This window comes from Pseudomonas sp. CP4 (assembly GCF_047758505.1).
GTDB classification, from domain to species: domain Bacteria; phylum Pseudomonadota; class Gammaproteobacteria; order Pseudomonadales; family Pseudomonadaceae; genus Aquipseudomonas; species Aquipseudomonas fluorescens_AO.
On sequence record NZ_CP180489.1, the window covers coordinates 2,865,518 to 2,923,188 of the forward strand.

A 57,671-nucleotide genomic window follows, 5' to 3' on the forward strand; every position below is an offset into this window, starting at 1 on the left:
AGCGTGGTCCACAAACCCCACAACAGCGGTCCTGCCGCCCAATGCCGGGTCACGCCCACGACGTCGCCTTCAGCGACATCGTCGCCCTGAGCGAATTGCAGGCTGTTTTCGTCGACCGTCAGGTGCTGTTCGTCACCGGCATCGTTACGCAGCGTGACCTGGGCACTGCCGCCCTTGCGCACCAGCTCGGTGACCGTGGAAATGTCCGCGGCGCGCTGGGCCTCTTCGGCCTGATAGGCGAAGTACTGCGGCACGCGGTTCCAGCGCCACTCGTAGGACATCAGCGACGTCGCGTAATACAACGCGCCGGCCAGGCCGACCAGCACCAGCACGGTGAGGACGTGCCAGGGCCATTGGGCTTTTTTCTGTTTCATTGCAGGTTCTCGGATGATCGTTCCCACGCTCTGCGTGGGAATGCCGCTCGGGACGCTCTGCGTCCCTGCCTGTTCGTGACGCGGAGCGTCACAGGATGCGTTCCCACGCAGAGCGTGGGAACGATCAGCGGATGCGCGTTATTCCATGTCCTTGAGCCACTCGGTGCTCTTGAACCACTTGTCATGGATGCGATCGTAGGTGCCGTCTTCGTGGATCTGGTGCAGGAAGTTGTTGATGAAGTTGAGGCTGTCGAAATCGCCCTTCTTCAGACCGAAGGCCAGTGGCTCGTAGGTGAACGGCTTGTCGAGGAACACCAGTTTGCCGGCGCCGACTTTGTTCAGCGCGACAACGTTGTACGGCGCGTCGTAGATAAAGGCGTCAGCCTTGCCATTGACCACGTCGAGCACGGCTTCCTGTTCGTTGTCGTAGCCGTGGTACTTGGCTTTGGAGATCAGCTTCCTGGCAACCATTTCGCCGGTGGTGCCGAGCTTGGAGGTGATGCGGTAGTCAGCCGTGTTCAGGTCTTTGTAGGACTTGATGGTGCCTTCCAGCTCCTTGCGAATCAGCAGGGTCTGGCCGACGACGATGAACGGATCGCTGAAGTTCAGGCGCAGATTGCGCTCCTGGGTCAGGGTCATGCCGCTGCCGATCATGTCGAACTTGTCGGTCATCAGCGCCGGAATGATGCCGTCGTAACCGGTCGAGACCAGCTCGAGCTTGACGCCCATGGCCTTGGTCATGGCTTTGAGGATATCGACTTCGAAACCGATGATTTCGCCGCGTTTGTTGGTCATCTCAAACGGCATGTAGGTCGGGTCCATGCCGACTTTCAGCGAGCCGCGCTTGACCGCGTCATCGATAGCGCCGGCCTGCGCCGCATTGACTGCAACCAGTGCCGCGACGCCGACCAGCAGCATCGACAGATACTTCTTCATCTTCAAGTCCCCAAAACCATTGCGTGTGCGGCGCGAAAACGACAGAGACGGGCAAAAAAAGCCCGGGCGCGCCAATTCGGGGACGGATGCTAACGCACTCGTCCATTAGCACAAGGCTTTTTGCCGGCAATTATTGTGACGGGTCAGGCCGTACAAGCAAAAAATCGCAGACTTCGGCAGCTCCTACACAGGATCGATGTACACCCTGCAGGAGCTGCCGAAGGCTGCGATCTTTAAAAAAAAGCCCCGCATTCGCGGGGCAATTTCATCAGGCCGGCTGAGCCTGCAAACTCACCGGTCGCAGCGGCAGCAACGGCGCATGCGGATCGGCTTTCACCGACGATCGCCAGGCGTCCAGCCACTCGGCATGACCTTCGGCCCAGACCTGCTCATGCAGACGCGCCAGTGCGACAGGGTCACTGAGCAGTTGCAAGCGATCATGGTTGTTCAGCCCGGCCGGGCCGACCTTGATCGCGTGACGCACCCGCTCCTGACGCAGCCACTCGATCGGTTCGGCCTGGCCGTGACGCGAGGTCGCCAGCGAGCACGCCAGGGCGTTCTGCTGTGGATCGACCACGGCGCGGACGAAGCCGTCGTTGAGGGCGTGATAACGGTTTTCGTGGGTGTACTGGTCGGTTGCCAGCAACGCCTGCGGCGGATTGTATTCCTCGGGGATGAGGAACAGGCTCTCGTCGCGGGATTTCAGGCCCAGACCCACACGGCTGGAGATCACCGACACCGGGATCGACAGCATCAGCGAACCGACGATCGGCACCAGCCACCAGAGGAAGCTCGGGTTCAGCCAGATCACCAACAATGCCCAGAGAAAGCCCAGCAACGTCTGCGGACCGTGGCGCTTGACCGCTTCGCTCCACGGCGTCGAGTCGTCGTCACGTTGCGGCGAATTCCAGGTCGCGGCCCAGCCGAGGAACGCGGCGAGGACGAAACGGGTGTGGAAAATCATCCGCACCGGCGCCAGCAGCATGGAGAACAGCATCTCCAAGAGCATCGACAGGGTCACCTTGAACTTGCCGCCGAACTCTTTCGCGCCCTTGGCCCAGATCAGGATGATGCTCAACAGCTTCGGCAGGAACAGCAGCACGATGGTCGTCGAGAACAGCGCGATGGCCTTGTCCGGGTGCCATTGCGGCCACAGCGGATAGAGCTGACGCGGTTCGAGGAAGTACTGCGGCTCCATCAGCGTGTTCACCGCCAGCAGCGCCGTCGACAACACGAGGAAGAAGAACCATAACGGCGCCGACAGGTACGACATCACGCCGGTGAGGAACACCGCGCGGTGCACCGGGTGCATGCCCTTGACCAGGAACAGGCGGAAGTTCATCAGGTTGCCGTGGCACCAGCGACGGTCACGCTTGAGCTCGTCGAGCAGGTTAGGCGGCAACTCTTCGTAACTGCCCGGCAAGTCGTAGGCAATCCATACGCCCCAACCGGCACGGCGCATCAGCGCAGCTTCGACGAAGTCGTGGGACAGGATCGCACCGGAGAACGCGCCCTTGCCCGGCAACGGCGCCAGGGCGCAGTGGTCGATGAACGGCTTCATGCGGATGATCGCGTTGTGCCCCCAGTAGTGGGATTCACCCAGCTGCCAGAAGTGCAGGCCGGCAGTGAACAGCGGGCCGTACACGCGGGTAGCGAACTGCTGCATGCGCGCATACAGGGTGTCCATGCCCGACGCACGCGGCGCGGTCTGGATGATCCCGGCGTCCGGCGTGGCTTCCATCAGGCGCACCAGACTGGTCAGGCATTCGCCGCTCATCACCGAGTCGGCGTCGAGCACGACCATGTATTTGTAGTCACCGCCCCAACGACGGCAGAAGTCGTCGAGGTTGCCGCTCTTGCGTTTCACACGACGGCGACGACGGCGATAGAAGATCTTGCCGAAGCCCTTGGCTTCGCGGCAGACATCCAACCAAGCCTGTTGCTCGGCGACGCAGATATCGGTGTCGTTACTGTCGCTGAGGACGAAAAAGTCGAAGCGATCCAGATCACCGGTAGCGGCGACCGATTCAAACGTCGCACGCAGACCGGCGAATACACGCGGCACGTCTTCGTTGCAGATCGGCATGACCAGCGCAGTGCGCGCATCTTTCGGAATCGGCTCGTTACCGGCGCTTTTCCCGGAGATACGGTATTTGTCGTGCCCGGTAAGCAACTCGAGGAAGCCCATCAGCGCAGTCCAGAAACCGGCCGACACCCAGCAGAACAGAATCCCGAACAGAATCAGGATGCTGGTTTGCAGCGCGTACGGCAGCACTTGCGTGGCGGTTTGCAGCAGCGGCTGATGCAGGACTTCATCCAGATCGACGAACGACCAGCCCTGATACGGCATGATGCCTTTCATGTACCAGCCGGCAACGATGGTCTGGCCAAGCATCAGCAACAACAGGATATAGCGGCGGATCGAACCGACGGTGCGCCAGCGCGCGGCCGGCAGGACATTGGCGTCCTTCGGCGGCTGCGGCGGGTTGGTGCGCCCGGTCAGACGGCGCCAGCCACGCACCAGGATATTGGTGCGCCACGGCTCCGGCACAACCTTGGTACGGCGGATCGGCGGCGTCGCCTTGAGGCTGACCCGACCACTGGCGTCGAGCACCAGCATTTCCGCTTCAGCCAGTTCTTCGGCAGTGCTCAGGGTCAGACGCTTGCCCACCGAAGCCTGGGCGGCTTCGGCAGGGGCGTCGAATGTGGAGGATGACAGGCGTTCATGCAGCTCGCTGAACGACTGGCAACCCGCGAGTTCCGCGCGTTGCTCGTCGGTCATCGGCAGATGCGCCAGATACTCGGACAGAGTCTCTGGCTGTACTGGTGAATTACTCATCGGCAGGCAACTGATAGCTCCAGGTCTCGGTCAGGACTTCTTCAGTCGGCGCCGATTCCGGTGTGGCTGGGGCCGCGTCGGCAGCGACTGGCTGCTTGGCGTCTTTATTGGCCTTGTCCTTGGCGTCGGCTGCAGGCTTGGCTTCAGCCTGTTTGGCTTCGGCGGCCTTGGCTTCCTTGTCGAGTTTTTCCTGTTGCTTGGCGGCAACCTTGTCAGCCTTGGCGACCGACGAGTTGGAGGCCGGCACCGATTTGGCCAGATCTGCGGTAACCACTGGCTGAACCAGGGCGGCGCGCATTTCGGTTGCCTTGCTCGGATCCTTGATCTTCATCCGCAGGGTCAAGCGCCAGCCCTTGGTTTCCGGGTTGTAGCGCACGCTGTTCTCGACCAGTTCGGCGTTGTCGCCGACGCTGACCTGACTGCGCACGTCGGCATCCGGCGTCAGGGCCGCCAGCGACGGGCCTTCGAAGTCGACCAGATAGGCAACGCTGCCATCGGGCTGACGGATCAGGTTGGATTGCTTGACGTCACCGGTCGAACGCAGGGTCTGCGCCACCCAGGCGCTGTCCGGCGCGTGAATTGCTGCTTCGTCCATGGTCCAGTGCATACGGTAGGCGAAGTCCAGCGGCTGGCCTGGTTCCGGCATTTTTTCCGGGCTCCAGAACGCAACGATGTTGTCGTTGGTTTCGTCAGCGGTCGGAATCTCTACCAGATCGACAGTGCCCTTGCCCCACTCGCCCTTCGGCTCGATCCAGGCGCTTGGGCGCTTGTCGTAGCGGTCGTCGAGGTCTTCGTAGTGGCTGAAGTCACGGCCACGCTGCAGCAGACCGAAACCACGCGGGTTCTCGACGCTGAAGTTGCTTACGGCCAGATGTTTCGGGTTGTTCAGTGGGCGCCAGATCCACTCGCCGTTGCCGGCATGGATCGACAGACCGCTGGAGTCGTGCAGTTCACGACGGTAGTTGAGCACTTTCGACGGCTGGTTGGCGCCGAACAGGAACATGCTGGTCAGCGGCGCGATGCCCAGTTTGCCGACTTTGTCACGCAGGAACATCTGCGCCTTGACGTCGACGATAGTGTCGCTGCCCGGACGCAGGATCAAACGGTAGGCACCGGTGGCACGCGGCGAATCGAGCAGAGCGAAGATCACCAGGTGCTTGTCGCCGGGCTTGGGCTGTTGAATCCAGAACTCGCGGAAACGCGGGAATTCTTCGCCCGACGGCAGCGCGGTGTCGATCGCCAGACCACGGGCCGACAGACCATAGGTGTGGCCCTTGCCGACGACGCGGAAGTAGCTCGCGCCGAGCATGGTCATGATTTCGTCTTGCTTGTCGGCCTTATTGATCGGATACAGCACACGGAAACCGGCGTAACCCAGTTGTTCGGTGGCTTTCGGATCGAATTTCAGATCGCCGAAATCGAAGCGGCTCGGATCGTATTTGATCTCCGAGACGGTGTTCGCGGTGATTTCGTTGATTTTCACCGGCGTATCGAAATGCATACCCTGGTGATAGAAGGAGAGCTTGAACGGCGTCTTCTGATCGGCCCACTCAGCCTTTTCGGTGAGGAAGCGGATCTTCTGGTAGTCCGCGAACTTCATTTCGCGGAATTCGTTCGGCAGGTTGCTGCGCGGGGCTTCGAACTTCTGCCCGGCCAGCTCTTTGGCCTTGGCCGATACGTCGTCAAGATTGAACGCCCAAAGCTGACTGGCGCTGAGCAGGCACAGGAGCGCCGAACCCGCTACCAGAGCACTTCGCATGCGTTTGGCAGACATTTTTGCTGCATTACAGGGACTAACAATCACGAGCAACCCTCGCCGAAAACAGATCAATAAACCAACGGCCAGCTATCTTTATGCCAGGTTGGCGAGCAATGTTCCGACTCCGCCGGGGCAAAATGATTCCCCAATCGGATCCAGACAAGTCTCTACCTAAGTCAAAACGGATCAACGAATGTCGATCCCCGCAGCGCGCGATTATCTAGTAGCCCGGATGACAACGCATCAGGGGTAACAAAGTATTTATCGCGAAAACAGCCTAAAAACAGTCGAAATTTCCGAAAAAGGTGTTTCAGGCACTGTCAGGTCTGTAACAAAAAGGTCACCGGGCCATCGTTGACCAGGTGCACCTGCATATCGGCGCCGAATCTACCTGATGCCACAGTGCCATGCACCTGTTTCGCCTGGCTCAATAAATAGTCGAACAACTCAGCACCCAGCGCCGGCGGTGCGGCCGTGGAAAAGCTCGGACGCAAGCCGCTTTTAGTGTCGGCGGCGAGGGTGAACTGAGAGACCAGCAGCAACCCGCCACCCACATCTGCCAGGGACAGATTCATCTTGCCCTCGGCGTCACTGAATACCCGATAGTTAAGCAGCTTATGCAGAAGTTTGTCGGCGCTGGTACGCGTGTCGTCGGGTTCTACCGCCACCAGCACCAGCAAACCCTGATCGATCGCGCCGACTGTCTCGCCGGCGACCTCAACACGCGCACCACGTACGCGCTGTAACAGCGCCTTCATGCTTCTTCGAGCGGCAGGTCGAGCAGGCGCTGGGCCATTTTGCTCGCGGCGCGCACCAGCGCATCGGTGATGCCCGGTTCCGACGCAGCGTGGCCGGCGTCGCGGATCACCTGTAATTCGCTGTTCGGCCAGGCCTGATGCAACTCCCAGGCATTGTCGAGCGGGCAGATCACATCGTAGCGACCATGAATGATCACACCGGGCAGGTGGGCGATCTTGCCCATGTCGCGGATCAACTGGTTGGGCTCAAGGAAGGCGTTGTTGGTGAAGTAGTGGCATTCGATCCGCGCGATCGACAACGCGCGCTGCGGCTCGGAGAAACGATCGACCACCAGCGGGTTCGGCCGCAGGGTCGCGGTGCGCCCTTCCCAGGTCGACCACGCCTTCGCCGCATGCATCTGGGCGATCTGATCGTTGCCGATCAGGCGTTTGTGGAAAGCATTGAGCAGGTCGTCGCGCTCGTCCAGCGGGATCGGCGCGATGTAGTCCTGCCAGTAATCGGGGAACAGACGGCTGGCGCCGGCCTGATAGAACCATTCGATTTCCTGCGGACGGCAGAGAAAGATCCCGCGCAGAATCAGACCGTGCACCCGCTCCGGGTGGGTTTGCGCGTAGGCCAGCGCCAGGGTCGAACCCCATGAGCCGCCGAACAGCACCCATTTTTCAATGCCCAGATGCTTGCGGATGCGCTCGAGATCCTCGACCAGATCCCAGGTGGTGTTGTTTTCCAGGCTCGCATGCGGGGTGGAACGACCGCAGCCGCGCTGGTCGAAGGTGACAATGCGATACAGATTCGGATCGAAATAGCGCCGGCTCTGCGCATCGCAACCGGCGCCGGGGCCACCGTGGATGAATACCACCGGCAATCCCTCCGGCGAGCCGCTTTCATCGACGTACAGCGTATGGGTGTCATCGACAGCCAGATCGTGCCGGGCGTGGGGTTTGATCTGCGGAAACAAAGTCTGCATTGCGCGCTCCGTAAGGGGTCGAGGTCATCCCTGGGGGGACTCGTATTATTCTGCCGTTGGGCATCATAAACCCGATTTGCGTCAATGAGCATGTTCCGGGGCCTGATCGTTCCCACGCTCTGCGTGGGAACGCCTCTTGGGACGCTCCGCGTCCAGTGACGCGGAGCGTCACGGGCTGCATTCCCACTCAGAGCGTGGGAACGATCAAAGATCGCAGCCTTCGGCAGCTCAGGGGTGCATCAGGCGTTGTGGTGTTTTTCACCCCAAGCGAGCAGTCCCTGCAGCAATTCCCTGAGCACCCCCCGCGTTGGCTCGGCCAGGTCGGCGCGGTAGCGGAACGGTTCGAACTCTTCCATGTAGGTGGACTGGCACAGTTCCAATTGCACGGCGTGGATGTTCTGCGTCGGGTCGCCGTACTGGCGGGTGATGTGTCCGCCCTTAAAGCGACCGTTAAGCACATGGGTGAACTGCTCGTGCCGCGCGCAGATCGCTTCCAGTTGACTCGCCAGTTGCGGATCACAGCTGGCGCCATTGAACGTGCCGAGGTTGAAGTCTGGCAGTTTGCCGTCGAACAGGTGCGGGATGATCGAGCGGATCGAGTGCGCATCGAACAGCAGCGCGTAGCCAAATTCAGCCTTCAGCCGCGCCAGCTCTTGCTGCAAGGTGCGATGGTATGGCGTCCAGATCTGCTGCAAATAAGTCGCGCGTTCTTGCTGCGAAGGCTCCCGACCCTCCAGAAACAACGCAATGCCGTCGAACAACGTCGCCGGATACAACCCCGTGGTCGCCCCGGCATACAACGGCTTGTCGTCGGACGGCCGGTTGAGGTCGATGACGAAACGCGAATACTCAGCGGCCAAGGTGCTAGCGCCCAGCTCCTCGGCAAAATCGTAGAGCTGCGGAATATGCCAGTCGGTGTCCGGCAGGCTTCTCGCAGCGGGGATCAGCCCGGCCTCGACCGTTGGGGTCAGACGCACACCGGCGTGGGGCATGCTGATCAGCAGCGGCACGCGGCCTTGTTTGAAATTCAGAACCTTGTCCACGACAGCTCTCCTACAGATTCGATTCAAAGCCGTGACGCACGACGCGCTTGTGCAGATCGCCACCGAGCCAATAGGCCAGATCCGCCGGACGCTCGATGTCCCACGCCACGAAATCGGCGACCTTGCCAACCTCCAGCGAGCCATGGGTCTGCGCCATGCCCAACGCCTGCGCGGCATGGATGGTCGCTCCGGCCAAGGCTTCTTCCGGGGTCATGCGGAAACAGGTGCAAGCCATGTTCAGCATCAGACGCAACGACAGCGCTGGCGAGGTGCCGGGGTTGAGGTCGCTGGCGATGGCGATCTTCACCTTGTGCCTGCGCAGCGCGTCCATCGGCGGCAGCTGGGTTTCGCGCAGAAAGTAGAACGCGCCGGGCAGCAGCACGGCGACGGTGTCGGCGGCGGCCATGGCGATCGCGTCGGCCTCGTCCATGAATTCCAGGTGATCGGCGGACAAGGCTTTGTAACGTGCGGCGAGGCTGGAGCCGTGCAGCGAGGACAATTGCTCGGCATGCAGCTTTACCGGCAGTCCGAGTTGTTGCGCGGCGACGAAGACTCGCTCGACCTGCTCCGGCGAGAACGCTAGGTATTCGCAGAACGCGTCCACGGCATCGACCAGACCTTCAGCGGCAAGGGCCGGGAGCATCTGCTCGCAGATCAGATCGATGTAATCGTCGGCGCGATCCTTGTACTCCGGCGGCAAGGCGTGCGCCGCCAGGCAAGTGCTGCGAACGCTGATCGGCAGCTCTTCGGCCAGACGCCGGATGACCCGCAGCAGCTTGCGCTCGTTGGCCATATCGAGACCGTAGCCGGACTTCATTTCCACCGTGGTCACACCGTCGCGCATCAGGCTTTTCAGACGTTTGGCGGCGCTGGCGAACAACTCGTCCTCCGTGGCTTCACGGGTGGCGCGCACGGTGCTGGCGATGCCGCCGCCCTGCGCGGCGATCTCGGCATAGCTGACGCCTTGCAGACGTTTTTCGAACTCACCGCTGCGGTTGCCGCCGAACACGGTGTGGGTGTGGCAGTCGATCAGGCCGGGAGTGACCCAAGCACCCTGCAGGTCATTGACCGCCGGGTATTCGCCGGACGGCAATTGAGTGCGCGGGCCGATCCACTCGATCAGCGTGCCGAATGTCACGATCGCGGCATCCTCGATGATCGAATAGGCGCCGCTGGCCATGGTTGCGACGTGGCAGTGTTGCCAGAGGGTTTTCATCCCGGTTCCTCTTATAGTGATCGTTCCCACGCTCTGCGTGGGAATGCAGCCCGTGACGCTCCGCGTCACTGGACGCGGAACGTCCCTTGAGGCATTCCCACGCAGAGCGTGGGAACGATCAGTGGGTGGATTAGAGGCTCGGCAAAAGCTTCGCCGAAACCAGCTCGGTCAAGCACCGCGACGCCAGCAATTCAGTCGCCGCATTGATGTCCGGGGCAAAGAACCGATCCTTCTCATAAAACGGCACTTCCCTGCGCAAAATCGCCCGCGCCTGTTCGAGCTTCGGCGAGGTCTTCAGACCGTTACGCAGATCCAGGCCCTGCACCGCCGCCAGCCATTCCACGGCGAGAATGCCGCGAGTGTTCTCGGCCATTTCCCACAGACGCTTGCCGGCGGCCGGGGCCATCGACACGTGATCTTCCTGGTTGGCCGAGGTCGGCAGGCTGTCCACCGAATGTGGATGGGACAACGCCTTGTTTTCACTGGCCAACGCCGCAGCGGTGACCTGAGCGATCATGAAACCGGAGTTCACCCCGCCATTGGCCACCAGGAACGGCGGCAGTTGCGACATGTGCTTGTCCATCATCAGCGAGATGCGCCGCTCGCTCAGTGAGCCGATTTCAGCGATGGCCAATGCCATGTTGTCAGCGGCCATGGCCACCGGTTCGGCGTGGAAGTTGCCGCCGGAAATCACGTCGCCTTCAGCGGCGAAGACCAAGGGGTTATCGGAAACCGCGTTGGCTTCCACCGCCAGCACTTCAGCGGCCTGGCGGAACTGGGTCAGGCAAGCGCCCATGACTTGCGGCTGGCAACGCAGCGAGTACGGGTCCTGGACCTTGTCGCAATTCTCGTGCGAGGCGGAGACTTCGCTGCGCTCACCGAGCAGATCGCGATAAGCCGCAGCGGCATCGATCTGCCCTTTCTGCCCACGTGCGGCGTGAATGCGCGCGTCGAACGGCGAGCGCGAACCGAGCACGGCTTCAACAGTAAGACTGCCCAGCGCCAGTGCACCGGCAAACAGATCCTCGCCTTCGAACAAACCGCGCAGCGCAAACGCTGTGGAAACCTGGGTACCGTTGAGCAGCGCCAGACCTTCTTTGGCCGCTAAAGTCAGCGGCGTCAGGCAGGCGACTTTCAGTGCTTCGGTGGCTTCAAGCCATTCACCCTTGTAACGGGCCTTGCCCTCGCCGAGCAGCACCAGCGACATGTGCGCCAACGGCGCCAGATCGCCGGATGCGCCGACCGAACCTTTCAGCGGAATGTGCGGATAGACCTCGGCATTGATCAGCGCGATCAGCGCATCGATCACCTGCCGACGAATCCCGGAAAAACCCCGGCTGAGGCTATTGACCTTGAGCACCATGATCAATCGCACAAGGTCATCGCTGATCGGCTGGCCGACGCCGGCAGCGTGCGAGAGCACCAGCGAACGCTGCAGGTTTTCCAGGTCTTCACTGGCGATGCGCGTCGAGGCGAGCAGGCCGAAACCGGTGTTGATGCCGTAGGCGGTGCGGTTCTCGGCGAGGATCTGCTCGACGCAGGCGACGCTGGCCTCGATCTGCGCGCTGGCGCTGTTGTCGAGGGTCAGTGTGACCGGGTTCTGGTAGACGTCACGCAGTTGGGCCAGGCTCAATTGGCCGGGGATCAGGTTCAGCGCAGTCATTAAAATGCTCCTGTTAGGCATTGTTATTAACTACCAGTCGCTCCGGAGCATTCCGTTATCCGTCGCTTCACGTCTTGTGAACGATCCACGCCTTGGCACGCTGGTATGGGTAGTTGTCAGTGCAAGTCCGGTAGGACGTTGTGCGGCAGATTCGGGTGTTTCAATACGGTCGCAGCGGCAGCGATATCCGGCGCCAGCCAGCGATCCTCGTCGTAGGCGGGGACCGTTTCGCGCAGCAGTTTCCACGCGCGGTCAGTGCCCACGCCAAAGCGCTGTTCCTTGAGGAATTCAAACGCCTGCGCCGCCAGCAGATATTCAATCGCGAGAATCTGCGTGCAGTTTTCCAGCGCGCGGTGCAGCTTCAGCGCGGCGTTGGTGCCCATGCTCAGGTGGTCTTCCTGCAGGCCCGAGGTGATGTAGTTATCGAGCACCGCCGGTTGCGCCAATTGGCGGTTTTCCGCACACAGCGAGGCGGCGACGTATTGCACGATCATCATCCCCGAGTTGACCCCGGGATTGGCCACCAGAAACGCCGGCAAGCCGCTGACGTGCGGATTCACCAGACGATCGAGACGGCGCTCGGCGATCGAGCCGATTTCGGCCATGGCAATCGCCAGCAGATCGGCCGCCATCGCCACGGATTGACCGTGCGGGTTGGCCTGCGACATCACCCGGAAATTGTCCGGAGTGCCCAGCAGTAACGGGTTGTCGGTGCAGCCGTTGAGTTCGGCTTCCACCTGTTTGATCGCATGCTCCAGTTGATCACGGGCGGCGCCGTGGACCTGCGGGATCGAACGAATGCTCAGCGCATCCTGAGTGCGAATGCCTTTGCTCGCAGCGATCACTTCGCTGCCATCGAGCAAGGCGCGCAGGTTGTTGCCGACCTGCTGCATGCCCGGATGCGGCTTGAGCGCAATGATCTCTGCATCGAACGCATCGATCTGGCCGCGCTGGGCTTCGAAACTCATCGCACCAATGACATCGGCCCATTGCAGCAGCCGCGTCGCATCGGCAATCGCCAGGCAACTGAGGCCGGTCATGCACGGCGTGCCGTTGACCAGACACAAGCCATCCTTCGCGCCGAGCTGCACAGGTTGCAGGCCCTCCTCGGCCAGCGCCTGTTGCGCCGAAATGATCCGCCCGCGATAGCTGACATTGCCAACGCCGAGCAGCGCGATGCCGACGTGCGCCATGTGCGTCAGGTAACCCACCGAACCTTGCGACGGCACCTGCGGGGTAATGCCGCGATTGAGCAGCGCCAGCAGCCCTTCGACCACGCGCCGATGCAGCCCGGATTTGCCGTGGCTGTAGTTGTGGATCGCGGCGCAGATGATGGCGCGGGTCTGCTCATCGCTGAGCACCGGGCCGACACCGCAGGCATGGCTGAGCAAGGTGTTGCGCGAGAGTTGGCTGAGCTGTTCGTCCTGCAGCGAAACGTTCGACAGACCGCCCAGACCGGTGTTGACGCCATAGGCGCGCTCGCCGCTGGCGACAATGCGATGAACGATGGCCTGCGCGTTGTCGATGCGCGCCCAGGTCTCGCTGGACAGCTCAAGTGGCGCGCCATGCCGGGCGACAGCGACGACGTCCTGCCAACGCAGAGGGGCGCCGGTGATGATGATCTTTTCAGCCTGGGACATCTCTAACCTCATACCAATTCTGTTGATGCCGGTAACCCTGTGGTGAGGGGATTTATCCCCGTTCGGCTGCGAAGCAGTCGTAAAGCCTGCCACCGCGGTCTGTCTGACGGATTTGCGGGCATGGTTTGGGGCGGCTTCGCCACCCAACGGGGATAAATCCCCTCGCCACATAGGCCACTCAGTGTCAGACCACCGCCGCCCGCCGCTGCACGAACCGGTCGACATACTCATCGGCCGGTGAATGCAGGATCTCTCTCGGCGTGCCCACCTGGATCAACCGGCCATCCTTGAGAATCGCGATGCGATTGCCGATGCGCACGGCTTCGTCGAGGTCGTGGGTGATGAAGACGATGGTCTTGTGCAGGGTCTTCTGCAGTTCGAGCAACTGGTCCTGCATCTCGGCGCGGATCAGCGGGTCCAACGCACTGAACGCTTCGTCCATCAGGATGATGTCGGTGTCCGCCGCCAAGGCGCGGGCGAGGCCGACGCGCTGACGCATGCCGCCGGAGAGCTGGTGCGGGTATTTGTTTTCATAGCCTTTGAGACCGACGGTGTTGATCCAGTGCAGTGCGCGTTCGGCGCAGACCTGCTTGCTCTCGCCGCGCACTTTCAGACCGTAGGCGACGTTATCGAGCACGCTCTTGTGCGGCAGCAGGCCGAAGCTCTGGAACACCATGCTGATCTTGTGCCGGCGAAATTCGCGCAGGGCGTCCATGTCGTACTGCAGGATGTCCTCGCCATCGACCAGAATCGCCCCGCTGGTGGGGTCGATCAGGCGATTGAAGTGGCGCACCAGGGTGGATTTGCCGGAACCGGACAGGCCCATGATCACGAAGATTTCGCCGGTGCCGATGCTCAGCGACAAGTCATTCACGCCGACCACGCAACCGGTTTCGTTGAGCACCTGATCCTTGCTCTTGCCCTGGCCGACCATGGCCAGCGCATCCTTGGCGCGGTTGCCGAAAATCTTGAAGACGTTGCGCACTTCGATCTTGCTCACGCTTGCATTGCTCATTTGCTCACCTCATGGCGTGGCCGACCGTACGCTTGAGTGATGCGGTCGATGACCACTGCGAGAATCACGATCGCCAGCCCGGCTTCGAGACCACGGCCGACGTTGAGGGTCTGAATCCCCACCAGTACGTCTTCACCGAGGCCACGGGCGCCGATCATCGAAGCGATCACCACCATCGACAGGGCCATCATCGTGGTCTGGTTGATCCCGGCCATGATGCTCGGCAGCGCCAGCGGCAGTTGCACGCCGAACAGTTGCTGCCAGCGGTTGGCGCCGAAGGCATTGATCGCTTCCATCACTTCACCGTCAACCTGGCGAATGCCCAGATCGGTCAGGCGAATCAGCGGTGGCGCGGCGTAGATCACCGTGGCGAAAATCGCCGGCACCTTGCCCAGGCCAAAGAGCATCAGCACCGGAATCAGATAAACGAAACTCGGCATCGTCTGCATGATATCGAGCAGCGGCATCAGCACCGAACGCAGGCGGTTGCTGCGCGCCGAGAGGATCCCCAGCGGAATGCCGATCAGCACCGAAATGATCGTCGCGACCATCATCAGCGCCAGCGTTTGCATGAGCTTGTCCCACAGGCCAACGGCGCCGACGAGGAACAGCAGACCGACAATCACCGCAGTGGTGACGACTTTGCGCGTGGCGTGCCAGGCGATGACACCGACAATCGCCAGCATCAGCCACCACGGCGCCGCACGCAGCAAACCTTCGAGACTGACGATGGCCCAGAGCAGCGTGTCGGAGATATGCCGGAACACGTCGCCGTAGTTGGTCACCAGCGAATCGACCCAACCGTTGACCCAGTCGGCGATGGAAAAGGTAAAGCTTTCGGGAAACATAAGGGACTCTCAATCAAGGGGTTGCGATCAAGCGTCCGGCTGCCGTGCTGGCAGCCGGGCAAACCTGACCTACAAGGCCGCGTCGATTTTCTTGGCTGCGTCGTCGCTCACCCATGCGTGCCAGACTTCAGGATGTTCCTTGAGGAAGATTTTCGCCAGTTTTGCCGACTCGATCCGCTCCTTGGCCATGCGCCCGAGGTTCTGATTGAGCAGGTCGATCGGCAGGTTGACCTTTTCCAGCACGGCGACCAGTTCCGGGGCTTCGTCGTGGAAGGTTTTTGACAGGCCGACCTTGATGCTGATGGTCTTGTTGCCCTGCGCCTGGTCTTCAAGCCTGACCGCATCGATCTGCCCCATCAGCGGGGTCGGCGACCAGTAGTAGAAGAGGATCGGTTCGCCACGCTTGTAACTCGACAACACCGCCGCATCCAGCGCAGGGCCGGTGCCCGGGCGGAAGTTGGTGTAGCTGTTTTCGAGGCCGTAGCGCTTGAGCATTTCGCTGTTGTCGAGCTCGCAGGTCCAGCCGGCCGGGCAGTTGTAGAAGCGGCCCTTGGACGGCTCTTCGGCGTCCTTGAACACAGCGGAGTATTTGCCCAGGTCAGCGATGTTCTTCAGGTCCGGGGCTTTCGCCTCAAGCTTGCGCTTGGCGTCGCCTTCGATCACATAACGCGGCACGTACCAGCCCTCGACCGCACCCATCACCGGCGCGCCGACACCGACGACCTTGCCGGCCTTCTCGGCCTTGTTCCAGACCTCGCTGCGGCCGACCCACTCTTCGGCGAACACTTGAATATCGTTGCTGCTCAGGGCGTTTTCCATGGTGATGGAATTGCCCGGCAGGCTGTCGGTCTTGCAGCCGTAACCTTTCTCCAGCACCACTTGCAGCACGTCGGTCAGGAGCATGCCGCTTTCCCAGTTCAGGCCGGCGAATTTCACTGGTTTGCCCGATTCGCACCAGCCGGCGGCTTGGGTCGCACCGGCACTGGCCAACAGGCCCATGGACAGCAATGTGGTCAGCAGGGTCTTGTTCGATTTCATTGTCGTGACGCTCCTAATCATGAATGGGCTTACGGCAGTTCAAGAGGCATCCAGCCTGGTCCACGTCCAGATCAGGCCTGCGCCGCAGCGCGACCGGTCCCGCTGTTTTTTGCTTGTGGGGTGCTGTTCTGCTCGACCGGCAGAATCAGGCGATCGGGCACTGCGCTGTGCCATTTCTTTGCGCAGAAGTAATAGACGGCGGCCGGCAGCACCAGGCCGATGATCCAGGAAATATCCACATCACCGAGGGCCGCCACCAGCGGGCCGGTATAGAACTTGGTCGAGATGAACGGCAACTGCACCAGCACGCCGAACACGTAGACGCTGATACCGAGCAGGTTCCACCGGCCGTAGCGGCCGTTCGGATCGGCCAGCGCCGGCACGTCGTAGCGCTCGCGGGTGATGCAGTAGTAGTCGACCAGATTGATCGCGCTCCACGGTGTGAAGAAGGCGAGCAGAAACAGGATGAACGACTTGAACGCACCGAGGAACGAGTGCTGCCCGAGCAAGGCGATCAAGGTTGCCGCGCCGACGATGAACAGCACGAACACCAGCCGCTGCATACGGGAAACCGTCAGGTGCCCTTTGAAGCCACTGATGATGGTGGCGATGCACATGAAGCTGCCGTAGGAGTTCAGCGTCGAAATGGTCACTTTGCCGAACGCGATGCTGAAATACAGCAGCGCGGCGGTGGCGCCGGTACCGCCGAGGCCGACGATGTAGGCGACTTCATGACCGGCAAATTGACCGTTGGCCGAAGCGGCGGCAAACACGCCGAGGATCATCGCCACCTGCGCGCCAATCACCGAACCTGCACCAGCGGCGAAGAAGGTTTTCACCGACGAAGTGGCGCTCGGCAGGTAGCGTGAATAGTCCGCCACATACGGGCCGAAAGCGATCTGCCACGACGCCGCCAACGACACCGCCAGCAGAAAGCTGCTCCAGCTGAAATGACGAATCTGCAGAAGTGCACCAACGTCGGTCTGGCTCATCAGCCGCCAGAACAGGAACACAAAAGCGATCACGCCAATCACGCTGGCGACGCGGCCGATCCAGTGGATCACCCGATAGCCGAGCACTGTCACCAGCACGATGACACTGGCGAAAATCAGGATGCCAACACTGTCGCTGACACCGAACAACTGCCCCAGCGCTTGCCCGGACAGCACTGTACCGGTGGCGGTGAAACCCAGGTACATCAGGCACACCAGCACGATCGGAATCGCCGCGCCATAAACGCCGAATTGCACACGGCTGGAGATCATCTGCGGCAAGCCCAGTTTCGGCCCTTGCGCGGCATGCAGCGCCATCACGCCACCGCCGAGCAGTTGGCCGATCAGCAGACCGATCAACGACCAGAACACATCACCGCCAAGCACCACGGCCAGGGCCCCGGTGACGATCGCAGTGATCTGCAGGTTGGCGCCCATCCACAGGGTGAACTGGCTGAACAGACGACCGTGTCTTTCCGCTTCCGGGATGTAGTCGATCGAACGCCTTTCGATCAACGGGGTAGTGCCTGCACGTTCGTTGTTAACCGCCATGATTCAACCTCTGTGGATTGCTATTCGGGTTCACTGAGCATCGGTGGAGCTGCTTTTCTGTGGGAGCGAGCTTGCTCGCGAAAGCAATCTGTCTGCCGACACGAATGTTGACTGTGCCGGCCTCTTCGCGAGCAAGCTCGCTCCCACATGAAGCAAAAGCGTATTACTTGCCGCCGGTGATCATCGGCAGGTTCAGCCCTTGCTCTTTGGCGCAGTCGATGGCGATCGGGTAACCGGCATCGGCGTGACGCATGACCCCAGTCGCCGGGTCGTTATGCAGCACACGAGCAATGCGCTCGGCGGCCTCATCGGTACCATCGCAGACGATCACCATCCCCGAATGCTGCGAGAAGCCCATGCCGACGCCGCCGCCGTGGTGCAAGGACACCCAGGTCGCGCCGCTCGCGGTATTCAGCAAAGCATTGAGCAATGGCCAGTCGGAGACGGCGTCGGAACCGTCCTGCATGGACTCGGTTTCGCGGTTGGGACTGGCAACCGAGCCGGAGTCGAGGTGGTCGCGACCGATCACCACCGGGGCCGACAGCTCACCGCTACGGACCATTTCGTTGAAGGCCAGACCGAGCTTGGCGCGCTGGCCCAGACCGACCCAGCAGATACGCGCCGGCAGACCCTGGAAGCTGATGCGCTCACGGGCCATGTCCAGCCAGTTGTGCAGGTGTGCGTCGTCCGGGATCAGCTCTTTGACTTTGGCATCGGTTTTGTAGATGTCCTGCGGATCACCCGACAATGCCGCCCAACGGAACGGGCCGATACCACGGCAAAAGAGCGGACGGATGTAGGCCGGCACGAAGCCCGGGAAATCGAAAGCGTTTTCGACGCCTTCTTCCTGAGCCATCTGACGGATGTTGTTGCCGTAGTCGAAGGTCGGAATGCCTTGCTTCTGGAACTCCAGCATGGCTTTGACGTGCACCGCCATCGACTGCTTGGCGGCTTTGATCACAGCGGCCGGTTCGGTCTTGGCGCGGGCGCGGTATTCGTCCCAGCTCCAGCCGGCCGGCAGGTAACCGTTGAGCGGGTCGTGGGCGCTGGTCTGATCGGTGACCATGTCCGGACGCACGCCGCGTTTGACCAGCTCCGGGAGAATTTCTGCCGCGTTGCCGAGCAGCGCGATGGAGATTGCCTTGCCTTCTTTGGTGTATTTGTCGATGCGCGCCAGAGCGTCGTCGAGGTCTTTGGCTTGCTCATCGACGTAACGGCTTTTCAGGCGGAAATCGATGCTGACCTGTTGGCACTCGATGTTCAGCGAGCAGGCGCCGGCCAGAGTGGCGGCCAGCGGTTGCGCGCCGCCCATGCCACCGAGGCCTGCGGTGAGCACCCAGCGGCCCTTGAGGTCAGCGTTGTAATGCTGGCGCCCGGCTTCAACGAAGGTTTCGTAGGTGCCCTGAACGATGCCCTGGCTGCCAATGTAGATCCAGCTGCCAGCGGTCATCTGGCCGTACATGGCCAGGCCTTTGGCGTCGAGTTCGTTGAAATGCTCCCAGCTTGCCCAATGCGGCACGAGGTTGGAGTTGGCGATCAGCACGCGCGGCGCATTGGTGTGAGTCTTGAACACGCCGACCGGTTTACCCGATTGCACCAGCAGGGTTTCGTCGTCGTTCAGGTTGGTCAGGCTCTCGACGATCTTGTCGTAGCATTCCCAGTTGCGCGCGGCGCGACCGATGCCACCGTAGACCACCAGCTCTTTCGGGTTCTCGGCGACTTCCGGGTCGAGGTTGTTCATCAACATGCGCAGCGGTGCTTCGGTCAGCCAGCTCTTGGCGGTCAGCGTGTTACCGCGTGCGGCGCGAATCTGCACGTCACGAAACTTGTTGCTGTTCTGGGTATTGTCAGTCACGAAAAAGACTCCTCAGCGATCAATTCAAACCAACCCTGGCAGTGGGCAGCAGCCTGCGCGCTGTGCTGCGCGACAAGCGAATCAGTGGACGCTGCGGAGAGTCTCGGACGACTCATACGCATACGTCTTTACTTGTACATACAAGCATATGCAATCAAGCGGCCAACTTGTGGGAGGAGCGTTCAGGAAAAATCGCGAGCTAGGCTGGAGAGCGCCTGAATCGAGGGTTCTGGCGTGGACGAAATTTTCCGGTAGGGGATTCCGAGGAGATGCGGCTGGGCCAAGTGAGCGTGGTTTTGCGCCACGCTGGGGCGTTCGGTAACAAGTTGGTGCGTGGAGGGAAACAAGAGTGGGGATGGCTTGTGGCGAGGGGATTTATCCCCGATGGGCTGCGCAGCAGACCGCTTTTTTAACCAGGAATGGGGCCGCTTCGCGACCCACGGGGATAAATCCCCTCGCCACAGGGGTCAGCTTTGGAGAAGTTCGACTATGCAGCAAGCGCCATGGGTGGAGACTTCGACCAGCCCACTGTTACCGTCCAGTTGCAGACAATCATGCCGACCGAGCTGCGAAACGCCGTCGCCAACACGCACCTCCATCAGCTCACTGACACTGAACACCAGCAACGTCGATGCCGAGCTGAAAAACCGCTGCTCACCCTCCAGCCATTGCAACCGCGCGCTGTAACGTTGCGGCGCATAGATCAGATTGAAATCGCGAATCGCACCGCCGAGCAACGTGCAGGACACCTGACTTTCGCCGCTGAAGGCAAACGGGTCGAGCGGTAACAGTGGGCGGGTATCGTCACCGTCGACACACAGAGTCATGCCGTCGCCCTGCAACACGGTGATGACTCGCTGGTAACCGGCGAATGTCGAGAAACCGCCCGATTCAGCGATGTCGGCAATCGACAGGCGCCAGCCGAAACCGTCCAGGCCAGTGCCGGCATCACGAGTGATTTCCTCGGTGCTGCCGCCGCCGTTTTTCCACGGCATGCGCGGGTAGCCTTCAGCGCGTAAAACCTTCACTTGATAATTCATTTATGAAAGCGTCCTTCCAGACGATGACGCGAACCCGGGTGGATCAAACGTGCAGCGGTCACCGGTTGACGCCCAGACCAAGTACGGCGACGAATCAGCAGGCACGGCTCGCCTTTCTCGATCTGCAGCAACTTGCATTCCGACGGCTCGGCAAGAATCGCTTCGACCACGTGCTCACCCTCGGTCAGCGGCGCGACCTGATTGAGGTAGGCGTAAGGTGTTTGCAGGGTGAAGTCCTGCTTGAGGTATTCCGGCGCCACCAGTGCGTTGACGAAACGGTCTTCGATTTGCACCGGAATGTCGTTTTCGTAATGCACGATCAGAGAATGGAATACTTTCTGGCCTTCGCGCATGTCCAGCGCCAGTGCGCGCTCGGAGCCGGCAGCCTCTTCTTCAAGGGTGATGACCTGGCAGGTGTGGCGATGGCCGCGCGAAGCGATTTCGTCAGCGATGTTATGCACTTCGAACAGTGCGGACTGGCTCTTCGGCTCGGCGACAAACGTGCCCACGCCTTGCATGCGCACCAGCAGGCCGTCGGCGGTCATCTCGCGCAAGGCGCGGTTGATGGTCATGCGGCTGAAGCCGAGCTGGCTGACCAGTTCGCTTTCGGACGGCACGCGGTAGTGCGGCGGCCAGTTACCGCTGTCGATCTGCTGGGTGATCATCTGTTTAACGCGGGCGTACAAAGGCGCCGGACTGTCGCCCATGTTCGCGGCCAACGGAGAAACTGGAGGCGGAGTCGGCACGGTTGATCCCTGTTCATTGGATGAAAGTGACTAGCTTGCCGGAGTTTACCGGGCAGGCAAACGTCTGTATATGTATATACAAATAACACACGATGGGGTGCCGAACGATGTCCGCCTTCTTTGCCGAACGCGCACTGCTGCCTAACGGATGGGCCAACAATGTACGTCTCGAGGTCAGCGCCAATGGGCTGTTGACCCGAATCCAGGCCGATTCCAGCGCAGACGGCGCCGAGCGGCTGCGCGGGCCGTTGCTGCCGGGAATGCCCAATCTGCACTCTCACGCCTTCCAGCGCGCCATGGCTGGACTGGCCGAAGTGGCCGGCAACCCCAACGACAGTTTCTGGACCTGGCGCGATCTGATGTACCGCCTCGTCGGAAAGATCAGCCCCGATCAGCTCGGCATCATCGCCCGTCAGCTGTACATCGAAATGCTCAAGGCCGGTTACACCTCGGTCGCCGAATTTCACTACGTGCACCACGACAACAACGGCCAGCCGTACGCCGATCCGGCCGAACTGGCGCTACGAATCAGCCAGGCCGCGAGTGAAAGCGGTATCGGGTTGACCCTGCTGCCGGTGCTCTACAGCCATTCCGGTTTCGGCGGGCAAACACCCAATGACGGCCAGCGTCGCTTTATCAACAGCACTGAAAACTATTTGAATCTGCAAGCGCGTTTGCAGCCATTACTGGCGCAGCAGAAAGCGCAATCGTTGGGCCTGTGTTTCCACTCGTTGCGCGCGGTGACGCCGCAGCAGATCAGCGAAGTGCTCGCCGCCAGTGACAAGCAGATCCCTGTGCACATCCACATCGCCGAGCAGCAGAAAGAAGTCGACGATTGCCTGAGCTGGAGCGGTCGGCGGCCGCTGCAATGGCTGTACGAAAATACCGAAGTCGATCAGCGCTGGTGCCTGGTCCACGCCACCCACGCCAACCCGGAAGAAGTCACGCTGATGGCCAAAAGTCGCGCGATCGCCGGGCTGTGTCTGACCACTGAAGCAAATCTGGGCGACGGGATTTTCCCGGCGGTGGATTTCCTCGCCCAGGGCGGGCGCATGGGCATTGGCTCCGACAGCCATGTGTCGCTGAGCGTGGTGGAAGAGTTGCGCTGGCTGGAATATGGCCAGCGCCTGCGCGATCAGCGGCGCAATCGCTTGTACGGCGCGGACCAGCCGATGATCGGGCGCACCCTGTATGACGCGGCGCTGGACGGCGGTGCACAGGCACTGGGGCAGCCGATCGGCGCGCTGGAAGTAGGCAAGCGCGCGGACTGGATTGTGCTCGATGGCAACGATCCGTATCTGGCGACGGCTTCGGGGGACGGGATTCTCAATCGCTGGTTGTTCGCCGGCGGCGATCGCCAGGTGCGCGATGTGCTGGTCAATGGTCAGTGGGTGGTGCGCGATGGCCGGCATGCTGGCGAAGAGGACAGCGCTCGCGCATTCACCCAGGTCCTGCGCGATCTCTTGGGCTGACCCAAAACCAAACTGTGGGAGCGAGCCTGCTCGCTCCCACATTTGATTTGTAACGAGGCTTAATTGGACGTCTTGGCCATCTGCCGGTCCGACGCGCGCCAGATCAGGCGTGTGGTGTCGTAACCCTGCTGACGCGCCTTGCTCAGCAATTCTTCGCGTACCACACCGTTAACGGTTGGCGTGCGTGACAACAGCCACATGTACTTGCGACTCGGGTCGCCGACGATGGCGGTCTTGTAATCGTCGCTGACGTACAGCACCCAGTACTCGCCCTTCGCCACGCCCGGCACCAGGCGCGAGAACCAGTTATCGAATTCGACCCAGAGCTTGTCGGTCTTGCCCGGCACCTGTGGATAAGCCGTGCCTTTGGCCTCTTCCCACTGCCACTCCGGGGTCAGGCAACGGTTGAGCACGCCGACGTTACCGTCAGGCTTGAGGGTGTAGTGGGCTTCGGATTGCGCGCAGTGGCGCTGAAAGAACATCGGCAAGCGTGCCAGTTCATACCAGGTGCCCTGATAACGCTTGAGATTGACACTGTCGACGGTCTTGGGCGCCAACGGGTCGACGCCGGAAGTGGCGCAGCCAGCCAGTACCAGGCCAGCGAAAAGGATCAGCAATAACCGCTTCATTTTTTTCTCCGTGGGCGCGAAGCCCCGGTTTACTTCAGGCCTTGGCCGGAAAACATCAGCACTTTGTCACCGGCGTACTGCACGCTGATAAAGCTGTTCTTGTCGCCCCAGGTGCAGCTGGACATACCGAGCGCGCCCGAGCAATCGGTGGGCTTGCCGAGGAGGGTTTCCACTTCGGACTTGGCCATGCCGGCCGAGAGCTTGGAGTAGTTTTCCTGATTGACCTTGCTGCATGCGGCCAACAGCACGCAAAACGACAGCAGGGCGATAGATCGCAGCGACATGGTGAAACTCCTGGAACGAGGGGGGATGGCATGGTGCCAACCAGAAGCTTAGAAGAGAAAAGTGTCATCTGGTTCCGTGCCCGAACGCCTATTTATCAGCCCGCCCGTCTGGCTTTTGCCGATAAATCAAAAACTTTGTGAAGCTGTCGAGCATTTCGTCGACTTTCCCCGCAAGCGCCTAATCTTTGGCGCGGCGCGGTCGAAATAAGAGCAGCGCAACGCTGCCGAATATGGCAAATTGCCGCCCTTTCCTGACCAGCCCCTTCGCGGTAGTTCATTCGATGACCAGAAACATGAAATTCAGCCACAAGATTCTGCTGGCTGCTGCCCTTGTGGTGGCCGTTGCGTTCGCCTGTTTCATCTTCTTCAACGACTATCGCCAGCGTCAGGCCTTGAGCAGCAGCACCGAAGCGACCATGCAGGAGCTGGGCAGCCTGACCACCAGCAACATCCAGACCTGGCTGGAAAGCCGCATTCAATTGCTGCAATCTCTGTCGCAGCAGGTCGCTGTCGATGGCAACGCTCCCGCCAGCCTCAAGCGCATCATTGACCTGCCCGCCTACACCGGCAATTTCCAGCTCAGCTATTTTGGCGGTGCCGACGGCGTGATGTTCTCGGTGCCGGCCGGCAACCGTGCGCCGGACTACGATCCACGGGCGCGCGGCTGGTACAAAGCCGCCAATAGCGCACAGCAGACCATCGTCACCGAACCGTACATCGCCGCTTCGTCGGGCAAACTGGTGATCACCGTCGCAACCCCGGTGCAGCGTCAGGGCCAGATGCTCGGCGTCGCTGGTGCCGACATTGATCTGACCAGCGTCAGCGCGATCATCAACTCGCTGAACTTCGGCGGCCACGGTCATGCATTCATCGTCAGCGCCGAAGGCAAGATCCTGATCCACCCGGACAGCAAACTGGTGCTCAAGTCCCTCGCCGAGGCCTATCCGAACGGCGCGCCTCAAGTCAGTCCGGGCCTGAAAGAGGTCGAGTTCGACGGCAAGACCCAGTTGATTTCCTTCACGCGCGTCAACGGCGTGCCTTCGGCTGACTGGTACGTGGCGCTGGTGCTCGACAAAGACACCGCGTTCTCGATGCTCAGCGAATTTCGCACCTCGGCGCTGATCGCCATGGTCATCGCCGTACTGATCATCATCGGCCTGCTCGGCATGCTGATTCGCGTGCTGATGCAACCGCTGCTGACCATGGGCCGCGCGATGCATGACATCGCTGAAGGCGAAGGCGACCTGACCAAGCGCCTGGTGATTCACGGCAACGATGAATTCGGCGCGCTGGGCACTTCGTTCAACCGCTTCGTCGAACGCATCCACACGTCGATCCGCGAAGTGTCCTCGGCCACCGGCCAGGTCAACGAAGTCGCTTTGCGCGTGGTCGCGGCATCGAACTCGTCGATGTACAACTCCGACCAACAGGCCAGCCGCACCAACAGCGTCGCCGCCGCGATCAATCAGCTCGGCGCCGCCGCCCAGGAAATCGCACAAAACGCCGCCCTCGCCTCGCAACACTCCAGCGATGCGCGCAGCCTCGCGGTCGATGGCCAGCAGGTGGTGGATAAAACCATTCAGGCCATGCAGCAACTGTCGGCAAAGATCAGCGACTCCTGCGGCAACATCGAAACCCTGAACAGCAACACGGTGAACATCGGCCAGATTCTAGAGGTGATCACCAGCATCTCGCATCAGACCAACCTGCTCGCACTCAACGCGGCTATCGAAGCTGCGCGCGCCGGTGAGGCCGGTCGTGGCTTCGCCGTGGTCGCCGACGAGGTACGCAACCTCGCGCACCGCACCCAGGATTCGGCGCAGCAAGTGCAGAAGATGATCGAAGAGTTGCAGGTCGGCGCGCGCCAGGCGGTGACCATCATGACCGAGAGCCAGCGCGAGAGCGAAAGCAGCGTCGGCATCGCCAACCAGGCCGGCGAGCGTCTGGGCAGCGTGACCCAGCGCATCGGCGAAATCGACGGCATGAACCAGTCGGTAGCCACCGCGACCGAAGAACAGACCGCCGTGGTCGAGTCGATCAACGTTGATATCAACGAGATCAACACCCTTAATCAGGAAGGGGTGGAGAACTTGCAGGCGACGTTGCGCGCCTGTTCGGATCTTGAGCAGCAGGCGGCGCGGTTGAAGCATCTGGTCGGCAGCTTCAGGATTTAAGCTGCGGCCTCAGGCCTCTTCGCGAGCAGGCTCGCTCCCACAGTGGAATGCATTTCAATTGTGGGAGCGAGCCTGCTCGCGAAAGCGGCATAAGCCGCACTGAAGATTCAGAATCTTGAACCGGGCCTGGACAGAAACTCCAATTCCTCAGCCGTAGACTCCCGCCCCAACACCGCATTGCGGTGCGGAAATCTTCCAAAACGGGCAATCACCTTCCGATGCCGCTCGGCATAGTCCAGGTTATCGGCAAACACCGCCCGCTCCGATTCCGGCTGTTCAGACACCAATTCGATAAATCTGGAAACCGCCTCGTTCTGCACCGCGAGGTTTTCGCAGTGTTCGAACACCAGGTAAATGAATACGCGCTGAATCGGCTTCAATTGCCGATCAAAATCCGCCGCAACGCCTTGCGCGACGAGTTTCTGCGCGCGCAGATCACCGGAAAACGCTTTGGGGGTATTGCGATAGATCATGCGTGGCAGTTGATCGAGCAACAGCACCACCGCCAGCCAACCTTCGGGACATTGCGTCCACTCGGTCAATTCACCAGCCAGGGCCTGATCGACGAAGACCCCGAAACGCGTCTGCGCTTCGAGGTCTTGGCTGTCTCGCTTGCCGAACCACAACTTGCCCTTTTCAGCCGCTACTGCATTCGGTGATTCAGCGTGTCCGAACCACCAGTCAAGCAACGGCTGCCAGGGTGCAGTCATGTTTATTCCTTGTGGTAAGCCGTGGCGCGTGCGACTTCTTCTTTCGAGCCGAGGAACACTGCAACGCGCTGGTGCAGGCCTTCCGGCTGAATGTCGAGAATGCGCTGGTGACCATCGGTGGACGCGCCGCCGGCCTGTTCGACGAGGAACGACATCGGGTTGGCTTCATACATCAGGCGCAGCTTGCCCGGTTTCGACGGCTCACGGCTGTCGCGCGGGTACATGAACAGACCGCCACGGGTCAGGATGCGGTGTACGTCGGCAACCATCGCCGCGACCCAACGCATGTTGTAGTTCTTTTTCAGTGGACCTTCTTCACCGGCCAGCAGCTCGCCGACATAGCGCTGTACCGGGGCTTCCCAGTGACGCTGGTTGGACATGTTGATGGCGAATTCCTGAGTGGTTTCAGGAATGGTGATGTCTTCGTGGGTCAGGACGAAACTGCCCATTTCACGGTCCAGGGTGAAGCCTTTGACGCCGTCGCCCAAGGTCAGCACCAGCATGGTCTGCGGGCCGTAGATCGCGTAACCGGCGGCAACCTGTTGGGTGCCTGGCTGCAGGAAGGCTTTTTCGTTCAGCGGCTCGTTCTGGCTCAGGTATTCGTTCGGGCAACGCAGTACCGAGAAGATCGTGCCGACCGGGGCGTTGATGTCGATGTTCGAAGAGCCGTCCAGTGGGTCGAAGACCAGCAGGTACGCGCCTTTCGGATATTTGCCCGGGATCTGGTAGGCATTGTCCATTTCTTCGGACGCCATGCCGGCCAGGTGACCGCCCCATTCGTTGGCTTCGAGAAGGATTTCGTTCGACAGTACGTCGAGCTTCTTCTGCACTTCGCCTTGCACGTTCTCGGTGCCCATGCTGCCCAGAACACCACCCAGGGCGCCTTTGGATACGGCGTGGCTGATCTCCTTGCAGGCACGCGCCACCACTTCGATCAAAAAGCGCAGATCGGCAGGAGTGTTGTTGCTGCGGGTCTGCTCAATCAAATAGCGACTCAAGGTAACGCGGGACATGGACGGCTCCGGTGGAATGGGGGGCGGAAAACCCGCGCAGTTTACAGGGAGTCTGAAAACCTAGCGAGCGAAGACGCCGGCTAACGTGCGCCTGGGTGTATTTGCCTGTATGAGACGTGATTGTCGGTGCAGAGTTCAGGTGTCGGGTTGAGCGTAGTTGGAAATGGGGCGGGTGGTGGTTGAGCGATAGCGGCAGTCTGATGAACTTTTGTTGTTTGACCGGCCGCCATCGCTGGCAAGCCAGCTCCCACAGGATGTGTGGTGTACACAAAATATGTGAACGACCGCGATCACTGTGGGAGCTGGCTTGCCAGCGAATGGCGCGCGGCGCCGGCCATGTTCAGGTATTGGCTGGCGGCTTGCGCAACAGACTGAACGCCATCGCTGCGAGAAACACGACACTGAGCAGCAACACCGCCCACAGTCCAATCTTCTTCCAGTTGGTCCCGGCCACCGCCGCCGTCGTCGCCGTGGAGGTCTGCGTAGCCAGCGCTTCGCCCTGCACCGTCGCCTTGCCCAGGCTCGCCAGTTTTTCTGGCTTGAAATCCGGAATTAACGTTGCCAGCGGCAAGTTCGCCGTTTTCACTGTCGGATTACCAAGCGCTAGGCTGTACGGCCCTTCGCCCCGGGCTAGGAAAATCACCTGCGTGGCGCGCACCGCGTATTTCAGGTCCGGCGCCTGCTCCCCCAGGCCGCCGCCGCGCTCATCCACGGTCAGCTTGAGTTGCTGCACGGTCTGCCCGGACAGCGGGATTTCGTTCTGTACCACGTCCTGATTGCTCTGGCTCAGGCGATAGAGCAAACCGCTGCTCAGTGTCTGCCACGGCAAGTTGCTCTCACGCCGACCGGCCAACGTCACCGGCGCGAGACTGTTCGGCTGTTTCAGCTCAACCTGCACCCGCTCGACATTCAGCCCCATCGGCAATTGCCAGGTGTACTCCCCGGACTTGGTGCTGCTGCCGGCTACGCTTGACGACCAGACCAAAGGCAGCGGCAGGTTGCGCGGGTCGCTGCTCTTCAGTTGTGCCGAGGTGAGGATCGGCGCCGAACCCGGCGACTCCCACAGCAGGCGCACGTAACGCGCGGTCTGCCCCGGCAGGCTCACTTGGTGCTGTTCGATGCGCTCATCGGAAAAGGTCAGCCGTGCCACTTGGCCCTCGCCCCATGACTGCCAGTGCTGCAGATCGTCGCTGGCCTCGATGCTGAAACGCTGGAAACCGTCGCGCTCGCTGGTCCAGTCGAGGATCAACTGCTGCAACGGTGCCTTGATTGCACTGGCATCCAGCAGCCAGCCGCGCAGCACTTCTTCGCCCGCCTCCAGTTGCGAGGACGGTTGCACTTCGACCAGCGTGCCGTTGATGGTCGACTGCACGCGCACGTTCGGCGCACGTTCGCTGGCGTCAGCGGCGTTGTACAGCGGGAACCACTTGACCTCGTGCAGCTTGCCGTCGTCACGGGTCTGCGCCGACTCGCGAGCCAAGGCGTAGGCCTGCGCTTCGCCGGCGGCGTTGAACACACGCAAATCGCTGAGATCGGTCTGGCGCGCCTGCAATTGCGCGCTCAGCGGCAGGTCGAGGCGATACCACGGGCCATTGCCGCTCACCGACAATGGCACCTGCGTGGCGAAGTCCGCCGGTTTTTCCTGAGCACCGGCCACCATCACCACGCCCAGCGCCAACCACCCCAGATTCAGCATGCGACTCAAGATGCAACTCCTTCGGTTTCCGGCGCGGGTTTGTCCGCCGCCGGTTCAGCCTCGACGCGTTTGGGTGGCAGCGGCGCGAAGTAGCCGACCACCAGCAGCAACACGCCAACGCCGATAAACGAGACGATCCGGGCGAGGCCGCCACGGTTGCTCAGTTCGACAAAAATCAGTTTGGCCACCACCAGCGCAATCAGCGCCGCGCCGATCAGCCACACTTCGCGGCGGTGGCGCAGATGGCCGCCGATCATCAGTCCCAGCGCCATCAACGTCCAGACGATCGACAGGCCGGCCTGCACCAGCATCGACGCGAGCAGTTGATCGACCTCGAACGGGATGCCGGCCCAGTGATGCGCAGCGCGGGTGACCAGCGCGGTGCAGAACGCGAACAGCGAAACCCCGGCGATCAGTTGCGTGGCGTGGTCGGCGTAGTCCTGGCGGATCGACAACTGCGCAACGGCGCTGCGCGACCAGATGTAAACGCCGAACAGCGCAAACAGCAGACCCAACTCCAGCGGATTAAGCAGCGGCACGTAAGGCAAGGGTTCGGCATTGCCATTGCTGACGCCATTGGCCAGCCAGAACCACGCCAGCATCAGCACCGCCAGCGGTGCCGCTGCGTACAAGCGGTACTCGCGAGCAAAAGCGGCGACCGGCCACGGCCAGTTGCGAGGTGCCGCCATCAGCAGCAGATACAGGCTCGGCAGAATCGCCCAGCCCAGCCAGCGCCAGGCGTTGTATTGCTCGGACAACAACAGCAGGCCGTAACGCAACTCCAGCGCCAGCACGCCAATCAGCAGCCAGCAACCGAGCACATGGGCGGCGCTCAACGCGCGCGCCGGCAACATCGACGCCAAGCGGCGCAAGCTGAAGAAATGCACCGCGAACAGCGCCGGCCACGCCAGCCAGCCGAAGTCGGCGGCCGGGTGGTAGCGCGAATGCCAAGCGCCGAGCAAAACCAGCGCCGCCGCCGGAATCAGCAAGGTGCAGAGCAACCCCAGCGCCGGCCACTTCAGACGCAGCGACAAAATCGTCCACAGCGCCACACTGATTGCAGCGACGAACAGCAACAACGCGCCCTGCAGATCCGGCGGAGCAAACCGCAGCACTTCGCTGACCCACGCCAGCATCCACCAGGCAGCACCCCAGACCAGCAGCACCTGCGATAAGCGCTGCAAACTCAAGGCATCAAAAGCACTGGCATGGTTGCTCAGTTGCAAGCGCCACGCACCGACCAGCGCGGCCAGCCCTAGCACCAGCGGCGTCCAGAAGCCACCGTGGGCAAACGGTTTCAGCCCTTCGCTGGATAGCGGCCCGAGCCATTCGGGGCCGCCGAGCACAAACGCTGCGCCGCCGATCACCTGCAACAGCAGGCCGAAAACGAAACTCAGACGCTGTTGCAGGTACAGGCTCAGCCAGATGATAAGCAAGCCGCTGGCCGCCCAGACCGCACTCGCGGTTTGCCACGGCAGCACGAACAGCACCGCCAGATTGATCAGCACCAGCCCGGCCAGCAAGATCACCGATAAGCCACGAAGCAAGCGCACATCAGCGCGCACCATCTCATCGCGAGCCGCGAGCAGCATGCCGCCGATCAAGGCCAGCCCGATCAGCGACGCACTGAGCAAACCGCTCCAACCGGCGCTGAACACCACCGCCGATTCTTCGCCGGCACTTTGCAGGCGCAGCAGGAACAACGCGCCGCCCAGCAACTGCACGGCGAACGCGGTAAACAGGAATGTGCGCGATTGAATTCGCAAGCCAACAAACAATGTCGCCAACCCGGCCAACGCCCAACTGATCGCCGTGCCCTGGATGAACAGGAACAACGGTGCCAGCAGATACAGGAACGTCAGGCCCAGACATGCCAGCACTGGAAGCCCTTGGCGTTCCCACGGCGTTGTCTGCTCAGGCGTAGCCTTGCGCAGTTGAAGGAAACTGAACAGCAGCGCGGCGCCGAGCATCAGCGCGCCCAGCGGTGCGCCGTCGAGCAGGCTGCTCTCGCCGAGCTGCAACTGGCTGAGAAACGCCAGCGCCGAACCCAGTTGCAACAACAAGGCAAAAGCGCGGGCGAACGGCCGATGCTGACGTAAACCAAGCCAGAAAATCCCCGCGCCTTCCACCGCCCACGCTGCAGAAGTCCAGCGCGCATCGAGGCCCAGCGGAATCGCCAGGCTGGCAAAAATCACCCCTAGCGCCAGGCAGGTTTCGCCCAGCAACATCGCGCGTCCACCCATCAGCGCTTTGGCCAGCGTCATGTAGATCATGCCCAGCGCCAGCGCGCTGAAGGCCGCCGCAAATTCCAGATGCTGAACCAAGGCGAACTGCAAACCGAAGCCAATGATCGGCGGGCCGAACAACATGCTGCCGTCGACGTAATCGCCCTTGCGTGCCGACCATTGCAGCAGCGCCTCGCGATCAGCCTCAGCCGGGGCATCGGGCAGGTCGCGCAATTTGCGCCGGGCGAACAGCAGGCCGATGCCGAGGTACATGAGGAAAAACACAATCAGGAACGGCTCGGTACTCCACAGCAGTTCCGGCGTATACGAACGCAGACCCCAGGCGAACCCGATACCGAAGGTGCCGACGAAGCCGATCAGATTGAGCAGGCGCCAGGCCTTGAACCAGGCGATGGCCAGAATGCCGGCATTGAGCAAGGCGAAATAACTGAACAGCGCGACGTGATTGCCTTCGCCGGTAGAAGTCAGAATCGGCGCGGCGAAACCGCCGAGTGCCGCCGCTGCCGCCAGTCCCAGCGCGTCTTGGGTAATCGCCAGAATGGCCGAGAACACCGTCACCGCGACCAGCAAACCGAGTGCAGCGGACGGATCAAGCAACGGATGCAGACGCATCGCCGCAAACACCGTCAGGTACAACACCGCGATCCCGGTGCCTTGCAGCATCAATGCATAGTTGCTGTTGCGTCGGCGCAGCCACCAGCCCAGCGCCAGCAGGGCCAACGCCGCTGCCGCAACCCCGGCGTAACGCAACTCGATCGGCACCACCATGCCTTCGGTGGCGTAACGCAGCAAAAACGCCAGGCCGAAAAACAACAGCACTACACCGACGCGCAGAACAGTGTTGCCGCCAAACAGCCAATTGCGCGCAGCGCTGATGCCGCGTTCGATCAGGTTCGGGCCACGGGGTTCGGCAGATTTTTGTGCTGGGGCAACGGGAGCCGGTTCGGCGCGCCAGAAATCGGCGGGCAGCGGCTGGCTGGTTTCGCCGGCGACGGCGGAGATGGGTTCCAGTTCGGGCGGCAGTTCCCAGATCAGCTCAGGGCTCGGGGCAGCCTGCTCAGCCACGTCGACGGGTGCGGCGACTGGCTCGGCTTCAGGTGGCGGCGCGGGCGCATGCGAGGGCGAACCCTCCAGCACAAACAGCCGCTGAGCCACGCCTTGCAAGGCTTCGCGCACTTGCTCGAGTTGACGCTGTTGCTCCGCCGCCTGCGCGCCCAGACGCGCGATGCGCAGCATCTGGCCGATGACCAGCCCCAGCAGCGCACCCAACAGCGCACCACTGAACGACTCGTCGAGCAGTCCACCGAGCACCAGCCCGATCAACATGAACATCCATTGCATGGTCGATATCCCTAAGCAGCCCCGGGGCGGGGCGAGTCCGGCGATGGCTTCAGTCTAGGCACAAACCGTGTGGGAGCGAGCCTGCTCGCGAAGGCGGATTGTCAGCCAACATTTCTGTTTAAGTCGACGATCGCTTCGCGAGCAGGCTCGCTCCCACAGGGTACGGCGGTGACTGATGCCTTTTAACCGGCGCTCAGTATATCGATCCGGCCCAACAAACGTTGGGCCTTGCGCAAATTTGTCGCGGAAAGTTACTCCAGTGCTTTCCAGATATCCGTGGCGTACTCGCGAATCGTCCGGTCGGAAGAGAACCAGCCCATCCGCGAGGTGTTGAGCACCGCCGAACGCCACCAGTTCTGCGAATCATGCCAGTGCGCATCAACACGCTTCTGCGCTTCCCAGTAGGAGTCGAAGTCGGCGCAGACCAGGAAGCGGTCATAGTCGATCAGCGAGTCGATCAACCCGGTGTAACGCGAGGTATCGTCCGGCGAGAACACACCGCTGCGAATCGCTTGCAGCACATCGTTCAAACGATGGGAGGCGGCGATGTCGGGTACGGCACTGAACTCGTGGTTCTGCTTGCGCGCTTCAACCTGTTGCGCACTGAGACCGAAGATGAACATGTGCTCGGCACCGATGCGCTCGCACATTTCCACGTTGGCACCGTCGAGGGTGCCGATGGTCAGCGCGCCGTTGAGGCCGAACTTCATGTTGCTGGTACCCGACGCCTCGAAACCGGCAGTGGAAATCTGCTCGGACAGGTCCGCCGCCGGGATAATGCTCTCGGCCAGGCTGACGTTGTAATTGGGCAGGAACACCACCTTCAGCAGGCCGCGCACGGTCGGGTCGTTGTTCACCACCCGAGCGATGTCGTTGGTCAGCTTGATGATCAGCTTGGCCTGGTGATAACTCGCCGCCGCTTTACCGGCGAAGATCTTCACCCGTGGCACCCAGTCGACTTCCGGCTCGGCACGAATCGCTTGGTACAACGCCACGGTGTGCAGCAGGTTGAGCAACTGGCGTTTGTATTCGTGGATGCGCTTGACCTGCACGTCGAACATCGCCGCCGGGTTGACCGCAATCCCCAGGCGCTCGTGAATCAGATAGGCCAGCGCCTTCTTGCTGTGCAAACGCTGCTCGGCGAAGGCTTTGCGGAACGCAGTTTTCTCAGCGAACGGCTCGAGCTCGAGCAGGCGTTCTTCGGGATGGTCGAGCACGTCCGGGCCAAGGGCATCGACCAGCATTGAGGTCAGTTCCGGGTTGGCCTGATACAACCAGCGGCGGAAGGTGATGCCGTTGGTTTTGTTGTTGATTCGTTCCGGGTAGAGCTTGTGCAGTTCGGCGAATACGGTTTTGCGCATCAGTTGCGTATGCAGACCGGACACGCCGTTGACGCTGTGCGAACCGAGGAACGCGAGGTTGCCCATACGCACCCGGCGGCCGTTGTCTTCTTCGATCAGGGACACTGCACGTAGCACGTCGAAGTCGTGGATGCCCTTGGCCCGCAACGAGTCGATGTGCTGCGCGTTGATCAGGTAAATGATCTGCATGTGCCGGGGCAGCATGCGTTCCATCAGCCCCACCGGCCAGGTTTCCAGCGCTTCCGGCAGCAGCGTGTGGTTGGTGTACGACAACGTATCGACGGTGACTTGCCATGCCGCGTCCCATGCGACGTCGTAGACGTCGACGAGTTGGCGCATCAGTTCGGCCACGGCGATTGACGGGTGAGTGTCGTTGAGCTGGATCGCCGCGTGATCACCGAGGGTCAGCACCGAGGTGTGCATGTTGCGGTGACGGCGCAGCAGATCCTGCAGCGAGGCGGCGACAAAGAAGTATTCCTGACGCAGGCGCAGCTCTTGCCCGGCTTCGGTACTGTCTGCCGGGTAGAGGACACGGGAGATACTTTCGGCGCGGGCCACTTCCGCCACGGCGCCCAGGTGGTCACCGGCGTTGAAGCGCTCCAGGTGCAGGTCTTCCATGGCGCGGGCACGCCACAGGCGCAAAGTATTGACGCTCGCCCCGCGCCAGCCGACCACCGGCGTGTCGTAGGCAATCGCCCGCACGGTTTCCGCCGGTGACCAGACCTGACGAGTCTTGCCCGAGGCATCGGTGACGGTTTCGACGCTGCCGCCGAAGCCGATCGGGTACACCACTTCCGGCCGCTCGAATTCCCACGGGTTGCCGAAATCCAGCCAGTGCTCGGTCTGCTCCTGCTGCCAGCCATCGACAATCGCCTGACGGAACAAGCCGTGCTCATAACGAATGCCGTAGCCATGGCCGGCGATGCCGAGGGTCGACATGCTTTCCATGAAGCACGCCGCGAGACGTCCGAGGCCGCCGTTGCCGAGCGCCGCGTCGGGCTCCAGCAGGCGGATGCGCTCAAGATCCACGCCCAGTTCGGTCAACGCTTCACGGGCCACGTCGAGCAGACCGAGGTTGCTCAGGCTGTCATAGAGCAAACGGCCGATGAGAAACTCCAGCGAGAGGTAATACACCCGCTTCTGGCCTTTGCGATAGATCTGTCGGGTGTGGTCCATCCAGTGTTCGACCATGTGATCACGCGCAGCCAGGGCGATGGCTTCGAACCAGTCATGGTCGAAGGCGTGATCGGGGTCTTTGCCCACGGCGTAGGTGAGTTTGGTCAGGACGGCGTCGCGGAATGCGGCCACCTCTGCTTCGCGAACTAGTGGTTCTTGAGTCATCAACAGGACCTCGAGCGAGCGGGAATTTTCTGAGCCTAGACGGTCTGACCGGCGGTAACGGCTCTGGTTCGGCAGTATTTGCGCGGACTGTGCGCCAGTGCGACATAACCTTGGCGGATGAGCCAATGAATGCAGGGGCCGTGCCGTCCTGTCGGGCAAAATGCGGCGGCTGCGAAAATATCCGGCGAAAGGTTGTTCAAAATTCCACCGCTCCCGGTATGATCGCGCGCCCTGATGCATACACGCCTGGTAACTCCCGATGATGAAGCCCAACCTGATCGCCGCCGCCGAGATTGATCGTCTCGATACGTGGGCGAAATACTCGGCACCGATGTGCGGCTCGTGCATGTCCAGTTGTTGCACGCTGCCGGTCGAAGTGAAGATCAAGGACCTGGTGCGCATCGGTGTGGTCGACGAGTTCGAACTGGGCGATCCGCCGAAGAACATCGCCAAGCGTCTGCAGAAGGAAGGTCTGGTCGAGCGTTTCAATCAGAAGTCGGGGATCTTCACCCTCCAGCGCATGAGCAACAACGACTGCTATTACCTGGATCGTAAGAGCCGCCTGTGCACCATTTATGACAAGCGCCCGGACACCTGCCGCAACCACCCGAAAATCGGCCCGCGGCCTGGGTATTGCGCATACAAGCCAAAGGAAGTCGAGCGCGTGCAGAATTTCCGCGCGATCGAGAAGTTCTGATCGGTCTTGAGATTTTCAGCGGCTGACCGGCCGCCATCGCTGGCAAGCCAGCTCCCACAATGATTGTGGTCGAACACATATTTTATATACGACCCAAAACCCCGTGGGAGCTGGCTTGCCAGCGATGGGGCCAGCAAAAATATCGTTTAAACCCCAGACAAACAAAAACGCCCCCGGTCTCGCGACCGGGGGCGTTTTTCATTCAAGGGCTAGATTACGCCTTGGCTTTCTTGGCAGCGCGGGTACGCTCGCTTTCGTCGAGGATCTTCTTGCGAAGACGGATCGACTTAGGCGTGACTTCGCACAGCTCGTCTTCCTGGATGTATTCCAGAGCCTGTTCCAGAGTGAAGCGAACAGGTGGGACCAGAGCGATGGTCTCGTCTTTACCCGAAGCACGCATGTTGTCGAGCTTCTTGCCTTTGGTTGGGTTCACACCCAGGTCGTTGTCGCGGCTGTTCTGACCAACGATCTGACCGTTGTAGATCTCCTGGCCGTGTTCTACGAACAGCTTGCCACGAGCCTGCAGGGTTTCCAGCGAGTAGGTCAGAGCCTTGCCGGTTTCAACCGAAACCAGAACGCCGTTCTGACGGCCGGACATGTGGCCCGACTTCACTGGAGCGTAACGGTCGAAGATCGAGGTCAGGATGCCGGCACCGTTGGTCAGGGTCAGGAACTGGTTACGGAAACCGATCAGACCGCGAGCAGGGATGTTGTATTCCAGACGAACACGGCCCTTGCCATCCGGCACCATGTTGCTCAGGTCGCCCTTACGCAGACCCATCTCTTCCATGACCTTGCCCTGCGATTCTTCAGGGATGTCGATGGTGACGTTTTCGAACGGTTCCTGCTTCACGCCGTCAACTTCACGGATGATCACTTCAGGACGGCCCAGGGCCAGCTCGAAGCCTTCGCGACGCATGGTCTCGATCAGTACCGAGAGGTGCAGCTCACCACGGCCGGAAACCTTGAACTTGTCAGCCGAGTCGCCTTCTTCAACGCGCAGTGCAACGTTGTACAGCAGCTCTTTGTCCAGACGATCCTTGATGTTACGGGAGGTCACGAACTTGCCTTCTTTACCGCAGAATGGCGAGTCGTTGACCTGGAAGGTCATGGAAACAGTTGGCTCGTCAACGGTCAGCGGCTTCATCGCCTCGACGTTGTTGATATCGCACAGCGTGTCGGAGATGAACAGCTCGTCGAAGCCGCTGATGCAGACGATGTCGCCGGCTGCTGCTTCTTCAACGTCGATGCGGTGCAGACCGTGGTGGCCCATCAGCTTCAGGATACGACCGTTGCGACGCTTGCCATCGGCGCTGATAGCGACAACCGGGGTGTTCGGCTTGACGCGACCGCGAGCGATACGGCCAACACCGATAACACCCAGGAAGCTGTTGTAGTCCAGAGCGGAGATCTGCATCTGGAACGGACCGTCACGGTCAACGGCCGGAGGCGGAACGTGGTCGACTACTGCCTGGTACAGCGGAGTCATGTCTTCCGCCATGGCGGTGTGGTCCAGACCGGCAATGCCGTTCAGGGCCGAAGCGTAAACAACCTGGAAGTCCAGTTGTTCTTCGGTCGCACCGAGGTTGTCGAACAGGTCGAAGATCTGGTCCAGAACCCAGTCCGGACGCGCGCCTGGACGGTCAACCTTGTTGATCACCACGATTGGACGCAGGCCGGCTTCGAAAGCCTTCTTGGTCACGAAACGGGTTTGCGGCATAGGGCCGTCTTGAGCGTCAACCAGCAGCAGAACGGAGTCGACCATCGACATTACGCGTTCAACTTCGCCGCCGAAGTCGGCGTGGCCCGGGGTGTCCACAATGTTGATGTGGTAGCCGTTCCAGTTGATAGCGGTGTTTTTCGCCAGAATGGTAATACCGCGCTCTTTTTCCTGGTCGTTGGAGTCCATCACGCGCTCGTCGTTGAGCTCGTTGCGCTCCAGGGTGCCGGATTGACGCAGGAGTTTGTCTACCAGGGTGGTTTTACCGTGGTCAACGTGGGCAATGATGGCGATGTTGCGTAGATTTTCGATCACTTGTGTATCTCGATCAGAGGATTCGGTTTGCTGACAAGTCATGGCAGCGATTAGCAGTAGTGTCCGGCATGGCCGTTACAGCTTGACGGCGGTGTCGGGGGGCCGGTGACGCAGGCCACAGGCAAACAGCCCCGGGCACTTAGCTCGGTCGATAAACGCGCACATTGGCATGCCCCTCACTGAGCAAATGGTGGGCATGCAGGCGACTCATCACGCCTTTGTCGCAATACAGCAGGTACTGGCGAGTAGGGTCCAGTTCCTTGAAACGAGCGTTCACTGCATAGAACGGCATCGTCTGTACTTCCACGCCAGCGAGTTCCAACGGCTCATCCTCGGCGGCATCCGGGTGACGGATGTCGATCACGATCTGGCCGGCCAGTGCCTCGCTGACTTCTTCAATCTGTACGTCCTGGCCCAATTCATCGATCACCCGATCGATTGGCACCAGTTTGGCGTTGGCGAGCGCACGCTCGAGCACCGCCATGTCGAATTCTTTCTCTTCGTGCTCAACCCGGCCACGCTTGGCTGCGGTCTTGGGGTTGACCGAAATCACACCGCAATATTCCGGCATGTGCCGGGCGAAATCGGCGGTACCGATCTCGTTGGCGGTGTCGATGATGTCCTGCTTGTGCGCGACGATCAGCGGGCGCAGCACCAGTTTGTCGGTCACGCAGTCGATCACCGACAGGTTCGGCAGCGTCTGGCTCGACACCTGGGAGATCGCTTCGCCGGTGACCAGCGCATCAATGTGCAGGCGTTCGGCGATCTCGGACGAGGCGCGCAACATCATACGCTTCAAAACCACGCCCATATGACTGTTATCGACTTTGCCGAGAATTTCGCCCAGCACTTCCTCGAACGGCACACTGACAAATAGCACGCGTTGCGAGCTGCCGTACTTCTTCCAGATGAAGTGCGCGACTTCCATCACGCCCAATTCGTGGGCACGCCCGCCGAGATTGAAGAAGCAGAAGTGCGCCATCAGGCCGCGACGCATGATCTGATAAGCCGCCACGGTCGAATCGAAGCCGCCGGACATCAATACCAGCGTCTGCTCCAGCGCACCCAGCGGGTAGCCGCCGATGCCGTTGTGCTGGCTGTGAATCACGAACAACCGTTTGTCGCGAACTTCGATACGGACTTCGATTTGCGGCGCTTTAAGGTCGATTCCGGCCGCACCGCACTCGCGACGCAGCTTGCTGCCGACGTATTTTTCCACGTCCATCGAGCTGAAGGCATGCTTGCCTGCACGCTTGCAGCGCACCGAGAAAATCTTCCCGGCCAGCGCATCGCCGTAGTGCTGTTTGCACTTCTCGGTGATGTCGTCGAAGTCGCCCAGCGGGTACTCGTCGATTTGCAAAAAGTGCGCGATGCCCGGCATGCAGGTCAGGCGCTCGCCCATCTCTTTCAAGGCTTTGGGGTCGGTAACACGGGTTTCCAGCTCGAGATTGTCCCACACGCCGTTCACCACCACGGCCGGGTCCAGGTCACGGAGCACGGCGCGGATGTTCTTGGCCAACTGGCGGATGAATTTCGTCCGGACAGGTCGGCTTTTGATGGTGATCTCGGGGAAGACTTTTACGATTAGTTTCATGAAAACAGCGCGCGAACGGCCAGCCGAAAAAGGGGGGCGCGGATTATAGCGGAAATTGCTCAAGGTTTAACCAGTTAATCTGCAGAAGGTTTTGCGTGCACCAAAACAGGTCATTTCTGGAATTAAACGCAACATTACGGGGCGAGATTTGTCGATTCAGTGGCCTGCGCACCTTAATAAGCGTGAATTTGGGGCAAAAAACCCATGCTGGGGCACTGGCATGCAATTTGCTCCCTTGTGAGGCAGGTTGCCTTGGCAGAGTATTCGCGCCGGCATCACCATTATTAAGGGCATCCACTACCCGCCCTAATTCACCCGGAGGACACTATGTCGAAGTCGGTTCAACTCATCAAAGATCATGACGTCAAGTGGATTGATCTGCGCTTCACGGACACCAAAGGCACTCAGCACCACGTGACCATGCCGGCTCGCGATGCGCTGGATGACGACTTCTTCGAAGTCGGCAAGATGTTCGACGGTTCCTCCATCTCCGGCTGGAAAGGCATCGAAGCCTCCGACATGATCCTGATGCCGGTCGACGAAACGGCCGTACTCGATCCGTTCACCGAAGATCCAACTCTGATTCTGGTCTGCGACATCATCGAACCTTCGAGCATGCAAGGCTACGATCGCGACCCACGTGCGATCGCCAAGCGCGCCGAAGAGCACCTGAAAGCCACTGGTATCGGTGACACCGTATTCGCCGGTCCAGAGCCTGAGTTCTTCATCTTTGACTCGGTGAAATTCAAGTCGGACATCTCCGGCTCGATGTTCAAGATCTACTCCGAGCAAGGTTCGTGGATGTCCGACCAGGACATCGAAGGCGGCAACAAGGGTCACCGTCCAGGCGTGAAAGGCGGCTACTTCCCGGTTCCACCGTTCGACCACGACCACGAAATCCGTACCGCCATGTGCAACGCACTGGAAGAAATGGGTCAGTCGGTTGAAGTTCACCACCACGAAGTGGCAACTGCCGGCCAGAACGAAATCGGCGTCAAGTTCAACACCCTGGTGAAGAAGGCCGACGAAGTTCAGACCCTGAAATACGTTGTGCACAACGTTGCCGACGCTTACGGCCGCACCGCGACCTTCATGCCGAAGCCACTGTACGGCGACAACGGTTCGGGCATGCACGTACACATGTCGATCTGGAAAGACGGCAAGAACACCTTCGCTGGCGAAGGCTATGCCGGCCTGTCCGATACCGCTCTGTATTTCATCGGCGGCATCATCAAACACGGTAAGGCCCTGAACGGCTTCACCAACCCGGCGACCAACTCCTACAAGCGTCTGGTGCCAGGCTTCGAGGCGCCGGTAATGCTGGCCTACTCGGCGCGCAACCGTTCCGCTTCGATCCGTATTCCATACGTGTCGAGCCCGAAAGCCCGCCGTATCGAAGCACGCTTCCCGGATCCGGCTGCCAACCCGTACCTGGCCTTCGCAGCACTGCTGATGGCCGGTCTGGACGGTATCCAGAACAAGATCCACCCAGGCGACGCCGCCGACAAGAACCTGTACGACCTGCCGCCTGAAGAGGCGAAAGAGATCCCGCAGGTTTGCGGCAGCCTGAAAGAAGCCCTGGAAGAGCTGGACAAGGGCCGCGCATTCCTGACCAAGGGCGGCGTGTTCTCCGACGACTTCATCGACGCTTACATCGCGCTGAAATCGGAAGAAGAAATCAAGGTTCGCACCTTCGTACACCCACTGGAATATGAGCTGTACTACAGCTGCTGATCCGGTAGCGCTGCGTAAAGCGGCGTGACAAAAGAGGCCTCCTTCGGGAGGCCTTTTTTATTGCCCGGCGCAGTTCATTTACCCTGTGGGAGCGAGCCTGCTCGCGAAAGCGGTGAGGCATTGAAGATGATGGTGACTGATACGACGCCTTCGCGAGCAGGCTCGCTCCCACAGGCGATCTGTGGTGTCTGAATGATCTTTGAATGTGTCGCCAGTTGGGCCAACCGCCCCACCTGTCCTATGCTGCTACCCATCGTTTCCAACCCCGGTCGATTTCATGGGTCGCACGCTTCTCTACATCCTGCTGCTGATCGCCCTGCCCGCCGCCGCGCAGATCTACAAGTACACCGATGCCAACGGCAACACGGCTTACAGCAATCAGCCGCCGGACGGCGTACAGGCGCAACCGCTCGAGTTGCCACCCCTCAACCGGGTCGAGCCGCAAGCACCGAGTGCGCCGCAGGCACCCACCGCAGAACAACCGCAACCACCGCGCAACGGCTATGAAGTCCTCGAGCTCGCCGGTCTGCCCACTGACGAGGCGCTGCGCGCCAACAACGGCACCTTCACGGTCAACGTCCTGATCAAACCGCGCCTGCAACCGCCGCATCAATTAAGGCTGCTACTCGACGACCAGCCTTATGGCCAGCCGAGCAACGTGCCGGTTCTGCAATTGATCAACATCGATCGCGGCGAGCATCGCCTGGCCGTGCAAGTGATCGATGGCCAGACTGTCATCCAGCAGAGCCCACCAGCGGTCTTCACCGTGCAACGGGTGCATACGCCGTGATTCGCGCGGGGCTGGCACTCATCCTGGTGTTGATGTCGACGTCCGCCTCGGCGGAGGTCTTTACCTACATCGACGCACAAGGCAACCGCGTCTATACCGACCAGCCACGCGCCAACGCCAAGCGAGTGCCGATCGCGACGAGCAATCGCATGGCGGTCCCTGCCAACACCGCAGCGCCGCTCACCACGGCGAAAAAATCCGCCGAACCAGCGCCCTTTCATTACGACATGCTGCGCATTCTGATCCCAGAGCCTGATGCCACCCTGCGCAGCAGCGCCGGCGAGCTGATCGTCAGTGTCACCAGCGAGCCCGGCCTGCAAAGCGGCCATCGTTATCGCCTGCTGCTGGATGGCAAGGCCACTGGCGAGCCCGGCGTCAGCCCGGTATTTGCACTGAGCAACATTGATCGCGGCAGCCACAGCCTTTCGATCGAAATCCTCGATGCCGACGGGCGCACCGTGGAACGCACCGCCAATCAGCCGTTCCACATGCTGCGCATTTCCCTGGCGCAGAAACGTCAGGCCAAACCCTGTGTCGCCGACGACTATGGCGTGCGCCCGGAATGCCCGCTCAAGGACAAACCTGAAGAACCGAAAAATCCATTTCTGCGCTTCTTTTAACGTCTTCCAGGCATTCGCACTCTATTGGTGCACTAAACTGCATCTCGCCCACAACCCAACCCATTTTGGTTCGAAACTTCCCGTTTGAGCTGGCTTCGTGCCATACAAACGCGCGTCAAACGCCTGTTTCAGGGCTCAAGCGCTTCTTTTCGGAGCCTTGGTTTGGTTTTTGCATTTTCCCGACATCAGCGCTTTGTTCTCGCGCACGCCTTGCTCCAAAAGGGGTCCAGATGACCATAAGCGACGCTATTCACCGTTTGCTGCTCGACAACCTGACCACGGCGACCATCCTGCTCGACGCCGAACTGCGTCTGGAGTACATGAACCCGGCGGCGGAAATGTTGCTGGCCGTCAGCGGTCAGCGCAGCCATGGCCAGTTCATCAGTGAGCTGTTCACCGAGTCTCCCGAGGCGCTCAATTCCCTGCGCCAGGCGGTTGAGCAGGCGCACCCGTTCACCAAGCGCGAAGCAATGCTCACCGCCCTCACCGGCCAGACCCTGACTGTGGATTACGCGGTCACGCCGATTCTGAGCAACGGCGCGACCTTGCTCTTGCTCGAAGTGCACCCGCGTGACCGCCTGCTGCGGATCACCAAGGAAGAGGCGCAGCTGTCCAAGCAGGAAACCAGCAAAATGCTGGTGCGCGGCCTCGCCCACGAAATCAAGAATCCTCTCGGCGGCATCCGTGGTGCCGCGCAGCTGCTGGCGCGCGAGCTGCCGGAGGAAAGCCTGCGCGATTACACCAATGTGATCATTGAAGAGGCCGATCGCCTGCGTAATCTGGTCGATCGCATGCTCGGCTCGAACAAATTGCCCTCGCTGGCCATGTGCAACGTTCACGAAGTCCTCGAACGCGTCTGCCAACTGGTGGAAGCCGAAAGCCAGGGCTGCATCACTCTGGTGCGCGATTACGATCCGAGCATTCCCGACGTATTGATCGACCGCGAACAAATGATTCAGGCGGTGCTGAACATCGTGCGTAACGCGATGCAGGCGATCAGCAGCCAGAACGAGCTGCGTCTGGGCCGCATCAGCCTGCGCACCCGCGCGATGCGCCAGTTCACCATCGGCCACATCCGCCATCGTCTGGTGACCAAGATCGAGATCATCGACAACGGCCCGGGCATCCCGGCGGAACTGCAGGAAACCATTTTCTTTCCGATGGTCAGTGGTCGCCCGGACGGTACCGGGCTGGGCCTGGCCATTACCCAGAACATCATCAGTCAGCACCAGGGCCTGATCGAGTGTGAGAGCCATCCAGGCCACACCACCTTCTCGATCTTCCTGCCACTGGAACAAGGAGCCACATCGACATGAGCCGTAGTGAAACCGTGTGGATCGTCGATGACGACCGTTCTATCCGTTGGGTCCTGGAAAAGGCCTTGCAACAGGAAGGCATGACCACCCAGAGCTTCGACAGCGCCGACGGCGTGATGAGTCGTCTGGCCCGGCAGCAGCCGGACGTGATCATTTCCGATATCCGCATGCCCGGTGCCAGTGGTCTGGATCTGCTGGCGCGGATTCGCGAACAGCACCCACGGCTGCCGGTCATCATCATGACCGCTCACTCCGATCTGGACAGCGCTGTCGCCTCCTATCAGGGCGGCGCGTTCGAATATCTGCCCAAACCTTTCGATGTCGACGAAGCCGTTTCGCTGGTCAAGCGGGCCAATCAACATGCGCAGGAGCAGCAAGGCCTGGAAGTTGTGCCAGCCCTGACCCGCACGCCGGAAATCATCGGCGAAGCGCCGGCGATGCAGGAGGTGTTTCGCGCTATCGGCCGCCTGAGCCACTCCAACATCACCGTGCTGATCAACGGCGAATCCGGCACCGGTAAAGAACTCGTCGCCCACGCCCTGCACCGCCATAGCCCACGCGCGGCTTCGCCGTTCATTGCGTTGAACATGGCGGCGATTCCCAAGGATCTGATGGAATCGGAACTGTTCGGCCACGAGAAAGGCGCGTTCACCGGTGCGGCAAACCTGCGCCGCGGGCGCTTCGAACAGGCCGACGGCGGCACGCTGTTCCTCGATGAAATCGGCGACATGCCGGCGGACACCCAGACCCGCCTGTTGCGCGTGCTGGCTGACGGTGAGTTCTACCGCGTCGGCGGCCATGTGCCGGTCAAAGTGGACGTGCGCATCATCGCCGCGACCCACCAGAATCTCGAAACACTCGTCCACGCCGGCAAATTCCGTGAGGACTTGTTCCACCGCCTCAACGTGATTCGCATCCACATTCCACGCCTGTCGGATCGTCGCGAAGACATCCCGACTCTGGCCCGGCATTTCCTCAGCCGCGCCGCGCAGGAACTGGCGGTGGAGCCGAAGCTGCTGAAAAGCGAGACCGAGGAATACCTGAAAAACCTGCCATGGCCGGGCAACGTGCGCCAGCTGGAAAACACTTGCCGCTGGATCACCGTGATGGCCTCCGGCCGTGAAGTGCACATCAGTGACCTGCCGCCAGAGCTGCTCAACCTGCCGCAGGATTCGGCGCCCGTGACCAACTGGGAGCAGGCCTTGCGCCAATGGGCCGATCAGGCTCTGGCCCGCGGCCAGTCGAGCCTGCTCGACAGCGCGGTGCCGGCGTTCGAGCGGATCATGATCGAGACGGCGTTGAAGCACACCGCCGGGCGCCGTCGAGATGCTGCCGTTCTGTTGGGTTGGGGGCGGAACACCCTGACGCGCAAGATCAAGGAACTGGGGATGAAGGTGGATGGTGGGGATGATGAGGAGGGGGAAGAGGGTTAACCCTTAAGGATTGTCGTGCACAGGATCGATCCCCCTCACCCAGTGAGAGGGGGAAGGGAGCCGATCTCGGGTGGTTTCGAGGCCTGAGTTCGGCTCGGTATCTCAGGTCGGCGTAGCTTGACCGGGCAACTCGGTCAGTCCCCTCTCCCTCTGGGAGAGGGTCAGGGTGAGGGCTACGTGCACTGCATCAATGCACAATGACCCGCGATCGCGCACAGCCGTATCGCCACAATCACTCCTCAAAACACTGACAAACCCTTTATTCAAAAACGCGAAAGCCCCGAGTCCCGGGGCTTTCGCGTTCCCAAAGCGTTTTTTTGTCTCAGCAGATTAAAACCTGGCACGCCGCCTGCAATAACTATGACAGGTGATTCGTTTCACCACCCGTTTCGGGGACCTTGGTACAGGCAGGCCGGGGATTCCCCTCTTTACATCGGGCTCACAGCGCAACGCGGCGAGCCCAACCTTTTGGGATCCTTGGTACAGGCAGGCCGGGGGTTCCCTCTTTATACCGGGCCGACGCGATACGCGAAGCCCACACTTTTGGGAACCCTGATACAGGCAGGTCAGGGATTCCCGCTTTTACACCGCCAGCCGCGGCGTTCAGCCCGGCGCTAATTAATCTTTGGACGTTTGGGCAAATGGTGCAGGGGCTGGTTTTGCCGCCCCGAGTCATATTCCCGTATTTGTGCTTCAAGCCTGTCCAGCATTTTTCCGGGGCTAAGTTCATTGGTCAGAATGCCTGTCATCCTTGCCTGTTCGCTGGCGTCAGCTTTGACGTAGACCTCGATAAACCACCAGACCCGCCGCTGCAGAAGCGGGTACTCAACGTGAAACTCAGGCGTACGACTCAGCTTCCGAATCCCATTGATCACTTCACTTCCTGCTCCGTCCAAACTGTCCCAGAGTTTCAGTTTTTCGGATAATTTCGAGGGCGGCACATTTCGTAGCCACAGGTTTGCCGACCTATCAGTACTCTGCTCTCCCAGCCAGATGTCGGCGCCTGTTTTTATACGCGCATGTATCAGACGCCGGAGGGAAGCCGGGTCAGTGATGGGGTTGCCGCTGAGATTGAAGCCTGCTCTGAGTTCTACGGATTCCGGGATCGATGTAATTCGATTGTTCGCAAGATTCAACACTTTGCCGGGAATCTCGTCGGTGATGCCCTCCGGAAATGCGTCTAACCTTGCATTGGAAAGATCCAGCTCCTGCAACGCGGTCAGAGTTTTGACTGAAGGCACAACCTGAAGAGGGTTGCTACCAAGCTTCAATACTTCCAGATGCTTGGGCCCACCGTCGCCAAGCCCGGCAGGCGGCCTGGATATCTGGGTCCCTGTCAGATCGAGATATTGCAGATCGGCCATGCCGGAGACATCAGGCGCGGCTCCCAAGATATTCCGCTGCAACTCAAGTACCTGCAAACGTCGCAAATCGGACAGTTGACCGACCAAAGCCGAAAGATCTCGATCTTTATAAGAGCTGCCGAGCTTAAGTACGCGCAATTCGTTCATGCCCATTACTGAAAAATCAGACGGTAAGGAACATTCTTGCAAATCGAGCTCTCGCAATCGGGCAAAGTTCTTGAATTGCGCGGCCGTGCGCGACGTGACTACGTCCGGGAAGTATTTCCCCCTGAATCCGCTACCCACGGAAGTCGGCCCGTTGTGCGACGCAAGCTTCAATGATTCAACATTGGGAAACTGAGCCAGGAAGGTGTCTAGATCATCCCATCCCCAGCGCAATATTATCGTAAGGTCGGAAATAGAGTTGAACTGACCTGTCGCAAGCTCACGAACAAGATAGGAATTGAGATCGAGCTGGAGTTTGAACCCCGTCATACGCCCGTTGCGGTAGACACGTTCATCAGGCTCACCCAGCCACTTGTACAGTCGCCGCAGCTTGGCTTGCACGGTTTCAAACGGTTTATAGTTGTGGTGAATTCTATCCACCATAACGTCCCAGCGCTTGATCTTGCTGTCCAACTCGGAAAACCCGATCTGAACGCGCCTGAGCTCCACGTCTGCAATATCTTTGTCGCCGATCAGAGCAATGAAGTCGTCCGCCTGCTGATCGGTCGCTTCTGGCAGATATTTTTTCACCTGAGCTCGGGTCGCCTGTTCAACAACCAGGCGAGGGTGCCAGAGACCGCTGGCGGCGTCGCGCAGCAGCACCGGACCTGAAGGCAGCAACTCGCTTGGTCGACGGGCCCGGTACAGTCCGGTATGCGGATCAGCAGCAACCATAGCCATGCCGCCGATTTGCAGGTCAGCGTAAGTGCGTTTGTTAATAACCCGAAGACCTTCATTGTTGACTGGCGCACGTATTGCGCGACCGTCAGTGACATAGGCAGCAAGCGACACGTCCGGAGCAATCGGCCGTGCATCAAGGGGAGCCGCGTGAACCACTACGGTATGCGACGGCGAGACGGCTTCGATATCGGCACCAATGGATGACGGAGCTGGGCGCAGCAAAGGATCGAGCGAAGCGCCCATCTCGAAGCCACGACGGCCTGGTAAATCCACCAATGCGGTGTCCAGGTCCGTCGGTCGAGCAGGGCTGGCTGGTGTATCGATATCAACGCGGCTACTGCCGCCGCGGGGTGGTTTGACCGGCATGTTTTTCATCCTTGAAGAGCTTCCCCCTGCAGGTGCGCAAGGGCAGCTTGTGGTCGGCATCCTGCCGTTTGAGCGTGAGAGCGGACGATAACGCGCGCTTGCGGTGGCTGGGGGTGGGAAAGGTCAACGGCAGCGGTGGGAAATGCCGTTAAAAAACGTCGGAGGTAACGATGAAGTTCAGATCATTGCTCTCGCAATCGAACTTCCAGCCGCCAGCGGTCATCGACCTCGCTGCCGATCCAGTCACCCTGCAACGGCCGCGCCGCCAGCACCGTCAGCAACAACCCGCCGTCACTCTTGCGCGTGCGCCAGTTCACATCCCTGCCGTCGAGCTTGAGCTGGCCCTTTTGCGGCCGACCTTGCGCCTGAAACAGCAATGCGATGGTGCCGTCGATAATCTCGCCATGCAGCTTCGGCTCGTTGTTGAACCACACCACCAAACCGCCGTCGGTGACCTCGACGCGCTCCAGCACGCTCGGATCCGGCGTGGTCAGTCGACCGATCATCAGGCCGATCATCATTCCGACGATGGCCAGCGAACCGATCACTCGCGGGAATAGTTTCGAACGGTTGTCCACAGGCGGCGTAGAATGCCGCTCGTCTTTACCTTCGGAGCCGTGCATGTTTCACGTCATCCTTTTTCAACCAGAAATTCCGCCGAACACCGGCAACGTTATCAGGCTGTGCGCCAATAGTGGCTGCCACCTGCATTTGATCGAGCCGCTGGGTTTCGAGATGGACGACAAGCGCTTGCGTCGCGCCGGTCTCGACTACCACGAATATGCCACGCTGCAGCGTCACGCTGATCTGGCCAGTTGTCTTGAGAGTCTGGGCAACCCGCGGGTATTCGCCTTCACTACCAAAGGTTCACGGCCGTTTCATGATGCCGCATTCGTGCCCGGCGATGCGTTTCTGTTCGGCCCGGAAAGCCGTGGCCTGCCAGCGGACGTGCTCGACGCCCTGCCCGCCGAACAGCGCCTGCGCCTGCCGATGCGCGAAGGCTGCCGCAGCCTGAATCTGTCCAACACCGTGGCGGTCGCCGTGTACGAAGCGTGGCGGCAGAACGACTTCAAATAGTTTTCGCCTGACCAAAACAATCGCGGGCAAGCCCGCTCCCACAGGAATGTGCAAAACCTGTGGGAGCGGGCTTGCCCGCGATGCGTATCCGAGCCTTTATTGAACGGTCGGGGTCTCGCCGCTTTCCTGCATGCGCTGCAGCTCTTGCGCGTACAGGGCATCGAAGTTCACCGGGGCCAGCATCAGTGCTGGGAACGAGCCACGGGTGACCAGGCTGTCCAGGGTTTCGCGGGCGTACGGGAACAGGATGTTCGGGCAGAACGCACCCAGGGTGTGGCTCATCGAAGCCGCGTCCAGGTTCTTGATCAGGAAGATACCGGCCTGTTGCACTTCAGCGATGAAGGCCACTTCTTCACCGTTTTTCACGGTAACAGAAAGGGTCAGCACCACTTCGTAGAAATCGCCTTCCAGCGCTTTCTGGCGAGTGTTCAGATCCAGACCGACCGCCGGGTCCCACTGCTGGCGGAAGATCGCCGGGCTTTTCGGGGCTTCGAAGGACAGGTCGCGTACATAGATGCGCTGCAAGGAAAATTGCGGTGCGGTTTCTTCTTCGCTGGCTGCAGTGTTCTGTTGGTCAGTCATCTCAGATCCTTATCGATCTTGGGTCTTTTAGGGAGTGCTGTACGTGGGTGCAGCCGTTCAGCCCTTGAGCAGCGCGTCGAGTTTGCCGGCGCGCTCCAGGGCGTATAAATCATCACAACCGCCGATGTGCTTTGCGCCGATCCAGATCTGCGGCACGGAGGTGCGTCCGGCCTTTTTGGTCATTTCGGCACGCAGCTGCGGCTTGCCATCGACCTTGATCTCTTCGAAGGCCACGCCTTTGCTGGCGAGCAGATGCTTGGCGCGCGAGCAGTAAGGGCAGTAATCGCTGGAATAGACGATGACGTCGCTCATATCACTTCACCAACGGCAGGTTGTCGCCTTTCCAGCTGGAAATCCCGCCGGACAGCTTGGCCGCGGTGAAGCCGGATTTCATCAGCTCGCGGGCGTGGGTGCCGGCGGTCTGGCCAAGGGCATCGACCAGAATGATGGTCTTGGCCTTGTGCTTTTCCAGCTCGCCGACGCGGGCAGCCAGTTTATCTTGCGGTATGTTCACCGCGCCAACGATGTGGCCAGCGGCATAATCCTTGGCCGGACGGATGTCCACCACCACGCCTGCATCTTTATTGACCAGTGCGGTCAGTTCGCCAGTGCTCAGGCTTTTACCGCCGCCCTGCATCGTGTGCGCCAGCAACAGAGCCAGCAGTACGACGAAGATACCGACAAGAATGTAGTGGTTAGTGGCAAATTCAATCAGGTGAGCAACCATCGAAGGAGGTTCCAGGGCGTTAAAATGTCGGCCAGTATACACAGCCACTATGGTCGGCCAAACCCCGTCCGGCGGTGACGCGGTCGGAACTTCGCTTTAAACTCCAACTCCGTTTTCCATCGCCCTCTTCTTTATCAGCCACGAGTGGATTCCATGACGACTACGCCCAAACCTTTGGTCCTGATGATTCTCGACGGCTTCGGTCACAGCGACAGCCCCGAATCCAATGCCGTGTTCGCGGCGAAGAAACCTGTGCTGGATCGTCTGTGGGCCACGGTGCCGAACGGCTTGATTTCGGGCAGCGGCATGGACGTCGGCCTGCCGGACGGGCAGATGGGCAACTCCGAAGTCGGCCACATGAACCTCGGCGCCGGGCGCGTGGTGTATCAGGACTTCACCCGTGTGACCAAAGCGATCCGCGACGGCGAATTCTTCGAAAACCCGACCATCTGCGCCGCTGTCGATAAAGCCGTGGCCGCCGGCAAAGCCGTGCACTTCATGGGCCTGCTGTCCGATGGCGGCGTGCACAGCCACCAGGATCACCTGATCGCCATGGCCGAACTGGCCTTCAAGCGCGGCGCCGAAAAAATCTACCTGCACGCCTTCCTCGACGGCCGCGACACACCGCCAAAAAGCGCTGCTTCGTCGATCGAACTGCTCGATGCAACTTTCCAGGCCTTGGGCAAAGGCCGGATCGCCAGCATCATCGGCCGCTACTTCGCCATGGACCGTGACAACCGCTGGGATCGTGTCGCCCAGGCCTACAACCTGATCGTCGACGGCAACGGCGAATTCAACGCCGCCACCGCTCAGGAAGGTCTTGAAGCTGCCTACGCCCGTGGCGAAAGCGACGAGTTCGTCAAAGCCACCTCCATCGGCGAGCCGGTAAAAGTCGAGGACGGCGATGCCGTGGTGTTCATGAACTTCCGTGCCGACCGCGCTCGCGAGCTGACCCGGGTGTTCGTCGAAGACGATTTCAAGGAATTCGCGCGCGCCCGCCAGCCAAAACTGGCCGGTTTCGTCATGCTGACCCAGTATGCCGCAAGCATTCCGGCACCGTCGGCCTTCGCCGCCGGCAGCCTGGAAAACGTCCTCGGTGATTACCTGGCGAAAAACGGCAAGACCCAGCTGCGCATCGCTGAAACCGAGAAGTATGCCCACGTGACCTTCTTCTTCTCCGGCGGTCGCGAAGAACCGTTCTCGGGCGAAGAGCGCATCCTCATCCCGTCGCCGAAAGTCGCTACCTATGACCTGCAGCCGGAAATGAGCGCGCCGGAAGTCACCGACCGCATCGTCGACGCCATCGAAAACCAGCGCTACGACGTGATCGTGGTCAACTACGCCAACGGCGACATGGTCGGCCATAGCGGCGTATTCGACGCGGCGGTGAAGGCGGTCGAGTGCCTGGACACCTGCGTCGGTCGCATCGTCGAGGCGCTGGACAAGGTCGGTGGCGAAGCGCTGATCACGGCCGACCACGGCAACGTCGAGCAAATGGCCGACGAATCCACCGGTCAGGCGCATACCGCGCACACCACCGAGCCGGTGCCGTTCATCTACGTCGGCAAACGCGACCTGAAAGTGCGCGAAGGCGGCGTGCTGGCGGACGTGGCACCGACCATGCTGATGCTGCTGGGCCTGGAAAAACCGGCGGAGATGACTGGCACTTCGATCCTCGTATAAACACTGATAATCCCTGTGGGAGCGAGCCTGCTCGCGAATACGGTGGATCAGTCGACAGCGATGTCGCCTGACACACCGCTTTCGCGAGCAAGCCCGCTCCCACAATGGTTTTGCGGTGTTTTTCTGTCCAGTTATCACACAGCCCCAATTGGGCGTTTTTTTTGCAGCCTCGGGCGGGCATACTAGGCCGTCCCTTACCCTGGTGCCGCCCGCCCCTATGCTTCGCGTCCTGATTGCCCTTGCTCTGACCTGTCTGCTCCAGCCGGCCTTCGCCGACGAGCGCGCGCAAACCCAACAGCAGTTGGAGGCCACGCGCCAGGATATCGCCGAGCTGAAAAAACTCTTGGGCAAGCTGCAGGAAGAAAAGTCCGGCGTGCAGAAAGAGCTCAAGGGCACCGAAACCGAGATGGGCAAGCTGCAGAAGCAGGTCGACGCGCTGCAGAAAGAATTGCAGAAAAGCGAATCCGAGCTGCAGCGGCTCGATGCAGAGAAAAAAAAACTCCAGAGCGCGCGCACTGAACAGCAGCGACTGATCGCCATTCAGGCCCGTGCGGCTTACCAAAACGGTCGCCAGGAATACCTCAAGCTGCTGCTCAATCAACAGAACCCCGAGAAATTTGCCCGCACTCTCACCTATTACGACTACCTGAGCCAGGCCCGCCTGGAGCAGTTGAAGAACTTCAACGAAACCCTGCGCCAACTGGCCAATGTCGAAAAAGACATTGGCCTGCAGCAGGCGCAGTTGCTGGTGCAGAAAAGCGACCTCGACACTCAGCGCGAAGCACTCGAGAAGGTCCGCAAGGAACGCCAGCAGGTTCTCGCCAAGCTAAATGACGACGTGAAAGCCCGCGATCAAAAGCTGGCCGCCCGCGAGCAGGATCAGGCAGACCTGTCTAAAGTCCTTAAAACCATCGAAGAAACCCTGGCGCGCCAGGCTCGTGAGGCAGAAGAAGCGCGGCAGAAAGCGCTGATCGCCCAGCAGGAAGCGGAAAAAAAGCGTTTGCGTGAGGCGCAGGCTGACAACAGCGACGCCCCACGAAAACCCGCCAGATCAAGCCCCGGCGCGCTGGTATCGAGCAGCGGCGAAACCTTTGGCGGGCCTTTTGCTGCAACCCGGGGAAAACTTCCGTGGCCGGTTGATGGTCGATTACTCGCACGCTTCGGTGAAAGCCGTGGCGACGACGCCCGCACCAAGTGGGATGGTGTGATGATCAGCGCCTCCGCCGGCAGCCAGGTGCACGCCGTACACGGTGGGCGCGTGGTATTTGCCGATTGGCTGCGCGGTGCCGGGTTGCTGGTGATCCTCGATCACGGCAACGGTTTTCTGAGTCTTTACGGTCACAACCAGACGCTGCTCAAGTCGGCGGGTGATGTGGTCAAGGCTGGCGAGTCGATTTCCACTGTAGGTAACAGTGGCGGCCAGGACACACCAGCGCTGTATTTCGCAATTCGTCAGCAGGGTCACCCGAGTGATCCGGCGCAATGGTGTCGTGCGCAAGGATAAGCGCACCATCTAATTCAGGAGTTCGTTCGACATGCTGCATTTGTCCCGCCTTACCTCGCTGGCCCTGACGATCGCTCTGGTGATCGGCGCGCCTCTGGCGTTCGCCGCGCAACCGGCCCCGACTGTCGCTCCGGCAGGCACTGCCGCGACCGCCAAGGCGCCGCTGCCGCTGGAAGAGCTGCGCACCTTCGCCGAGGTCATGGACCGGATCAAAGCCGCGTACGTCGAGCCTGTGGACGATAAGACCCTGCTGGAAAACGCGATCAAGGGCATGCTCAGCAACCTCGATCCGCATTCGGCCTACCTCGGCCCGGAAGACTTTACCGAACTGCAGGAAAGCACCAGCGGTGAGTTCGGCGGCCTGGGCATCGAAGTCGGCGCCGAAGACGGCTTCATCAAGGTTGTCTCACCGATCGACGACACCCCGGCCTCGAAGGCTGGCATCCAGGCCGGCGACTTCATCGTCAAGATCAACGGCCAGCCAACCCGCGGCCAGACCATGACCGAAGCCGTCGACAAGATGCGCGGCAAAATCGGCCAGAAAATCACCCTGACCCTGGTTCGCGATGGTGGCACGCCATTCGACGTGACCCTGGCCCGTGCAGTGATTCAGGTCAAGAGCGTCAAAGCGCAGCTGCTGGAATCGGGCTACGGCTATATCCGCATCACCCAGTTCCAGGTCAAGACCGGCGAAGAAGTCTCCAAGGCGCTGACCAAGCTGCGCAAGGACAACGGCAAGAAGCTCAACGGCATCATTCTCGACCTGCGCAACAACCCGGGTGGCGTGCTGCAATCGGCGGTGGAAGTGGTCGACCATTTCATCACCAAAGGTCTGATCGTTTACACCAAGGGCCGCATTGCCAACTCCGAATTGCGCTTCTCCGCCACCGGCAAGGACGAAAGCGAAGCGGTGCCGATGGTCGTGCTGATCAACGGTGGCAGTGCCTCGGCTTCGGAAATCGTTGCCGGCGCCCTGCAGGACCAGAAACGCGCCGTGGTCATGGGCACCACCAGTTTCGGCAAGGGCTCGGTGCAGACCGTGCTGCCGCTGAACAACGACCGCGCGCTGAAGATCACCACCGCGCTGTATTTCACGCCGAACGGCCGCTCGATCCAGGCCCAGGGCATCGTGCCGGACATCGAAGTGCGCCGCGCCAAGATCACCAACGAAGCCGACAGCGAATACTTCAAGGAAGCCGATCTGCAAGGTCATTTGGGCAACGGCAACGGCGGCGCCGACAAACCGAGCGGTTCCGGCGGCAAGGCCAAAGCGATGCCGCAGGATGACGATTACCAGTTGGCCCAAGCCCTGAGCCTGCTCAAAGGCCTGAGCATCACCTCCGGCCGCTGAGGATGTTGCTCCGCGCACTCTGCGTCCTGTTGTGCTGTCTGGCGGGTTTTGCCCAAGCAGAGCCCGCCAGCTCTTCGCCGCACAAAGCCTACCTGACATTGATCATCGATGACCTGGGGCAGAACCTGCCCCGGGATCGTCGCGTGCTCGCCCTGCCCGGCCCGGTCACGGCGGCGATCATGCCCGATACCCCCCACGCCAGCGAGTTTGCCCGCGAAGCCCATCGCGCCGGCAAGATCGTCATCCTGCACATGCCGATGGACCCGGCCACCGGGCCGTACGCCTGGCACCCCGATCTGCCCATCGAAGAGCTGCAGAAACGCCTGAATGCCGCGTTCGAAAAGGTACCGTTCACTTCCGGCATCAACAATCACATGGGCAGCCGCATGACCGCGCAGCCGGCGGCGATGGCGTGGTTGATGGGCGAATTGCAGCGTCGGCACAAGTTCTTCGTCGACAGCCGCACCAGCGCGCAGACCGTCGCAGCGCAGCAGGCGCAGAAAATCGACCTGGCCAGCGTTTCCCGGGACGTGTTTCTTGATGATGAGCGCACCGAAGCGGCCATTGCCACTCAGTTGCAGACCGCGATCGCCCTGGCGCACAAACAGGGTTCAGCGGTGATGATCGGCCATCCGTACCCGCAGACCCTCGCGGTGCTGGAGCGCGAATTACCCAAGCTAAAAGCGCAGGGCATCGACTGGATCGATATCCGGCAGATGATCAGCGTGCGCAGCAATCGCGCCATGGCCGGGCATGGCAAGGACGGCGTTTACCGGTAAAACCCTGTGACGCTGGCACATACATAGTTACCACCCGATAACCGTCCCCGTTTCCGATAGTGCGACCTGCAACAGGTCGCGACGCCCTCGCGCGTCGCCTTTCAACTATCAGGAATCATCATGACTATCGAAAAAAATATCGCCGCGCTGCCACGGCAAATGGAACCGATCATCCAGGACAACCTGCTGATCAACTTCACCATGGAGTTCAATCGGGTCTGGAGCAGCAACGGCTCGAAAGCGAAAACCGCCACCTTCTGGCGCCCTGCCCCCGCTCCGGATGCACTGCCGGGCTATTTCCCGCTGGGCGATGTGCTGATCCCCGGCGATGCCAATATCAACGGCGAAGTAGTCGCGGCCGTGGTCTGCGAGAGGGATTTGAAAGGACTAGACAACGCCAGAGGCAAGGCACTGGCGCGCCCTGTCGATTTTGAACTGGTCTGGAAAGAAACCGGGGCGCCCAATGTTGCGCGCCTGTCGATCTGGCGCCCTTTGGCACCTGTCGGTTACGTCGCCTTGGGGCAAGTCTGCACCACCGATCATTGCAAACCTTCGCTCAACTCAGTGCGTTGCGTCAGGGTCGACCTCGTCGTTGCGGCGAACCTCGGCGAGTTGATCTGGAATGACAAAGGTAGCGGCGCCAAAATGAGTTTCAGTGCCTACGCCATCGAACCGCCGACTGCGGCAGCAGGCGATATCCTGTTTGCAGCGGGCACATTCGCCGGCATTCAGGGCTACAGCAAGCCTGCGGCACCTTCATCGGCGTACGCGTTGCGCATGCAGATCCCTGTGCAACTGAGCGAACCACCGCAGGCTCCGGTTCTCGGTGGATATGCCAAGCCAGCCGAAAGCGAACCCGCCACGGTCACACATGTTGCCCGCCTGCCCTGGTTCGCGGTGAGAGATCATGCGCATCCCGGTGAACAGTTTCGCAACTCACCTTACTACGCACTCAAAAGGACCGACGAATACGTGCTCATCGGTTATGAGCGCAATGAGTCGGACGCATACCGCGCGACAAAATGGACTGCGCCGCGCGCGCAGAGCGCCGTGACGATGCGGATGTTCCATAGCTTCACCGCGATGGAAATTGTAAAAGCCTGGCCATCCGCGCCTCTGAGCGACATCCGCATGACCAGATTCTCGGCTTGCCTGCCGAAGGCCCTGACCCACACTGAAGCGTCTTCCAACGGCTGGCACGAGCTGCGACCGCAGGTCGTGATTGCCATGGTGCCAAAGCAATCAGCCGTAGCGGTCTATCAGATGCAAAGCCATTACGAACTGGTGAGGGAAGACGGTACTCAAGTGGCGGTCGATTTCGGCTATACCGACGACTCCAGCGTTCTGCTGACGCAATACCCGCCACAAACCATCGAGTCAGTCGACTCGTGTCCATCGCTGAAGACGGCCATCCCCGCTGAGCCAGGCATCGACAGCAGCAGCGTGGAAGCGCTGCAAGCGCCTGGTCTGGATGTGGTTACAGATAGCGCGCCATGATTTCATCGACCACGCCTTCCTTGCGCATCTGATCCAGCGCGGTCTGCAGCCTGGCGACGACGTCATCGGAAACATCCTTGTTCAGCGC

Annotated in this window: 46 protein-coding genes (2 of these 46 running past the window's edge); 14 read left to right on the forward strand and 32 right to left on the reverse strand. The window is 60.7% G+C overall.

What is annotated here, in order from left to right; genetic code table 11:
* From ACMYUN_RS12700 to hutC, 17 genes are all read right to left on the reverse strand, one after another.
* A protein-coding gene (locus ACMYUN_RS12700; RefSeq protein ID WP_129998277.1) for an amino acid ABC transporter permease crosses the window boundary here: on the reverse strand, window positions 1-374 show its beginning. The gene continues 586 nt to the left of window position 1, outside the view; the window shows 374 of its 960 coding nt (coding positions 1-374); it begins with the start codon at window positions 372-374; the stop codon falls past the left edge of the window.
* Between the two features lie 138 nt (window positions 375-512).
* Window positions 513-1,310, reverse strand: coding sequence for a transporter substrate-binding domain-containing protein (locus ACMYUN_RS12705; RefSeq protein WP_129998278.1), 798 nt, complete (start codon window positions 1,308-1,310; stop codon window positions 513-515).
* Between the two features lie 268 nt (window positions 1,311-1,578).
* Window positions 1,579-4,149 (reverse strand): glucans biosynthesis glucosyltransferase MdoH, encoded by a 2,571-nt coding sequence (gene mdoH, locus ACMYUN_RS12710; protein ID WP_415763876.1) that lies wholly within the window; start codon window positions 4,147-4,149, stop codon window positions 1,579-1,581.
* Window positions 4,142-5,923, reverse strand: a complete 1,782-nt coding sequence (locus ACMYUN_RS12715) for a glucan biosynthesis protein G (RefSeq protein ID WP_415763877.1) — start codon at window positions 5,921-5,923, stop codon at window positions 4,142-4,144. The genes mdoH and ACMYUN_RS12715 overlap by 8 nt, the downstream gene beginning before the upstream one ends.
* 305 nt (window positions 5,924-6,228) lie before the next feature.
* Window positions 6,229-6,666 carry a D-aminoacyl-tRNA deacylase gene (dtd, locus tag ACMYUN_RS12720; RefSeq protein ID WP_415763878.1) on the reverse strand — a complete coding sequence of 146 codons (438 nt, stop codon included), beginning with the start codon at window positions 6,664-6,666 and terminating at the stop codon, window positions 6,229-6,231.
* Window positions 6,663-7,634, reverse strand: a complete 972-nt coding sequence (pip, locus tag ACMYUN_RS12725) for a prolyl aminopeptidase (RefSeq protein WP_024011249.1) — start codon at window positions 7,632-7,634, stop codon at window positions 6,663-6,665. Before pip ends, dtd begins: the two co-directional genes overlap by 4 nt.
* A 239-nt stretch (window positions 7,635-7,873) precedes the next feature.
* Entirely contained in the window at window positions 7,874-8,677 is an 804-nt protein-coding gene (gene hutG, locus ACMYUN_RS12730; RefSeq protein WP_415763879.1) for an N-formylglutamate deformylase, read from the reverse strand.
* Window positions 8,678-8,687: 10 nt separating this feature from the next.
* Window positions 8,688-9,893 (reverse strand): imidazolonepropionase, encoded by a 1,206-nt coding sequence (hutI, locus tag ACMYUN_RS12735; RefSeq protein ID WP_415763880.1) that lies wholly within the window; start codon window positions 9,891-9,893, stop codon window positions 8,688-8,690.
* Between the two features lie 130 nt (window positions 9,894-10,023).
* Window positions 10,024-11,556, reverse strand: coding sequence for a histidine ammonia-lyase (hutH, locus tag ACMYUN_RS12740; protein ID WP_415763881.1), 1,533 nt, complete (start codon window positions 11,554-11,556; stop codon window positions 10,024-10,026).
* Window positions 11,557-11,672: 116 nt separating this feature from the next.
* Window positions 11,673-13,196 carry a histidine ammonia-lyase gene (gene hutH, locus ACMYUN_RS12745; RefSeq protein WP_415763882.1) on the reverse strand — a complete coding sequence of 508 codons (1,524 nt, stop codon included), beginning with the start codon at window positions 13,194-13,196 and terminating at the stop codon, window positions 11,673-11,675.
* A 184-nt stretch (window positions 13,197-13,380) separates the two neighbouring features.
* Window positions 13,381-14,211: a quaternary amine ABC transporter ATP-binding protein gene (locus ACMYUN_RS12750; RefSeq protein ID WP_083354014.1), complete on the reverse strand. Its 831-nt coding sequence runs from the start codon at window positions 14,209-14,211 to the stop codon at window positions 13,381-13,383.
* Complete coding sequence (locus ACMYUN_RS12755; protein ID WP_016772087.1) at window positions 14,208-15,059, reverse strand: ABC transporter permease; 852 nt, start codon at window positions 15,057-15,059, stop codon at window positions 14,208-14,210. Before ACMYUN_RS12755 ends, ACMYUN_RS12750 begins: the two co-directional genes overlap by 4 nt.
* Before the next feature lie 69 nt (window positions 15,060-15,128).
* A complete protein-coding gene (locus tag ACMYUN_RS12760; RefSeq protein ID WP_415763883.1) occupies window positions 15,129-16,097 on the reverse strand; it encodes an ABC transporter substrate-binding protein in 969 nt (322 codons plus the stop codon).
* 71 nt (window positions 16,098-16,168) lie between these two features.
* A complete protein-coding gene (locus ACMYUN_RS12765) occupies window positions 16,169-17,641 on the reverse strand; it encodes a purine-cytosine permease family protein (RefSeq protein WP_129998287.1) in 1,473 nt (490 codons plus the stop codon).
* Window positions 17,642-17,804: 163 nt separating this feature from the next.
* Window positions 17,805-19,496, reverse strand: coding sequence for a urocanate hydratase (gene hutU / locus ACMYUN_RS12770; protein ID WP_415763884.1), 1,692 nt, complete (start codon window positions 19,494-19,496; stop codon window positions 17,805-17,807).
* A gap of 467 nt (window positions 19,497-19,963) precedes the next feature.
* Window positions 19,964-20,536 (reverse strand): HutD family protein, encoded by a 573-nt coding sequence (locus tag ACMYUN_RS12775; protein WP_415763885.1) that lies wholly within the window; start codon window positions 20,534-20,536, stop codon window positions 19,964-19,966.
* The gene (hutC, locus tag ACMYUN_RS12780) at window positions 20,533-21,243 is read right to left on the reverse strand and encodes a histidine utilization repressor (RefSeq protein WP_162803449.1); all 711 of its coding nucleotides are present in this window, start codon (window positions 21,241-21,243) and stop codon (window positions 20,533-20,535) included. Before hutC ends, ACMYUN_RS12775 begins: the two co-directional genes overlap by 4 nt.
* A gap of 146 nt (window positions 21,244-21,389) precedes the next feature.
* On the opposite strand from hutC, the gene ACMYUN_RS12785 reads away from it, so the two are divergent.
* A complete protein-coding gene (locus ACMYUN_RS12785; protein ID WP_415763886.1) occupies window positions 21,390-22,754 on the forward strand; it encodes a formimidoylglutamate deiminase in 1,365 nt (454 codons plus the stop codon).
* Window positions 22,755-22,813: 59 nt separating this feature from the next.
* Here ACMYUN_RS12785 and ACMYUN_RS12790 read toward each other — a convergent pair whose 3' ends face one another.
* Window positions 22,814-23,383 (reverse strand): lipocalin family protein, encoded by a 570-nt coding sequence (locus tag ACMYUN_RS12790; protein ID WP_039756616.1) that lies wholly within the window; start codon window positions 23,381-23,383, stop codon window positions 22,814-22,816.
* A gap of 29 nt (window positions 23,384-23,412) precedes the next feature.
* Complete coding sequence (locus ACMYUN_RS12795; RefSeq protein ID WP_016772095.1) at window positions 23,413-23,667, reverse strand: hypothetical protein; 255 nt, start codon at window positions 23,665-23,667, stop codon at window positions 23,413-23,415.
* 281 nt (window positions 23,668-23,948) lie between these two features.
* On the opposite strand from ACMYUN_RS12795, the gene ACMYUN_RS12800 reads away from it, so the two are divergent.
* Window positions 23,949-25,841: a methyl-accepting chemotaxis protein gene (locus ACMYUN_RS12800; RefSeq protein WP_415763887.1), complete on the forward strand. Its 1,893-nt coding sequence runs from the start codon at window positions 23,949-23,951 to the stop codon at window positions 25,839-25,841.
* 107 nt (window positions 25,842-25,948) lie between these two features.
* On the opposite strand, the gene ACMYUN_RS12805 is transcribed toward ACMYUN_RS12800, so the two are convergent.
* The 5 genes from ACMYUN_RS12805 to ACMYUN_RS12825 form a co-directional block, all read right to left on the reverse strand.
* Window positions 25,949-26,551 (reverse strand): DUF924 family protein, encoded by a 603-nt coding sequence (locus ACMYUN_RS12805; protein WP_039756613.1) that lies wholly within the window; start codon window positions 26,549-26,551, stop codon window positions 25,949-25,951.
* 2 nt (window positions 26,552-26,553) lie between these two features.
* Window positions 26,554-27,564, reverse strand: coding sequence for a class 1 fructose-bisphosphatase (locus ACMYUN_RS12810; protein ID WP_039756611.1), 1,011 nt, complete (start codon window positions 27,562-27,564; stop codon window positions 26,554-26,556).
* Window positions 27,565-27,904: 340 nt separating this feature from the next.
* On the reverse strand, window positions 27,905-29,269 hold the full coding sequence (locus ACMYUN_RS12815; RefSeq protein WP_415763888.1) for a DUF3999 domain-containing protein: 1,365 nt from the start codon (window positions 29,267-29,269) through the stop codon (window positions 27,905-27,907).
* Window positions 29,266-32,847: a DUF2339 domain-containing protein gene (locus ACMYUN_RS12820; protein ID WP_415763889.1), complete on the reverse strand. Its 3,582-nt coding sequence runs from the start codon at window positions 32,845-32,847 to the stop codon at window positions 29,266-29,268. The genes ACMYUN_RS12815 and ACMYUN_RS12820 overlap by 4 nt, the downstream gene beginning before the upstream one ends.
* 251 nt (window positions 32,848-33,098) lie before the next feature.
* Entirely contained in the window at window positions 33,099-35,549 is a 2,451-nt protein-coding gene (locus ACMYUN_RS12825) for a glycogen/starch/alpha-glucan phosphorylase (protein WP_129998296.1), read from the reverse strand.
* A gap of 259 nt (window positions 35,550-35,808) precedes the next feature.
* Between ACMYUN_RS12825 and ACMYUN_RS12830 the strand changes: the two genes are divergently transcribed.
* On the forward strand, window positions 35,809-36,246 hold the full coding sequence (locus ACMYUN_RS12830; protein WP_025110918.1) for a YkgJ family cysteine cluster protein: 438 nt from the start codon (window positions 35,809-35,811) through the stop codon (window positions 36,244-36,246).
* Window positions 36,247-36,460: 214 nt separating this feature from the next.
* Here the strand turns inward: ACMYUN_RS12830 and typA are convergent, their stop codons facing one another.
* Entirely contained in the window at window positions 36,461-38,281 is a 1,821-nt protein-coding gene (typA, locus tag ACMYUN_RS12835) for a translational GTPase TypA (RefSeq protein ID WP_039756605.1), read from the reverse strand.
* A 139-nt stretch (window positions 38,282-38,420) separates the two neighbouring features.
* Entirely contained in the window at window positions 38,421-39,875 is a 1,455-nt protein-coding gene (gene thiI / locus ACMYUN_RS12840; protein WP_415763890.1) for a tRNA uracil 4-sulfurtransferase ThiI, read from the reverse strand.
* Window positions 39,876-40,202: 327 nt separating this feature from the next.
* Between thiI and glnA the strand changes: the two genes are divergently transcribed.
* The 5 genes from glnA (at window position 40,203) to ntrC (ending at window position 45,768) form a co-directional block, all read left to right on the forward strand.
* A complete protein-coding gene (gene glnA, locus ACMYUN_RS12845; RefSeq protein ID WP_016772104.1) occupies window positions 40,203-41,609 on the forward strand; it encodes a type I glutamate--ammonia ligase in 1,407 nt (468 codons plus the stop codon).
* Between the two features lie 277 nt (window positions 41,610-41,886).
* Window positions 41,887-42,399 (forward strand): DUF4124 domain-containing protein, encoded by a 513-nt coding sequence (locus ACMYUN_RS12850; RefSeq protein ID WP_415763891.1) that lies wholly within the window; start codon window positions 41,887-41,889, stop codon window positions 42,397-42,399.
* A gap of 32 nt (window positions 42,400-42,431) precedes the next feature.
* Entirely contained in the window at window positions 42,432-43,019 is a 588-nt protein-coding gene (locus tag ACMYUN_RS12855; RefSeq protein WP_415763892.1) for a DUF4124 domain-containing protein, read from the forward strand.
* A 230-nt stretch (window positions 43,020-43,249) separates the two neighbouring features.
* Window positions 43,250-44,335, forward strand: a complete 1,086-nt coding sequence (glnL, locus tag ACMYUN_RS12860) for a nitrogen regulation protein NR(II) (protein WP_039756599.1) — start codon at window positions 43,250-43,252, stop codon at window positions 44,333-44,335.
* The gene (ntrC, locus tag ACMYUN_RS12865; RefSeq protein ID WP_039756597.1) at window positions 44,332-45,768 is read left to right on the forward strand and encodes a nitrogen regulation protein NR(I); all 1,437 of its coding nucleotides are present in this window, start codon (window positions 44,332-44,334) and stop codon (window positions 45,766-45,768) included. Before glnL ends, ntrC begins: the two co-directional genes overlap by 4 nt.
* A gap of 614 nt (window positions 45,769-46,382) precedes the next feature.
* Here ntrC and ACMYUN_RS12870 read toward each other — a convergent pair.
* Both ACMYUN_RS12870 and ACMYUN_RS12875 read right to left on the reverse strand, forming a co-directional pair.
* Entirely contained in the window at window positions 46,383-48,383 is a 2,001-nt protein-coding gene (locus tag ACMYUN_RS12870; protein ID WP_415763893.1) for a leucine-rich repeat domain-containing protein, read from the reverse strand.
* Between the two features lie 182 nt (window positions 48,384-48,565).
* Complete coding sequence (locus ACMYUN_RS12875; protein ID WP_415763894.1) at window positions 48,566-49,006, reverse strand: hypothetical protein; 441 nt, start codon at window positions 49,004-49,006, stop codon at window positions 48,566-48,568.
* Between ACMYUN_RS12875 and ACMYUN_RS12880 the strand changes: the two genes are divergently transcribed.
* Window positions 49,005-49,460, forward strand: a complete 456-nt coding sequence (locus ACMYUN_RS12880; protein WP_016772113.1) for a tRNA (cytidine(34)-2'-O)-methyltransferase — start codon at window positions 49,005-49,007, stop codon at window positions 49,458-49,460. The two genes, ACMYUN_RS12875 and ACMYUN_RS12880, sit on opposite strands and share 2 nt — an antisense overlap.
* Before the next feature lie 96 nt (window positions 49,461-49,556).
* Here ACMYUN_RS12880 and secB read toward each other — a convergent pair whose 3' ends face one another.
* From secB to ACMYUN_RS12895, 3 genes are read right to left on the reverse strand one after another with little or no spacing between them, the layout of a single operon-like run.
* Window positions 49,557-50,042, reverse strand: a complete 486-nt coding sequence (secB, locus tag ACMYUN_RS12885) for a protein-export chaperone SecB (RefSeq protein WP_016772114.1) — start codon at window positions 50,040-50,042, stop codon at window positions 49,557-49,559.
* Window positions 50,043-50,099: 57 nt separating this feature from the next.
* Window positions 50,100-50,354: a glutaredoxin 3 gene (grxC, locus tag ACMYUN_RS12890; protein WP_039756592.1), complete on the reverse strand. Its 255-nt coding sequence runs from the start codon at window positions 50,352-50,354 to the stop codon at window positions 50,100-50,102.
* Window position 50,355: 1 nt separating this feature from the next.
* Complete coding sequence (locus ACMYUN_RS12895; RefSeq protein WP_016772116.1) at window positions 50,356-50,769, reverse strand: rhodanese-like domain-containing protein; 414 nt, start codon at window positions 50,767-50,769, stop codon at window positions 50,356-50,358.
* A gap of 153 nt (window positions 50,770-50,922) precedes the next feature.
* Between ACMYUN_RS12895 and gpmI the strand changes: the two genes are divergently transcribed.
* The 5 genes from gpmI to ACMYUN_RS12920 all read left to right on the forward strand — a co-directional run bounded on the left by gpmI (window position 50,923) and on the right by ACMYUN_RS12920 (window position 57,583).
* The gene (gene gpmI / locus ACMYUN_RS12900) at window positions 50,923-52,452 is read left to right on the forward strand and encodes a 2,3-bisphosphoglycerate-independent phosphoglycerate mutase (protein WP_415763895.1); all 1,530 of its coding nucleotides are present in this window, start codon (window positions 50,923-50,925) and stop codon (window positions 52,450-52,452) included.
* Window positions 52,453-52,669: 217 nt separating this feature from the next.
* Window positions 52,670-53,956 carry a murein hydrolase activator EnvC family protein gene (locus ACMYUN_RS12905; RefSeq protein WP_206421216.1) on the forward strand — a complete coding sequence of 429 codons (1,287 nt, stop codon included), beginning with the start codon at window positions 52,670-52,672 and terminating at the stop codon, window positions 53,954-53,956.
* A gap of 31 nt (window positions 53,957-53,987) precedes the next feature.
* Entirely contained in the window at window positions 53,988-55,307 is a 1,320-nt protein-coding gene (locus ACMYUN_RS12910; protein ID WP_129998304.1) for a S41 family peptidase, read from the forward strand.
* A 2-nt stretch (window positions 55,308-55,309) separates the two neighbouring features.
* Window positions 55,310-56,086, forward strand: coding sequence for a divergent polysaccharide deacetylase family protein (locus tag ACMYUN_RS12915; RefSeq protein WP_415763896.1), 777 nt, complete (start codon window positions 55,310-55,312; stop codon window positions 56,084-56,086).
* 120 nt (window positions 56,087-56,206) lie between these two features.
* On the forward strand, window positions 56,207-57,583 hold the full coding sequence (locus ACMYUN_RS12920; RefSeq protein ID WP_415763897.1) for a Vps62-related protein: 1,377 nt from the start codon (window positions 56,207-56,209) through the stop codon (window positions 57,581-57,583).
* Here the strand turns inward: ACMYUN_RS12920 and ACMYUN_RS12925 are convergent.
* Window positions 57,564-57,671: the final stretch of a substrate-binding periplasmic protein gene (locus ACMYUN_RS12925; protein WP_415763898.1), read on the reverse strand. Its footprint extends 648 nt past the window's final position; the window shows 108 of its 756 coding nt (coding positions 649-756); its start codon lies beyond the right edge, outside the window — the gene reads right to left on this strand; its stop codon occupies window positions 57,564-57,566. The genes ACMYUN_RS12920 and ACMYUN_RS12925 overlap by 20 nt on opposite strands.

Excerpts from the sequence above, each read along its gene's own strand:
- ACMYUN_RS12705 (WP_129998278.1), bottom strand. The coding sequence starts at position 1,310 with ATGAAGAAGTATCTGTCGATGCTGCTGGTCGGCGTCGCGGCACTGGTT.
- mdoH (WP_415763876.1), bottom strand. The coding sequence starts at position 4,149 with ATGAGTAATTCACCAGTACAGCCAGAGACTCTGTCCGAGTATCTGGCG.
- ACMYUN_RS12715 (WP_415763877.1), bottom strand. The coding sequence starts at position 5,923 with ATGTCTGCCAAACGCATGCGAAGTGCTCTGGTAGCGGGTTCGGCGCTC.
- dtd (WP_415763878.1), bottom strand. The coding sequence starts at position 6,666 with ATGAAGGCGCTGTTACAGCGCGTACGTGGTGCGCGTGTTGAGGTCGCC.
- pip (WP_024011249.1), bottom strand. The coding sequence starts at position 7,634 with ATGCAGACTTTGTTTCCGCAGATCAAACCCCACGCCCGGCACGATCTG.
- hutI (WP_415763880.1), bottom strand. The coding sequence starts at position 9,893 with ATGAAAACCCTCTGGCAACACTGCCACGTCGCAACCATGGCCAGCGGC.
- hutH (WP_415763881.1), bottom strand. The coding sequence starts at position 11,556 with ATGACTGCGCTGAACCTGATCCCCGGCCAATTGAGCCTGGCCCAACTG.
- hutH (WP_415763882.1), bottom strand. The coding sequence starts at position 13,196 with ATGTCCCAGGCTGAAAAGATCATCATCACCGGCGCCCCTCTGCGTTGG.
- ACMYUN_RS12750 (WP_083354014.1), bottom strand. The coding sequence starts at position 14,211 with ATGAGCAATGCAAGCGTGAGCAAGATCGAAGTGCGCAACGTCTTCAAG.
- ACMYUN_RS12755 (WP_016772087.1), bottom strand. The coding sequence starts at position 15,059 with ATGTTTCCCGAAAGCTTTACCTTTTCCATCGCCGACTGGGTCAACGGT.
- ACMYUN_RS12760 (WP_415763883.1), bottom strand. The coding sequence starts at position 16,097 with ATGAAATCGAACAAGACCCTGCTGACCACATTGCTGTCCATGGGCCTG.
- ACMYUN_RS12765 (WP_129998287.1), bottom strand. The coding sequence starts at position 17,641 with ATGGCGGTTAACAACGAACGTGCAGGCACTACCCCGTTGATCGAAAGG.
- ACMYUN_RS12775 (WP_415763885.1), bottom strand. The coding sequence starts at position 20,536 with ATGAATTATCAAGTGAAGGTTTTACGCGCTGAAGGCTACCCGCGCATG.
- hutC (WP_162803449.1), bottom strand. The coding sequence starts at position 21,243 with ATGGGCGACAGTCCGGCGCCTTTGTACGCCCGCGTTAAACAGATGATC.
- ACMYUN_RS12785 (WP_415763886.1), top strand. The coding sequence starts at position 21,390 with ATGTCCGCCTTCTTTGCCGAACGCGCACTGCTGCCTAACGGATGGGCC.
- ACMYUN_RS12790 (WP_039756616.1), bottom strand. The coding sequence starts at position 23,383 with ATGAAGCGGTTATTGCTGATCCTTTTCGCTGGCCTGGTACTGGCTGGC.
- ACMYUN_RS12795 (WP_016772095.1), bottom strand. The coding sequence starts at position 23,667 with ATGTCGCTGCGATCTATCGCCCTGCTGTCGTTTTGCGTGCTGTTGGCC.
- ACMYUN_RS12800 (WP_415763887.1), top strand. The coding sequence starts at position 23,949 with ATGACCAGAAACATGAAATTCAGCCACAAGATTCTGCTGGCTGCTGCC.
- ACMYUN_RS12805 (WP_039756613.1), bottom strand. The coding sequence starts at position 26,551 with ATGACTGCACCCTGGCAGCCGTTGCTTGACTGGTGGTTCGGACACGCT.
- ACMYUN_RS12810 (WP_039756611.1), bottom strand. The coding sequence starts at position 27,564 with ATGTCCCGCGTTACCTTGAGTCGCTATTTGATTGAGCAGACCCGCAGC.
- ACMYUN_RS12820 (WP_415763889.1), bottom strand. The coding sequence starts at position 32,847 with ATGCAATGGATGTTCATGTTGATCGGGCTGGTGCTCGGTGGACTGCTC.
- ACMYUN_RS12825 (WP_129998296.1), bottom strand. The coding sequence starts at position 35,549 with ATGACTCAAGAACCACTAGTTCGCGAAGCAGAGGTGGCCGCATTCCGC.
- ACMYUN_RS12830 (WP_025110918.1), top strand. The coding sequence starts at position 35,809 with ATGATGAAGCCCAACCTGATCGCCGCCGCCGAGATTGATCGTCTCGAT.
- thiI (WP_415763890.1), bottom strand. The coding sequence starts at position 39,875 with ATGAAACTAATCGTAAAAGTCTTCCCCGAGATCACCATCAAAAGCCGA.
- glnA (WP_016772104.1), top strand. The coding sequence starts at position 40,203 with ATGTCGAAGTCGGTTCAACTCATCAAAGATCATGACGTCAAGTGGATT.
- ACMYUN_RS12850 (WP_415763891.1), top strand. The coding sequence starts at position 41,887 with ATGGGTCGCACGCTTCTCTACATCCTGCTGCTGATCGCCCTGCCCGCC.
- ACMYUN_RS12855 (WP_415763892.1), top strand. The coding sequence starts at position 42,432 with ATGTCGACGTCCGCCTCGGCGGAGGTCTTTACCTACATCGACGCACAA.
- glnL (WP_039756599.1), top strand. The coding sequence starts at position 43,250 with ATGACCATAAGCGACGCTATTCACCGTTTGCTGCTCGACAACCTGACC.
- ntrC (WP_039756597.1), top strand. The coding sequence starts at position 44,332 with ATGAGCCGTAGTGAAACCGTGTGGATCGTCGATGACGACCGTTCTATC.
- ACMYUN_RS12870 (WP_415763893.1), bottom strand. The coding sequence starts at position 48,383 with ATGCCGGTCAAACCACCCCGCGGCGGCAGTAGCCGCGTTGATATCGAT.
- ACMYUN_RS12880 (WP_016772113.1), top strand. The coding sequence starts at position 49,005 with ATGTTTCACGTCATCCTTTTTCAACCAGAAATTCCGCCGAACACCGGC.
- ACMYUN_RS12875 (WP_415763894.1), bottom strand. The coding sequence starts at position 49,006 with ATGCACGGCTCCGAAGGTAAAGACGAGCGGCATTCTACGCCGCCTGTG.
- secB (WP_016772114.1), bottom strand. The coding sequence starts at position 50,042 with ATGACTGACCAACAGAACACTGCAGCCAGCGAAGAAGAAACCGCACCG.
- grxC (WP_039756592.1), bottom strand. The coding sequence starts at position 50,354 with ATGAGCGACGTCATCGTCTATTCCAGCGATTACTGCCCTTACTGCTCG.
- ACMYUN_RS12895 (WP_016772116.1), bottom strand. The coding sequence starts at position 50,769 with ATGGTTGCTCACCTGATTGAATTTGCCACTAACCACTACATTCTTGTC.
- gpmI (WP_415763895.1), top strand. The coding sequence starts at position 50,923 with ATGACGACTACGCCCAAACCTTTGGTCCTGATGATTCTCGACGGCTTC.
- ACMYUN_RS12905 (WP_206421216.1), top strand. The coding sequence starts at position 52,670 with ATGCTTCGCGTCCTGATTGCCCTTGCTCTGACCTGTCTGCTCCAGCCG.
- ACMYUN_RS12910 (WP_129998304.1), top strand. The coding sequence starts at position 53,988 with ATGCTGCATTTGTCCCGCCTTACCTCGCTGGCCCTGACGATCGCTCTG.
- ACMYUN_RS12915 (WP_415763896.1), top strand. The coding sequence starts at position 55,310 with ATGTTGCTCCGCGCACTCTGCGTCCTGTTGTGCTGTCTGGCGGGTTTT.
- ACMYUN_RS12920 (WP_415763897.1), top strand. The coding sequence starts at position 56,207 with ATGACTATCGAAAAAAATATCGCCGCGCTGCCACGGCAAATGGAACCG.